General features: G+C 66.9%; 50 protein-coding genes and 1 tRNA gene (1 of these 51 running past the window's edge). 33 read left to right on the top strand and 18 right to left on the bottom strand.

All coding sequences use genetic code 11. From position 1 onward, the window contains the following. On the top strand, positions 1–280 hold the 3' portion of the coding sequence (locus AC1RVW_RS04300) for an aspartate/glutamate racemase family protein (protein ID WP_493198234.1). The gene continues 377 nt to the left of window position 1, outside the view; only the last 280 of its 657 coding nucleotides appear in the window; its start codon lies beyond the left edge, outside the window; the stop codon is at positions 278–280. Here AC1RVW_RS04300 and AC1RVW_RS04305 read toward each other — a convergent pair. From AC1RVW_RS04305 to nirB, 9 genes are all read right to left on the bottom strand, one after another. After that, positions 277–1,167, bottom strand: a complete 891-nt coding sequence (locus AC1RVW_RS04305) for an ABC transporter permease (protein WP_493198236.1) — start codon at positions 1,165–1,167, stop codon at positions 277–279. The genes AC1RVW_RS04300 and AC1RVW_RS04305 overlap by 4 nt on opposite strands. A gap of 207 nt (positions 1,168–1,374) precedes the next feature. After that, positions 1,375–2,292 (bottom strand): ABC transporter permease, encoded by a 918-nt coding sequence (locus AC1RVW_RS04310; RefSeq protein ID WP_285412412.1) that lies wholly within the window; start codon positions 2,290–2,292, stop codon positions 1,375–1,377. A gap of 16 nt (positions 2,293–2,308) precedes the next feature. After that, positions 2,309–3,577, bottom strand: coding sequence for an ABC transporter substrate-binding protein (locus AC1RVW_RS04315; RefSeq protein WP_106935001.1), 1,269 nt, complete (start codon positions 3,575–3,577; stop codon positions 2,309–2,311). Positions 3,578–3,633: 56 nt separating this feature from the next. Further along, positions 3,634–4,752 carry an ABC transporter ATP-binding protein gene (locus tag AC1RVW_RS04320; protein ID WP_493198239.1) on the bottom strand — a complete coding sequence of 373 codons (1,119 nt, stop codon included), beginning with the start codon at positions 4,750–4,752 and terminating at the stop codon, positions 3,634–3,636. Between the two features lie 86 nt (positions 4,753–4,838). Next, entirely contained in the window at positions 4,839–5,648 is an 810-nt protein-coding gene (cobA, locus tag AC1RVW_RS04325) for a uroporphyrinogen-III C-methyltransferase (protein WP_106934999.1), read from the bottom strand. After that, positions 5,645–6,550: a DNA-binding protein YbiB gene (gene ybiB, locus AC1RVW_RS04330; RefSeq protein WP_493198240.1), complete on the bottom strand. Its 906-nt coding sequence runs from the start codon at positions 6,548–6,550 to the stop codon at positions 5,645–5,647. Before ybiB ends, cobA begins: the two co-directional genes overlap by 4 nt. 100 nt (positions 6,551–6,650) lie before the next feature. Next, positions 6,651–9,449, bottom strand: coding sequence for a nitrate reductase (locus AC1RVW_RS04335; RefSeq protein WP_106934997.1), 2,799 nt, complete (start codon positions 9,447–9,449; stop codon positions 6,651–6,653). A gap of 2 nt (positions 9,450–9,451) precedes the next feature. Next, positions 9,452–9,850: a nitrite reductase small subunit NirD gene (gene nirD / locus AC1RVW_RS04340; RefSeq protein ID WP_106934996.1), complete on the bottom strand. Its 399-nt coding sequence runs from the start codon at positions 9,848–9,850 to the stop codon at positions 9,452–9,454. A 12-nt stretch (positions 9,851–9,862) separates the two neighbouring features. After that, positions 9,863–12,331: a nitrite reductase large subunit NirB gene (gene nirB / locus AC1RVW_RS04345; RefSeq protein ID WP_106934995.1), complete on the bottom strand. Its 2,469-nt coding sequence runs from the start codon at positions 12,329–12,331 to the stop codon at positions 9,863–9,865. Positions 12,332–12,395: 64 nt separating this feature from the next. Here nirB and AC1RVW_RS04350 point away from each other — a divergent pair, with 64 nt between their 5' ends. Continuing rightward, entirely contained in the window at positions 12,396–14,117 is a 1,722-nt protein-coding gene (locus AC1RVW_RS04350) for a bifunctional protein-serine/threonine kinase/phosphatase (protein WP_081266755.1), read from the top strand. Between the two features lie 20 nt (positions 14,118–14,137). Here AC1RVW_RS04350 and AC1RVW_RS04355 read toward each other — a convergent pair whose 3' ends face one another. Beyond that, complete coding sequence (locus AC1RVW_RS04355) at positions 14,138–15,403, bottom strand: MFS transporter (protein ID WP_081266563.1); 1,266 nt, start codon at positions 15,401–15,403, stop codon at positions 14,138–14,140. A gap of 266 nt (positions 15,404–15,669) precedes the next feature. Between AC1RVW_RS04355 and AC1RVW_RS04360 the strand changes: the two genes are divergently transcribed. Next, the gene (locus AC1RVW_RS04360) at positions 15,670–16,947 is read left to right on the top strand and encodes an ANTAR domain-containing response regulator (protein WP_234382682.1); all 1,278 of its coding nucleotides are present in this window, start codon (positions 15,670–15,672) and stop codon (positions 16,945–16,947) included. 28 nt (positions 16,948–16,975) lie between these two features. Here the strand turns inward: AC1RVW_RS04360 and AC1RVW_RS04365 are convergent, their stop codons facing one another. The 4 genes from AC1RVW_RS04365 to AC1RVW_RS04380 form a co-directional block, all read right to left on the bottom strand. Then, entirely contained in the window at positions 16,976–17,785 is an 810-nt protein-coding gene (locus AC1RVW_RS04365) for an ABC transporter ATP-binding protein (RefSeq protein ID WP_493198244.1), read from the bottom strand. Between the two features lie 55 nt (positions 17,786–17,840). Further along, on the bottom strand, positions 17,841–18,764 hold the full coding sequence (gene ntrB / locus AC1RVW_RS04370; protein WP_081266756.1) for a nitrate ABC transporter permease: 924 nt from the start codon (positions 18,762–18,764) through the stop codon (positions 17,841–17,843). A 10-nt stretch (positions 18,765–18,774) separates the two neighbouring features. Next, positions 18,775–20,019, bottom strand: coding sequence for a CmpA/NrtA family ABC transporter substrate-binding protein (locus tag AC1RVW_RS04375; protein WP_081266566.1), 1,245 nt, complete (start codon positions 20,017–20,019; stop codon positions 18,775–18,777). A 333-nt stretch (positions 20,020–20,352) separates the two neighbouring features. Further along, positions 20,353–21,606: a nitrate regulatory protein gene (locus AC1RVW_RS04380; RefSeq protein WP_106934993.1), complete on the bottom strand. Its 1,254-nt coding sequence runs from the start codon at positions 21,604–21,606 to the stop codon at positions 20,353–20,355. A 129-nt stretch (positions 21,607–21,735) separates the two neighbouring features. On the opposite strand from AC1RVW_RS04380, the gene tsaD reads away from it, so the two are divergent. Continuing rightward, positions 21,736–22,797 (top strand): tRNA (adenosine(37)-N6)-threonylcarbamoyltransferase complex transferase subunit TsaD, encoded by a 1,062-nt coding sequence (gene tsaD / locus AC1RVW_RS04385; RefSeq protein WP_493198247.1) that lies wholly within the window; start codon positions 21,736–21,738, stop codon positions 22,795–22,797. Here tsaD and AC1RVW_RS04390 read toward each other — a convergent pair. Together AC1RVW_RS04390 and AC1RVW_RS04395 are read right to left on the bottom strand one after the other, a co-directional pair. After that, on the bottom strand, positions 22,733–23,494 hold the full coding sequence (locus tag AC1RVW_RS04390; protein WP_081266569.1) for an alpha/beta hydrolase-fold protein: 762 nt from the start codon (positions 23,492–23,494) through the stop codon (positions 22,733–22,735). The two genes, tsaD and AC1RVW_RS04390, sit on opposite strands and share 65 nt — an antisense overlap. Before the next feature lie 189 nt (positions 23,495–23,683). Beyond that, positions 23,684–24,055: an Hsp20/alpha crystallin family protein gene (locus AC1RVW_RS04395; protein WP_106934990.1), complete on the bottom strand. Its 372-nt coding sequence runs from the start codon at positions 24,053–24,055 to the stop codon at positions 23,684–23,686. A 125-nt stretch (positions 24,056–24,180) separates the two neighbouring features. On the opposite strand from AC1RVW_RS04395, the gene AC1RVW_RS04400 reads away from it, so the two are divergent. From AC1RVW_RS04400 to AC1RVW_RS04520, 25 genes are all read left to right on the top strand, one after another. Beyond that, positions 24,181–25,461 (top strand): branched-chain amino acid ABC transporter substrate-binding protein, encoded by a 1,281-nt coding sequence (locus AC1RVW_RS04400; protein ID WP_493198249.1) that lies wholly within the window; start codon positions 24,181–24,183, stop codon positions 25,459–25,461. 32 nt (positions 25,462–25,493) lie between these two features. Beyond that, the gene (locus AC1RVW_RS04405) at positions 25,494–26,666 is read left to right on the top strand and encodes a pyridoxal phosphate-dependent aminotransferase (protein ID WP_493198251.1); all 1,173 of its coding nucleotides are present in this window, start codon (positions 25,494–25,496) and stop codon (positions 26,664–26,666) included. A gap of 160 nt (positions 26,667–26,826) precedes the next feature. After that, a complete protein-coding gene (gene rpsO / locus AC1RVW_RS04410) occupies positions 26,827–27,093 on the top strand; it encodes a 30S ribosomal protein S15 (protein WP_007837783.1) in 267 nt (88 codons plus the stop codon). A gap of 205 nt (positions 27,094–27,298) precedes the next feature. Continuing rightward, on the top strand, positions 27,299–29,650 hold the full coding sequence (pnp, locus tag AC1RVW_RS04415) for a polyribonucleotide nucleotidyltransferase (protein ID WP_493198253.1): 2,352 nt from the start codon (positions 27,299–27,301) through the stop codon (positions 29,648–29,650). Positions 29,651–29,739: 89 nt separating this feature from the next. Beyond that, the gene (locus AC1RVW_RS04420; RefSeq protein ID WP_493198255.1) at positions 29,740–30,738 is read left to right on the top strand and encodes an NAD(P)H-quinone oxidoreductase; all 999 of its coding nucleotides are present in this window, start codon (positions 29,740–29,742) and stop codon (positions 30,736–30,738) included. A 13-nt stretch (positions 30,739–30,751) separates the two neighbouring features. Further along, positions 30,752–31,516, top strand: a complete 765-nt coding sequence (gene tpiA, locus AC1RVW_RS04425) for a triose-phosphate isomerase (RefSeq protein WP_081266575.1) — start codon at positions 30,752–30,754, stop codon at positions 31,514–31,516. 39 nt (positions 31,517–31,555) lie between these two features. Continuing rightward, positions 31,556–31,966 (top strand): preprotein translocase subunit SecG, encoded by a 411-nt coding sequence (gene secG, locus AC1RVW_RS04430; RefSeq protein ID WP_081266576.1) that lies wholly within the window; start codon positions 31,556–31,558, stop codon positions 31,964–31,966. Between the two features lie 119 nt (positions 31,967–32,085). After that, positions 32,086–32,170 (top strand) — tRNA-Leu (locus tag AC1RVW_RS04435). 67 nt (positions 32,171–32,237) lie between these two features. Beyond that, positions 32,238–32,597: an NADH-quinone oxidoreductase subunit A gene (locus tag AC1RVW_RS04440; protein ID WP_012748607.1), complete on the top strand. Its 360-nt coding sequence runs from the start codon at positions 32,238–32,240 to the stop codon at positions 32,595–32,597. 15 nt (positions 32,598–32,612) lie between these two features. Further along, positions 32,613–33,092, top strand: a complete 480-nt coding sequence (locus AC1RVW_RS04445) for a NuoB/complex I 20 kDa subunit family protein (protein ID WP_007837763.1) — start codon at positions 32,613–32,615, stop codon at positions 33,090–33,092. Between the two features lie 13 nt (positions 33,093–33,105). Next, a complete protein-coding gene (locus tag AC1RVW_RS04450) occupies positions 33,106–33,717 on the top strand; it encodes an NADH-quinone oxidoreductase subunit C (RefSeq protein ID WP_493198257.1) in 612 nt (203 codons plus the stop codon). 5 nt (positions 33,718–33,722) lie between these two features. Beyond that, entirely contained in the window at positions 33,723–34,976 is a 1,254-nt protein-coding gene (locus AC1RVW_RS04455) for an NADH-quinone oxidoreductase subunit D (protein ID WP_106934984.1), read from the top strand. Positions 34,977–34,986: 10 nt separating this feature from the next. Then, entirely contained in the window at positions 34,987–35,541 is a 555-nt protein-coding gene (locus tag AC1RVW_RS04460) for an NADH-quinone oxidoreductase subunit NuoE family protein (RefSeq protein ID WP_253819772.1), read from the top strand. Continuing rightward, entirely contained in the window at positions 35,541–36,881 is a 1,341-nt protein-coding gene (nuoF, locus tag AC1RVW_RS04465; RefSeq protein WP_106934983.1) for an NADH-quinone oxidoreductase subunit NuoF, read from the top strand. The genes AC1RVW_RS04460 and nuoF overlap by 1 nt, the downstream gene beginning before the upstream one ends. Before the next feature lie 20 nt (positions 36,882–36,901). Then, complete coding sequence (gene nuoG / locus AC1RVW_RS04470) at positions 36,902–39,073, top strand: NADH-quinone oxidoreductase subunit NuoG (RefSeq protein WP_106934982.1); 2,172 nt, start codon at positions 36,902–36,904, stop codon at positions 39,071–39,073. Continuing rightward, on the top strand, positions 39,070–40,149 hold the full coding sequence (nuoH, locus tag AC1RVW_RS04475) for an NADH-quinone oxidoreductase subunit NuoH (protein ID WP_409195238.1): 1,080 nt from the start codon (positions 39,070–39,072) through the stop codon (positions 40,147–40,149). Before nuoG ends, nuoH begins: the two co-directional genes overlap by 4 nt. A gap of 18 nt (positions 40,150–40,167) precedes the next feature. Beyond that, entirely contained in the window at positions 40,168–40,689 is a 522-nt protein-coding gene (gene nuoI / locus AC1RVW_RS04480; RefSeq protein WP_042579825.1) for an NADH-quinone oxidoreductase subunit NuoI, read from the top strand. 37 nt (positions 40,690–40,726) lie between these two features. Beyond that, a complete protein-coding gene (locus tag AC1RVW_RS04485; protein WP_081266581.1) occupies positions 40,727–41,383 on the top strand; it encodes an NADH-quinone oxidoreductase subunit J in 657 nt (218 codons plus the stop codon). Continuing rightward, entirely contained in the window at positions 41,380–41,688 is a 309-nt protein-coding gene (gene nuoK, locus AC1RVW_RS04490; RefSeq protein ID WP_019653383.1) for an NADH-quinone oxidoreductase subunit NuoK, read from the top strand. The genes AC1RVW_RS04485 and nuoK overlap by 4 nt, the downstream gene beginning before the upstream one ends. Positions 41,689–41,695: 7 nt before the next feature. Further along, a complete protein-coding gene (gene nuoL, locus AC1RVW_RS04495) occupies positions 41,696–43,726 on the top strand; it encodes an NADH-quinone oxidoreductase subunit L (RefSeq protein ID WP_106934981.1) in 2,031 nt (676 codons plus the stop codon). A gap of 25 nt (positions 43,727–43,751) precedes the next feature. Further along, positions 43,752–45,230: an NADH-quinone oxidoreductase subunit M gene (locus AC1RVW_RS04500; RefSeq protein ID WP_081266583.1), complete on the top strand. Its 1,479-nt coding sequence runs from the start codon at positions 43,752–43,754 to the stop codon at positions 45,228–45,230. A gap of 24 nt (positions 45,231–45,254) precedes the next feature. Beyond that, complete coding sequence (nuoN, locus tag AC1RVW_RS04505) at positions 45,255–46,742, top strand: NADH-quinone oxidoreductase subunit NuoN (RefSeq protein ID WP_106934980.1); 1,488 nt, start codon at positions 45,255–45,257, stop codon at positions 46,740–46,742. A 15-nt stretch (positions 46,743–46,757) separates the two neighbouring features. Further along, positions 46,758–47,063, top strand: coding sequence for a DUF2818 family protein (locus AC1RVW_RS04510; RefSeq protein WP_285412388.1), 306 nt, complete (start codon positions 46,758–46,760; stop codon positions 47,061–47,063). Between the two features lie 7 nt (positions 47,064–47,070). Further along, on the top strand, positions 47,071–47,682 hold the full coding sequence (locus AC1RVW_RS04515) for an NUDIX domain-containing protein (protein ID WP_285412387.1): 612 nt from the start codon (positions 47,071–47,073) through the stop codon (positions 47,680–47,682). A gap of 7 nt (positions 47,683–47,689) precedes the next feature. Then, entirely contained in the window at positions 47,690–48,142 is a 453-nt protein-coding gene (locus AC1RVW_RS04520; RefSeq protein ID WP_493198262.1) for a DUF1178 family protein, read from the top strand. A gap of 16 nt (positions 48,143–48,158) precedes the next feature. On the opposite strand, the gene AC1RVW_RS04525 is transcribed toward AC1RVW_RS04520, so the two are convergent. Continuing rightward, complete coding sequence (locus AC1RVW_RS04525; RefSeq protein WP_081266588.1) at positions 48,159–49,943, bottom strand: ABC transporter transmembrane domain-containing protein; 1,785 nt, start codon at positions 49,941–49,943, stop codon at positions 48,159–48,161. 76 nt (positions 49,944–50,019) lie between these two features. Between AC1RVW_RS04525 and AC1RVW_RS04530 the strand changes: the two genes are divergently transcribed. From AC1RVW_RS04530 to AC1RVW_RS04545, 4 genes are read left to right on the top strand one after another with little or no spacing between them, the layout of a single operon-like run. Continuing rightward, positions 50,020–50,556, top strand: coding sequence for a MarR family winged helix-turn-helix transcriptional regulator (locus AC1RVW_RS04530; protein ID WP_285412467.1), 537 nt, complete (start codon positions 50,020–50,022; stop codon positions 50,554–50,556). Continuing rightward, the gene (locus tag AC1RVW_RS04535) at positions 50,549–52,021 is read left to right on the top strand and encodes an efflux transporter outer membrane subunit (protein ID WP_493198264.1); all 1,473 of its coding nucleotides are present in this window, start codon (positions 50,549–50,551) and stop codon (positions 52,019–52,021) included. Before AC1RVW_RS04530 ends, AC1RVW_RS04535 begins: the two co-directional genes overlap by 8 nt. Positions 52,022–52,059: 38 nt before the next feature. Further along, the gene (locus AC1RVW_RS04540) at positions 52,060–53,376 is read left to right on the top strand and encodes an HlyD family secretion protein (RefSeq protein WP_081266591.1); all 1,317 of its coding nucleotides are present in this window, start codon (positions 52,060–52,062) and stop codon (positions 53,374–53,376) included. Positions 53,377–53,426: 50 nt separating this feature from the next. Then, positions 53,427–54,989, top strand: a complete 1,563-nt coding sequence (locus AC1RVW_RS04545) for a DHA2 family efflux MFS transporter permease subunit (RefSeq protein ID WP_081266592.1) — start codon at positions 53,427–53,429, stop codon at positions 54,987–54,989. A gap of 52 nt (positions 54,990–55,041) precedes the next feature. Here AC1RVW_RS04545 and AC1RVW_RS04550 read toward each other — a convergent pair whose 3' ends face one another. Next, entirely contained in the window at positions 55,042–56,250 is a 1,209-nt protein-coding gene (locus tag AC1RVW_RS04550) for an AGE family epimerase/isomerase (protein ID WP_493198266.1), read from the bottom strand. Between the last annotated feature and the right edge of the window lie 254 nt (positions 56,251–56,504).

Here is a 56,504-nt window from a genome sequence, read left to right on the forward strand (position 1 = left end):
GGCCGGTGTGCCGCGGGGCACGCCGGTGCAGGGCGTGCAGCCGGGCTGCGAGTTCCACCGGCGCATCCTGAACAACGAGGAGCATCTCGATCTGGCGGAAGCCGAGCGCAACGTGGTCGATGCCGCGCGTCGGCTGGTGGCGCTTCATCCGGAGGTGGAAGACATCGTGATGGAGTGCACCAACATGCCACCTTACCGCGAGGCCGTCGGCCATGCCACGGGCCGGCGTGTGCACGACATCGAGACGCTGCTGGCTGCCCGGTGGGCAGCCCTCGGCTAGCGTTTGCGGGTGGAGCGCCGGCGCAGCATGGCGGCCGAGCCCAGCGCCACGGCCATGACCAGCAGCGACACGACGGTGGTCACCGTGCCCAGTGCGTAGATCGACGGCGTGGTGACGGTCGAGGTCAGGCCCTGCAGTTCGAGCGGCAGGGTGTTGACGTCGCCGATGGCCTGCGAGGTGCGGGCGATTTCGTCCCACGACAGCGTGAAGCCGAACATGCCGATGCCCACGATCGAGGGGCCGATCAGCGGGAGCACCACGAAGCGGAAGCTCTGCCACGGGGTGGCGCCGAGGTCGCGGGCGGCTTCTTCGTAGGCCGGGTTGAAGCGGTTGAACACGGCGAACATGATGAGCAGGCCGAAGGGCAGCGTCCATGTCAGGTGCGCGCCCAGGGCGGAGCTGAACAGGCCGAGCGCGGTGCCGTAGCCTTCGAGCAGGGTGGTGGCGTCCATGGCTGTCAGCAGGCTCTTGATGCCGGTGTCGAGGAGCCGGAACTGCAGGCCGATGCCGAGCGAGATGATGATCGACGGCATGATGAGGCTGGCGACGGTGACGAAGAAGAGGGCGTTGCTGCCCGCGAGCTTCTTGCGGAATGCCAGGCCGGCCAGTACCGACAGCACGACGGTGAAGGCCATGACCACCGCGCCCAGCGCGAGCGAGCGCCTGAAGGCCGCGCCGATGTCCACCGTGCCCAGCCCTTCGGCCAGTTTGTAGAACCAGTGCAGCGAGACACCGCGCAATGGAAAGGTCAGGCCGCCCTCGGGGCCCTGGAAGCTGAGCACGAAGATCGTGATCATCGGGCCGTAGAGGAAGAGGACGAAAAGTCCGAATACGGTTGCCAGTGGCCAGAAGCCTGGGGAGCGTTGTTCGCCTATGCGGTGAGTCATTTGTTGTTGCGCTCCATTCGGGTGTGTGCACAGGCCACCGGGTACTCCCCTCCGCGAATGTCCCCCGCCCTTCGGGCTCCTCCTTTATTTCGCTGCGGGGAGCACCCGGCGCCCTGCGCACGGCAAGCGCTCTGCTTGTGCCGGAGGACATTCGCGGAGCAAGGTACCCCGTCGGCGTGAGCGAGCCCTGAAAAGCAAGAGCCCACCTCAGAGCTCCTTTCGAATGTCGACCAGCCGGGTGAGCCCCCAGATGATCATCAGCACCACCGCCAGCAGGATCATTGCGTTGGCAGCCGCCAGCGGAAACTGCAGGTACGAGGTCTGCACCTGGATGATCTTGCCGATGGACGCGATCTGCTGGCCGCCCATCACGCCGATGGTGACGAAGTCGCCCATGACGATGGTGATGACGAAGATCGAGCCGATCAGGATGCCGGTGCGCGACAGCGGCACCACCACGTTCCACAGCGTCTGCCAGCCCGAGGCGCCCGCGTCGCTGGCTGCTTCGAGCAGCGAGCGGTCGATGCGCATCATGCTGTTGAAGATCGGCACGATCATGAACATCGTGTACAGGTGCACGAAGGCCAGCACCACCGAGAAATCGGAGAACAGCAACCACTCGAGCGGCTGGTTCACCAGGCCCAGGCCCATGAGCGCCTGGTTGACCAGCCCGTTGCGCCCCAGCAGCGGCACCCAGGAGATCATGCGGATCACGTTCGATGTCCAGAACGGCACCGTGCACAGCACGAACAGCACCGTCTGCATGGTCGACGAGCGCACGTGGAACGCCAGGAAGTACGCCACCGAAAAGCCGATCAGCAGCGTGATGCCCCATACCAGCACGCAGAACTTGAACGTGCTCAGGTAGGTGTTGAGCGTGACGCACAGGTCGCCGTTGTCGGTGAGGCGCGAGCAGCCCTCGAACAGGCTCAGGTAGTTGCGCAGCGTGACCGCGGGGATCAGCTCGTATTCATTGAAGTTCCACAGGCTGACCATCGCGACCAGCGCCAGCGGAATCAGGAAGAACAGCAGGAACACCAGCGCGAACGGCGCCGCCTGCCACCACGCCTTGACGGCGTGGATGGGCGCGGTGGCGGCGGACGCGCTGGTCGAGGGAGCGCTCACAGGCTCAGGCCGGAGGTCAGGCCGCGACGAACTCGTTCCACTTGCGGACCATGTACTCGTTCTCGTCCATCACCGCGTTCCAGCAGGCGATGCCGCCCATGCGCTGCTCGTAGCTGCCGCCGTCGCGCACCGAGCCGGCCTTGGCGATCACGTCGCCCTGCGGGCTCTTGATGTCCTGCGCGGCGGGCTTGCCTTCCATCCAGTAGGCCCATTCGTAGGCTTCCATCTTGGTCTTGGCGGTGTCGAGCACGGCGCTGTAGTAGCCCTGGCGGTTGAGGTACGCGCCGGCCCAGCCGTCGAGGAACCAGTTGATGAATTCGTACGCGCCGTCGAGCTTCTTGCCCGAGAGCGTGGCCGGCAGGCCGAAGCCGGAGGCCCAGGCGCGATAGCCTTCCTTGAGCGGCTGGAAGGTGCAGTCGATGCCCTTGCTGCGCACGGCCGTCACGGCAGGCGACCACATCGACTGGATCACCACCTCGCCCGAGGCCATGAGGTTCACCGACTCGTTGAAGTCCTTCCACAGCGCGCGGAACTGGCCGGCCTTCTTGGCCTCGATCAGGGTCTTGATCGTCAGGTCGATCTCGGCCTTGGTCATGTTGCCCTTGTCGGCGTATTTGTGGATGCCCTTGGCTTCCACCACCATCGCCGCGTCCATGATGCCGATCGACGGGATGTTCAGGATCGCGGTCTTGCCCTTGAACTCGGGGTTCAGCAGCTCGGCCCACGAACCGATGGGACGCTTGATCAGGTCGGGGCGGATGCCCAGCGTGTCGGCGTTGTAGGTGGTGGGAATCAGCGACATGTACTGCGTGGCCGACTTGGCGAAGGCCTTGCTCTTCTCGCCTTCCAGGTAGATCACCTTCACGGGGGCCGTGCCCTGGTCGCCGACCTTCTTGCCGGCGACTTCGCCCTTGGTGAACAGCGAGGTGATCTTGTCGGCGTTCTTGACGCGCTTGGTGTCGATGCCCTTGAGGTTGCCGGTCGGCACGATCTTCTTGAGCGAGAAGAACTCGGTGTCGATCAGGTCGAAGCTGTTGGGCGCGGTGACGGCGCGCTTGGTGACGTCGTCGGTGGTCACGGCCACGTACTGGATCTCGATGCCCGTGTCGGCCTTGAATTTCTCGGCAATGGCCTTGTCCTGGTTCACCGCCGTGCCGAGGTAGCGCAGCACGACCTTTTCCTGCGCATGCACGAAGGGCGCGATGCCCGTGGCCAGGATGCCGGCCGTGCCCTGCAGCAGGGTGCGACGCTTGAAGCCGGCGGACGAGTCGATGGGGTCGGTCATGGTGAAGTCTCCGTGGAAGAAACAGTGGAAAGGAAAGGGAAGAAAAAAGGGTCGGCTCAGAGGGTCATGGCAAGCGCGGCCGTGTCGTCGCGCGATGCACTGCCGGCGGGCGCCGATGCCCGCTCGCCCGGCGGCTTGGCGCCGGGGCCGAGCACGCGCGCGTCGGCCGCGGCCCATGACAGGTGCACAGCCTCGCCCTGCGCATAGGGCCGGGCGAGGAAAGCGGCTTCGCCCAGCAGCACCGAAACGTTCTGGCGACCCGGCGCGGCGCTGCCGAGCGACAGGCCGAGCAGCACGTAGGTGCCCTGGTATTCCACGTCGGTGACGGCGGCCCGCAGTGCATCGGGTGCCGCGCTCGCTTCGCCGGAAACCGCGGCGATGCGCATGCGGTCGTTGCGCACCGCGATCGGGCCGGCCGGCGTGTCGAACACGTTGTGGCCGCCCATGAAGCGCGCCACGAACTCGCTCGCCGGGTGGTTGTAGACTGCGTGCGGCGAGCCGACCTGCTCGATCACCCCGTGGTTCATGACCACCATGGTGTCGGCCAGCGCCATCGCTTCTTCCTGCGAGTGCGTGACGTGCACGAAGGTCAGGCCCAGTTCCTTCTGCCAGCGCCGCAATTCGGCGCGCATCTGTATGCGCAGGAAGGGGTCGAGCGCCGACAGCGGCTCGTCGAGCAGCAGCACGCGCGGCTCGGTGATGAGCGCGCGCGCCAGCGCCACGCGCTGCTGCTGGCCGCCGGAAAGCTCGCCGGGCTTGCGGTCGGCCAGGTGGCCCATCGCGACGCGTTCGAGCAGGTCGTTGGCGCGCTTGTGGCGCTCGGCCTTGCCGACGCCTTTCATCTTGAGGCTGAAGGCCACGTTGTCGGTGGCCGAGAGGTGCGGGAAGAGGGCGAAGCTCTGGAACATCATCGCCGTGCCGCGCGCCGCGGCGGGCAGGTCGGTGATGTTGCGGTTGTCCAGCAGGATGTCGCCGCTGGTGACCGACTCGTGGCCCGCGATCATGCGCAGCGTGGTGCTCTTGCCGCAGCCCGACGGGCCGAGCAGGCAGCAGTAGCTGCCGCTGGCGATGCGCAGGTCGATCTGGTCTACGGCGGCCGGCGTGCCGGGGGCGTAGCGCTTGGTGAGCGCGACGATTTCGACGGCGGCGGGTTCGGGCGTGACGGCTGCATTCATTGCCGGTGGCACAGCACGATCCATGCCACGTTGTGGTGCGCGGCGCCCGCGCCGCGCGAACCGTCCTCGCCCCGGTCAGGTGCCGATCAGGTACCGAACTTGTCCGCGCGCACCGGCAAGGCGGCTGCGGCGAGCCCGCGCAGCACGTCGCCCACCACGATCACCGCCGGGCTGGCGAGCCCCGCTTCGGCGATGCCGCGCTGCAGCTTGTCGAGCGTGGTCGCGATGTGCCGCTGGTGCGGCAGGCTCGCATGCTGGATGACGGCCACCGGCGTGTCGCCCGGCAGGCCCTGCAGCAGTTCGCGCTCGATGTGGCTCGCACCCGCCACGCCCATGTAGATGACGAGCGTGAGCCGCGCGTTGTACGCCGTCGCGGCCAGTGCGCGCCAGTCGGTCGGGTCTTCGGCCGCGCCCGCGCCGGTCTTGGCATGGCCGGTGACGAACACCACGCCCTGTGCATGGTCGCGGTGCGTGAGCGGCACGCCCAGCGCGGTCACGGCCGCGAGGCCGGCGGTGATGCCGTTGACCACGGCGCATTCGATGCCGGCTTCGCGCAGGTGCTCCACCTCTTCGCCGCCGCGTCCGAAGATGAAGGGGTCGCCGCCCTTCAGGCGCACCACCGTCTCGCCTTCGCGCACGGCGGTGATCATCAGCCGCTCGATGAAGGCCTGCGGCGTGCTCTTGCAGCCGCCGCGCTTGCCCACGTGCACGATGCGCGCGTCGGGCCGGGCGTAGGCCTGCACGATCTCGTCGTTCACCAGGTCGTCGACCAGCAGCACCGTCGCGGCCTGGATCGCCTTCACGGCCTTGACGGTCAGCAGCTCGGGGTCGCCCGGGCCGGCGCCCACCAGCGTGCAGCGGCCGGCGATGAGGGAGGTGGGGTTGTCGTTGTTCATGCGTGGGATGCCAGTTGCGTGATGTGCCTGACCTGCGCCGCGATGGCTTCGGGCACGGGAAGCTCGCCGGCCAGCACGCGGCGCGTGTAGTCGGCGGTGGTGGCGACGTCGATTTCCTTCGGCAGGCCCGGCACGTCGGCGGCGGTGCCCGCCTGCTGCGCCTGCAGTTCGGTGCGCACGCCGCGCACGAAGCCGTCGATCTGCGCGGTGCGGCGCGGGTCGGACACCACTTCGCCTTCGAGGCCGCGCGAGAGCAGGGCGGTCATGCCCGTGAGCTCGAAGGTCTCGCCCATGGTGCGGGCGTATTCGGGGTGCGTGTAGCTGGCCACCACCACGCAGGCGCCGGCGGTGGGCTGCATCAGCTTGACCACGCTGTGGCCCGGGTTGCGCAGGCCGACCACGCGGCGCACGTCGAGCAGGCGCTTGAGCGCGGGGTTCAGCAGTTCGGTGGGAGCAAAGGCCGCTTCGCCGTTGGCGATGGGGCGGACGGCCTCCAGCGCAGCGACGCCAAGCGCCGAGAGCACGTTGGACGCCAGCACGCGCGAGCTTTCGCTGGGGCTGCCGTGCACCAGCACCGGCAGGCCTTCGCGCGCCAGCAGCAGTGCCAGCAGCGGCGTGAGCACAGGCAGCTTGCGCGCGCCGTTGTAGCTGGGCAGCACGACCAGCGCCCGGTCGCCGTCCGGAATCAGGTTCAGCCGCGCATGGGTGGCATCGAGAAAGCCTGCCATCTCCTCGGGTGTCTCGCCCTTGATGCGCATGGCCAGGCAGAAGCCGCCGATTTCCAGGTCGGTGACGGTGCCGTCCAGCACCTGGCCGAACAGGTCGGTGGCCTGTTCGCGCGTGAGCGGCTTGGCGCCTCGCGCGCCGCGGCCGATTTCCTTGATGTATTGGCTGATTCCCATGGGTAGGCGGATTGTCCTGCAATGCTTATGCCGGAATGTGAGTTGGCTTATGCATTGGTTTTGCTCCCTCACCCGGAGTGGGAGGGAGCGAGACACGGGGTCATGGCGCAACCGCCTCCGCCTCGGCCGGCGCGGCCCGCACCATGCGCTTGAGCTCCGGAATGCACGAGCCGCAGTTGGTGCCGCACTTCAGCGCGCCCTGCAGCTTCGCCAGCCGCTCGTCGGCGGTGCCGGTGCAGCGGCCCAGTTCGGTCTGAATGGCCACGTCCGCCACGTTGAAGCAGGTGCACACCGTCTTGCCGCGCGATTGCACCGCCACCGGCGCTTTCGAGCCCGGCGACAGCAGCAGGCGGCCGTAGCTCTGGGCCGGCAGTTCCTCGCGCAGCAGCGTGGCAATCCAGGCTTCGGCGCTGGTGTCGCCGCCTAGCAGGAAGGCTTCGAGCCCGGCGCCGCCGTCGGCGCGGCGCACCAGCCGGGCCGAGCGGCGCTGGCCGCGGCGGCGGTCGGCGTAGCGCAGGGTGTCGGCGGTTTGCAGCCCGAGCAGGGCCTCGACTTTCTCGACCAGCGCGTCGTCGGGCGCGTCATGCGCGGCGGCGCGAAAGAGCAGGCCGCTGCGTTCGGCGCCCTGCGTGTTGCCGGCAAACGGCACGCAGGTCGCAAAAGGAAACAGCGCCATCATCGGCTGCAGCGCGCGGTGCGCGGCAAGCGCTTCGCCATCGGGCAGCCAAGCCATGGCCAGCAGCGACCACGGAAGCTCGGCCTTGAGGATCTTCACCGGCGTGTGCTTCAGCTCGGGCTGCTTCGAAGTCGGGCAGTAGGCCGGCGTGGTGAGCGCGTTGATGCCCGCCAGCCGCGTGCCGTTCGAGGAGCAGCCGCTCAGGTATTCCTCGCCCCAATGCATGGCGACGAAGACCTGGCTCAGCCCCATCTCGGCGCTGGCGCGCGCGGGCAGCATGATCGAACCGCGCCTGGAGGTCAGGTGCACCAGGTCGCCTTCGCGGATCTGGCGGCGCGCCATGTCCTGCGCGTTCATCTGCACCACCGGCTCCGACACATGGCCGAACAGGCGCCCGACGGTGCCGGTGCGGCTCATGCCGTGCCACTGGTCGCGCAGGCGGCCCGTGTTCAGCGAGAAGGGGTAGCGGGCCTCGCGGGCTTCGGCCACCGGCTTGTAGACCGTGTCGACGAAGCGGGCGCGGCCGTCCGGCGTGGGGAACACGCCGTCTTCGTAGAGGCGCGCGCGGCCGGTGCTTTCGCCTTCCTTCAGCGGCCATTGCTGCGGGCCGGCGGTTTCCAGCATCGCGTAGCTCAGGCCGGTGATGTCGAGGTCGCGCCCGCGCGTGGATTCGCGATGCTCGTTCCAGACGGATTCGGCCGTCTCGTACGGGAACAGCGTGAAGGTGCGGCCCAGCTGCCTTTCGAGCCGGTGCGCGAAGGCCACGGCAATCGACCAGTCGTTGCGCGCCTCGCCGGGCGCCGGCACGGCCGGGCGCACGCGCGAGATGCGGCGCTCGCTGTTGGTCACGGTGCCTTCCTTCTCGCCCCAGGTGGTGGCGGGCAGCAGCAGGTCGGCGAAGGCGCAGGTGGCAGTGGTGGCAAAGGCTTCCTGCACCACGACGAACTCGGCGCGTTCCAGCGCGCGGCGCACGGTGGCCTGGTCGGGCATCGACTGCGCCGGGTTGGTGCATGCGATCCAGAGCGCGCGGATCTCGCCGTCGGCCGCGGCCTGGAACATCTCCACCGCTGTCTTGCCCGGCTTCCCGGGCACCGAGGGCACGCCCCACAGCGCGGCCACTTCGGCTCGGTGATCCGGGTTCGCCAGGTCGCGGTGCGCGCTCAGCAGGTTGGCGAGGCCGCCGACTTCGCGCCCGCCCATCGCATTGGGCTGGCCGGTCAGCGAGAACGGGCCCGCGCCCGCGCGGCCGATCTGCGCGCTCGCCAGGTGCAGGTTGATGAGCGCAGCGTTCTTCGCCGTGCCGCTCGACGACTGGTTCAGGCCCTGGCAGTACAGGCTCAGCGTGGCAGGCGAGGTGGCGAAGAGCCGCGCCGCTTCGAGCAGGTCCTCCTTCGGGATGCCGCACACCTGTGCCACCTTGTCCGGCGTGCACTCGCGCACCGTCGCCTTCAAAGCGTCGAAGCCGCTGGTGTAGGCCGCGATGTATTTCGCGTCGATCCAGCCCTCCCACAGCATCAGGTGCAGCATGCCGTTGAACAGCATCACGTCGGTGCCGGGCTGGATGGGCAGGAACAGGTCGGCGATCTCCACGGTGTCGGTGCGGCGGGGGTCGGCCACCACGATCTTCAGCGCCGGGTTCGCGGCCTTCGCGTCCTCGATGCGGCGGAAAAGAATGGGGTGCGCCCACGCCGTGTTGCTGCCCACGATGAACAGGCAGGCTGCGTGCTTCAGGTCGTCGTAGCAGGCCGGCGGCGCGTCGGCGCCCAGCGTCTGCTTGTAGCCGGCCACGGCGCTGCTCATGCACAGGCGCGAGTTGGTGTCGATGTTGTTGGTGCCGATCAGGCCCTTGGCCAGCTTGTTGAAGACGTAGTAGTCCTCGGTGAGCAACTGGCCCGACACATAGAATCCGACCGAGTCCGGGCCATGGTCGCGGATCACCTGCGCGAACTTGCCGGCGGCGTTGGCGAGCGCGGTGTCCCAGGTCACAGCGGTGGGCGCCTCGGCGCGCACAAGGCGCTGCATGGGCTGCAGCAGCCGCGTCTGCCGCGTGACCGCGGCGCTGGCCGTGAGGTGCAGCGTCGAGCCCTTCGTGCACAGCCGGCCGAAGTTCGCCGGGTGCTCGGGGTCGCCGCGCACGCCGGTGATCTCGCCGCCTTGCGATTCGATGATGACGCCGCAACCGACGCCGCAATAGGGGCAGGTGGAGCGGGTCTCCAGCGTCATGGCTATTCCAGCGGAAGGACCGACAGCACCGCGAACGGCTTCGGCCCGGCGACCGGGCGTTCCAGGTCGATGGCGTGCGTTGCCAGTTCGCCCGCGTCGAGGTGCACCACCCCGTCTTCCACCTTCACGGCGAACTTCGGCGTGCAGCCTTCGTCGGGCGACTTGGCGCAGCCGTCGTCCAGCCCGATGGCCCAGTTGTGCAGCGGGCAGGCCACGCTGGTGCCGAAGACGATGCCCTGGCTCAGCGGTCCGCCCTTGTGCGGGCAGCGGTCGAGCAGCGCGAAAACCTCGTTCTCGGCATTGCGGAACACGGCAACATCCACGCCGGCGGGCCGCGTCACGCGGCGCGCGCCGAGCACGGGGATGTCGTCGATGCGGCAGATGACTTTCCAATCGTTCATGGTGTCCTTCCTTCAGGCTGTCTGGTGGGTGTCGCTCGACGCCGTCAGCGGCGTGAACTGCCGCACGTCGACCGAGGCCTGCGCCGATTCGAACCACGGGTCGGGTTCGCCGTCGAGCGCGAACTGCAGGCGTTCCCACAGCGCCTTGCGGCCCTCGGCGTCTTCGAGGATCTTCTTCTTCACGTAGTCCAGCCCCACGCGGCCGATGTAGTGCACCGTGCGCTCCAGGTACCAGCCTTCTTCGCGGTAGAGCTGCAGGAAGGCACCCGAATACTCCATCACTTCCTCGGCCGTCTTCACCTTCACGAGGAACTGCGCCACCTCGGTCTTGATGCCGCCGTTGCCGCCCACGTAGAGCTCCCAGCCCGAGTCGACGCCGATCACGCCCACGTCCTTGATGCCGGCCTCCGCGCAGTTGCGCGGGCAGCCCGACACCGCCAGCTTGACCTTGTGCGGCGAGTACATGGCCCACAGCGCGCGCTCCAGGTCCTTGCCCATCTGCGTGGAGTCTTGCGTGCCGAAGCGGCACCACTCGCTGCCCACGCAGGTCTTCACCGTGCGCAGCGACTTGGCATAGGCAAAGCCGCTGGGCATGCCGATGTCCTTCCACACGCCTTCCAGGTCTTCCTTCTTCACGCCCAGCAGGTCGATGCGCTGGCCGCCCGTGACCTTGACGGTCGGGATCTTGTACTTGTCGGCCGCGTCGGCGATGCGGCGCAGCTCGTCCGGCGTGGTGTGGCCGCCCCACATGCGCGGAATGACGGAGTAGGTGCCGTCCTTCTGGATGTTGGCGTGGCTGCGCTCGTTGATGAAGCGGCTCTGCGGATCGTCCTTCGCCTCTTTCGGCCAGGTGCTGATCAGGTAGTAGTTGACGGCCGGGCGGCAGGTGGCGCAGCCGTTGGGCGTGCGCCAGCCGAGGTTGCGGTACACCTCGTCGTGCGTCAGGTAGTGCTCCTTGCGGATCGCGTCGCGCACGTCCTGGTGGCTCGCGTCGGTGCAGCCGCACACGGCTTTCTTCTTGGGCGTGGCGGAGTAGTCGCCGCCCGCGGTGAACATCAGGATCTGCTCGACCAGCCCGGTGCACGAGCCGCAGCTGGCGCTGGCCTTGGTGTGCTTCTTCACCTCGTCGAGCGTGAACAGGCCCTTTTCCTTGATGGCCTTGCAGATGGTGCCCTTGTTCACGCCGTTGCAGCCGCAGACCTCGGCGTCGTCGGGCATGCTCGCGGCCTTGTTGTGGCCTTCGTGGCCGGTGTCGCCGATGTTCGATTCGCCGAACATCAGCTTGTCGCGGATGTCGTGCACGCTGCGGCCGTCGCGCAGCAGCTTGAAGTACCAGCTGCCGTCCACCGTGTCGCCGTAGAGGCAGGCGCCCACGAGCTTGTCGTCCTTGATCACCAGCTTCTTGTAGACGCCGCCGAAGGGGTCGCTCATGACGATCTCCTCGGTGCCTTCGCCGCCCATGAACTCGCCGGCCGAGAACAGGTCGATGCCCGTCACCTTCAGCTTGGTGGAGGTGAGCGACCCCAGGTAGCGGCCGATGCCGAACTGCGCCAGGTGGTTGGCCGCCACCTTGGCCTGCTCGAACAGCGGCGCGACCAGGCCATAGGCAATGCCGCGGTGCGCCGCGCACTCGCCCACCGAGTAGATGCGCGCGTCGGTCACGGTCTGCATGGTGTCGGTGACGACGATGCCGCGGTTGCAGTGCAGGCGCATCTTCTCGGCCAGCTCCACGTTCGGGCGGATGCCCACGGCCATCACCACCAGGTCGGCGGCCGCCTCGGTGCCGTCCTTGAAGCGGATGGCCTTCACGCGGCCGTCCTCACCGCCCACCAGGTCCTGCGTCTGCGCGCCCATCAGGAACTTCAGGCCGCGGTCTTCCAGCGACTTCTGCAGCAGCTTGCCGGCCACGTCGTCGAGCTGGCGCTCCATCAACCAGGGCATCACGTGCACCACGGTCACGTTCATGCCGCGCAGCATCAGGCCGTTGGCGGCCTCCAGGCCCAGCAGGCCGCCGCCGATGACCACCGCGTTCTTGTGCGTGCGCGCGGTCTCGATCATGTAGTCGGTGTCGGCGATGTCGCGGTAGGCGATCACGCCCTTGAGGTCCTTGCCGGGCACAGGCAGCATGAAGGGGTTGGAGCCGGTGCACATCAGCAGGCGGTCGTAGGCGGCCTCGGTGACACCGCCTTGCGAATCCACCGCGCGCACGATGCGCTTGACGCGGTCGACCTCCACCACCTTCTTGCCGGCGTGCAGCGTGATGTGGTTGTCCGTGTACCACTCCCAGCTGTTGAGCACGATCTCGTCGACCGTCTGCTCGCCCGCGAGCACCGGCGACAGCAGGATGCGGTTGTAGTTGGGATGCGGCTCCGCGCCGAAGACGGTGATGTCGTACAGCTCGGGCGCGATCTTCAGCAGCTCTTCGAGCGTGCGCACGCCGGCCATGCCGTTGCCGACCATCACGAGTTTCATTTTCTTCATGGGGCTGGACCTTTCAGGGAAATCAAGCAAACGGGTACCCGTGGCGCGCGTTCAGAATCGCGCCATGAGCTTTGAAGTGGACATCGGCTACAGCAGCCAGCGCGGACCGCGCGAGCTGAACGAAGACTTCGCCGGTGCAGTGCATGCGCCGCCGGGCGACGAGGCCCGCGGCCTCATCGCGGCCATTGCCGACGGGGTGTCGAGCGGCGGGCACGGCCGCGAAGCGGCGCAGACCACGGTGATGGGCCTGCTGGCCGACTACTTCGCCACGCCCGCAACCTGGGAGCCGACCGCCGCGCTCGACCGGCTGGTCGGCGCGCAGAACGGCTGGCTGGCCGACCACAACCGCCGGCGCCAGAGCAAGCAGGACGGCGGCACGGCGCTCACCACGCTCACCGCGCTGGTGCTGCACGGACAGAGCTACACGCTGGCGCACGTGGGCGACACGCGCGCCTGGCGCGTGCGTGCCGGCGGCGGGCCGGCCGTGCCGCTCACGCAGGACCACGCCTTCGACCATCCCGACATGCGCAGCCGGCTCACGCGCGCCATCGGCCTCGACGACCAGGTGCGCGTCGACTACGCCCAGGGCGACGTGCGCGTGGGCGACTGCTTCGTGCTGAGCTCCGACGGCGTGCACTGCGTGCTCAAGCCGCAGCAGGTGGCCGCGCTGGCCTTGCAGGGCGACGCCGAGGCCGCCAGCGAGGCGCTGGTGCATGCGGCGCTCGACGCCGGCACGCGCGACAACGCGACCGCGCTGGTCATCCGTGTGGTCGGGCTCGATGCGCGGCAGCTCGACGACGAACTCGGCGACGGCCGCCGGCTCGCACCGCCGCCCGCGCTGAAAGTGGGCGACGTGCTCGACGGCTACGCCGTCACCGCGCTGGTGGCGGACACCGGCGTGCACCTGCTGTACCAGGCGCGGCACCCGCGCACGCGCGAGCTGGTCGCGCTGAAGACGCTGCATCCCTCGCGCGCCGGCGATCCGCAGGAACGCGCGATGCTGGCGCACGAGGCGTGGCTGGGGCTGCGCGTGGCAGGCGTCGGCGGCAGCGGTTTCGTTCGCGTGCACGAACGCGCCGAGGACGCGAGCGCGCTCTACATCGTGTTCGACTGGCACGGCGGGCGCACCCTGGAGCAACTGCGCAAGCTGAACGCGCGCGGCACGGTGGCCGAGGTGGTGGCGGCCGGCATCGAGCTGAGCCGCGCGCTCGGCCGGCTGCATCGCCAGGGCGTGATCCATCGCGACATCAAGCCCGGCAACCTGCACCTGGGCGACGACGGGCGCTGGCGCATCCTCGACCTGGGCGTGGCGCTGTCCGGAAGAGAAGGCGCGGCCCAGCGCGAGCTGCATGCCGGCACCCCCAGCTACATCAACCCCGAGCAGTGGGAGGAGGGCGGCACCGCCGATGCGGCCAGCGACCTGTTCGCGCTCGGCGTCACGCTCTACCAGTGGCTCACCGGCCACCTGCCCTACGGCGAGATCGAGCCCTACCAGGTGGCGCGCTACCGTCGCGACCCGGTCGCGCTCTCGCGCCTGCGGCCCGACGTGCCGATCTGGCTCGATCATCTGGTGCGCAAGGCCGTGGCCCGCGACCCGCGCGAGCGCTTCGAAACCGCCGAGGAACTGCTGCTCGCGCTCGAACGCGGTGCATCCCGCCCCGTCAACGCGCCCGCCGCTACGCCGCTGATCCGCCGCGATCCGCTCGCGCTCTACCAACTGGCGCTCGGCGTGTCGGTGCTGTTCAACGTGCTGCTCGTCGTGTGGCTGCTGTTCCTGCCACGCTGAGCGGATGCGGGCGGGGCGAGTCATGGGCGGGCCGCCTTGCGTACATGGGTGGTGGCGGCAGGGTTGTGCGGCGTCGTGACGCGCGCACGGCCGCCTTTTTCGGCCCAGGTGCGCGTCCAGCGGATCTGCATCACGCGCATCACGCCCAGCATCACCAGCGACAGCGCCGCGAAGAAGACGAACCCCCAGAGATAGCTGCCCATGTACTGCTTCGAAAGGCCCATGGCGTTGGGCACGAGGCCGCCGCCCAGCGCGCCGATCTCGCCGATCATCGAGCCGGCCACGGCCGTGCTCGCGGGCCAGCGCAACGGCACCAGCTGGAACAGTGCGCCGTTGCCCGCGCCGAGTGCGGCGAAGCAGACGATCAGCACCAGCGTGGTGACGGCCAGCGAGCCTGAAGAGAAACCCACCAGCACGAGGCTCACGGCCACCACCAGCAGCACCACCGTCAGCGTGTTCACGCCGCCCCAGCGGTCGGAGATCCAGCCGCCCGCGATGCGCACCGCTGCGCCCATGAAGGCGGCGAGCATGGTCAGCTGGCCCGCCTGCACCTTGCTCACGCCGAACTGGTCGTAGTAGTAGGAGGGCAGGAAGGTGGTCAGGCCGATGAAGCCGCCGAAGGTCACGCCGTAGATCAGGCTGAACACCCAGCCGTCCTTCTCGAACAGGCAGGCAATGTGCTCGCGGAAGCTCGAATGGGCGTTCACGTCCGGCGGCTCCTTGGCGAACACCACCATCACGACCATCGGAATGAGGATGGCGACCGCGGCCACGCCGTACACCGCCTGCCAGCCCAGCCAGTTCGCCAGCGGCGGCGCCACCAGCACCGACACCGCCGTGCCCACGTTGCCCGCGCCCACCAGGCCCATGGCCAGGCCCTTGTGCTGCGGCGGGAACCAGCCCGAGCCCAGCGACAGCGCGACGCCGAAGCTCGCGCCTGCAATGCCCAGCAGCACGCCCATGGCGAGCAGGTCGTTGAAGCTCTTGACGAAGAAGAAGCCGAACAGCATCGCCACCGCGATCAGCGCCATCTCGACCAGCGTGGCCTTCTTGCGGCCGATGTACTGCGAGAGGATGCCCAGCGGAAAGCGCATCAGCGCGCCGGCGATGATGGGCACCGACAGCATCAGGCCCTTCTGGGCGGGCGACAGATCGAAGGTCTCGCCGATGAAGGGCGCCATTGCGCCGTTGAGCACCCAGATGCAGCAGGAGAACGAGAAGTACAGGAAGGCCGCGAACAGTGTCGGGCTGTGGCCTGATTGCAAGAAATTCCTGAAGCTGGACATGGCGTTCAAAGATGCGAAAAGCCGCGGCGCGACCCTGGAGAGGTCGTGTCGACGGACGGGGTTGGGGGCGGAGTGCCGGCAGCGGACGCTGTCGGCGTGGGGGTGTGCACGGCGAGTGGATTGCCGGGCCGGCCGCAGGAACCTGCAGCCTCGTCACCAAAGCGGTGCTTCGTTACACCGCGCTCCGTTTCATGCAAGAGGCGTGCCCGCAAGTGTGCGCGGGTGTGGCCTATGCTCGCGGTGCGCTCCCACACCGCTTCCCCAAGATGTCCCTTCTCGTTGTCCTGCCCGATGAACCCGCCGGCCTCGTGCTGCCCGAGGCGCTTGCGCGGGCGCTGTCCGGCGCGGGTCTCGACGTGCTCGGCTGCGCGGATTGCGGCAGCTTCGCGCGGCAGGTCGAGGCGCTGGGGCCCCGGCAGGCCCTGATCTGCCTGCCTGCGCCCGCGCCCGCGCTGTTCGATGCCTTGCGCACGTGGGCCGGCCTGCCGCCGTGCGCGCTGAGCCTTGTCAGCGCGCCGTTGGGCGGCGCGCAGCATGAAGAACTGGTCGCGCTCGGCGTGCATGCGTGGTTGCAGGCCGATGCCGTCGATGCGGCATCGCTCGCCGCGTTGATCGCCCGCGCCCGGTCCCGCTGGCAGCGCGAGGCCGCCTTGCGCACCGAACTGGAGAGCCTGCGCACCCGCATGGACGAGCGCAAGTGGGTCGACCGGGCCAAGGGTCTGCTGATGTCCGCGCGCGGCATCGGCGAGGACGAGGCCTTCGGCCTGCTGCGCGGCGCCGCGATGCATGCCAACCTGCGTCTGGGCGAGGTTTCGCGATCGGTCATCGAGGCGGCGCAGTGGGCCGACGCGATCAACCGGGCCGGGCAGCTGCGCATGCTCTCGCAGCGGCTGGTGCGCGTGGCGGCGCAGTTGCTCGGCGGCATCGACGCGCAGCGGGCGCGGTTGCTGCGCACGCAGTCGGCCGAGCGGGTGCAGCAGAACCTCGATCATCTGGCCGCCCTCGGGCTCGGGGCGGCCGGCGCGCAGGCGTTGGGGGATGCGCAGGCCGCTTGGAGCGGGCTGGCCGCTGCCCTGGCCGCGCGGCCGTCGGCGGCGGGGCTGGCCGACATCGACCAGCGCGCGGAAGTATTGCTCCGCGCCGCCGAGGCCCTGACCGAGGCGCTCGAAACCTCGGGCGCGCGGCGCGCGCTGCGCATCGTCAACATCTGCGGGCGGCAGCGCATGCGGGCGCAGCGGCTGGCCAAGGACGCGCTGCTGGCCGCCGCGCTGAAAGAGAAGGCAGCGAACGCGCGGCTGGTGCCGACCATGGCCGAGTTCGAGGCCGCATTGCTCGAGCTGGAGCATGCGCCGCTGAGCACCGCCGAGATCCGCGCCGCGCTGGCCAGCGCGCGCGACGAATGGCTGCGGCTGGTCGGCGGCGTGCAGGCGCTCGACAGCGCCGACGGCCGCGCCACGCTGGTGCGTTCAAGCGACGCGCTGGTCGACACCTTCGAGCGCCTCACGGCCTCGTACGAGCACAGCCTCCAGGTCATCATGTCGTGACGCCGTTGGTGCTGGCGCTCGCGCAGCGTCAGGCCGCGGCCTTCTCCACGTGCGCCTGGCGCGTGTAGAGGAAGTCGATCACCGCCTTGCGGGCGTGCACATAGGCCGGGTCTTCCGCCAGCTCGACCCGGTTGCGCGGGCGCGGAATGCCCACCGAAAGCACGTCGCCGATGGTGGCGGCCGGGCCGTTGGTCAGCATCACGATGCGGTCGCTCAGCAGCACGGCCTCGTCCACGTCGTGCGTCACCATGACGACGGTGCTGTGCGTCTTCTGCACGATGGCGAGCAGCTCGTCCTGCAGCTTGGCGCGGGTGAGGGCGTCGAGCGCGCCGAAAGGCTCGTCCATCAGCAGCACCTTGGGCTCCATCGACAGCGCGCGCGCAATGCCCACGCGCTGCTTCATGCCGCCGGAGATCTCGCCAGGCCGCTTCTGCGCGGCGGGCGTGAGGCCGACCAGCGCCAGCGCGGCGTCGGTGCGCTGGCGCAACTGCGCCTTGCTTTCCGTGGCGGCGAACACGCGCTCGACCGCCAGGTACACGTTCTCGAAGCAGGTGAGCCAGGGCAGCAGCGAGTGGTTCTGGAACACCACCGCGCGCTCGGGGCCGGGCCCTTTGATTTCCTTGTTGGCGCACAGCAGCGCACCCTGCGTGGGCGTGGTGAGCCCGGCGATCAGGTTCAGCAGCGTCGACTTGCCGCAGCCCGAGTGCCCGATGAGCGTGATGAACTCGCCCTTGGCCACGTTCAGGTTCACGTCGCGCAGCGCGACGAAGCGGCCCTTGGGCGTCTTGAACGCCTGCTCGACGCCGTGGATCTCGATGTACTTGCTGTCGTCGATCATTGGAAACCTCCGCGCAGCAGCGCTGCGGTATTCGCCTTCGGAGCGGCCGTGCGGCTCATGACTTCACCTCTTCGAACGTGAATGCCGTTGCGAGCTTGATGAGCGCGAACTCCAGCACCAAGCCTACGATGCCGATCACGAAGATCGCGATGATGATGTTGGCGACGTTGAGGTTGTTCCACTCGTCCCACACCCAGAAGCCGATGCCGACGCCGCCCGTGAGCATCTCGGCGGCCACGATCACCAGCCACGCGGTGCCCACGGCCAGCCGCACGCCGGTCAGCATGTAGGGCAGCACGGCGGGGAACAGGATCTTGGTGAGGATCTTCCACTCGCTGAGGTTCAGCACCTTGGCCACGTTCATGTAGTCGCTGGGCACGCGCTGCACGCCCACGGCGGTGTTGATGACCATCGGCCAGATCGAGCAGATGAAGATGGTCCAGATCGCGGCCGGGTTGGCGCCCTTGAACACCAGCAGGCCGATGGGCAGCCAGGCCAGCGGCGACACGGGGCGCAGCAGGCTGATCAGCGGGTTGAACATGCGCGAGAGGAACTCGAAGCGGCCGATGGCAAAGCCCGCCGGAATGCCGACCAGCGCCGCCAGCCCGAAGCCCAGCGCCACGCGCTGCAGCGACGACAGCACGTTCCAGCCCACGCCCTGGTCGTTCGGCCCCTTGCTGTAGAACGGATCGCTGAACACCGTCACGGCCTGCTGCCAGGTGGCCGCGGGCGTGGGAAAGCCGGTGGTGCTTTTCATGGCCACCACTTCCCAGATCAGCAGCAGCAGGCCGAAGCCCGCCAGCGGCGGCAGCACGCGCATCCAGAATGCGCGCAGGTCGATGGGCGCGCGCACCCGGGTCTCGGGCGCCGGAGCGGGTGTCGGCTTTGGCGCTGCCGGCCTGGCGGCGACGGAAGGGGCCACCTGCGTCACCTGTGCGGTGGTCGCTTCGAGCGGCGAATGAAAGACTGCGCTGACCATGGTGTTCTCCTCAGGCATGAAGCTTGAACGACTCGGCGTACTTTTTCGGATCCTTGCCGTCCCACACGGAGCCGTCGAACAGCTTGCTGCTGCGCATCGGGTCCTTGGGCACCGGCGTCTGCGTGGCGGCGGCGGCCTGCTTGTAGATGTCGATGCGGTTGATCTCGGTGGCCACCTTCAGGTAGTCGGGGTGTTCCTTCAGCAGGCCCCAGCGCTTGTGCTGCGTGAGGAACCACATGCCGTCCGACAGGTACGGGAAGTTCACGGCGCCGGCGTTGTAGAACTTCATGTGGTTGGGGTCGTCCCAGCTCTTGCCCAGGCCGTTGGTGTAGCGGCCCAGGATGCGCTGGTTGATGGCGTCCACGCTGGTGTTGACGTAGCTCTTGTCGGCGATGGTCTCGGCCATCTTGTTCTTGTTCTGCAGGCCGGCGTCGATCCACTTGCTGGCTTCGAGGATGGCGGCCGTCACGGCGCGCGCGGTGTTGGGGTACTTCTTCGTGAACTCGGCGGTGCAGCCGAGCACCTTCTCGGGGTGGTCCTTCCAGATGTCCTGCGTGGTGATGGCCGTGATGCCGATGCCGTCCATGATGGCGCGCTGGCCCCAGGGCTCGCCCACGCAGTAGCCGTCCATGTTGCCCACGCGCATGTTGGCCACCATCTGCGGAGGCGGCACGGTGATGTTCTTCACGTCCTTGAACGGATCGATGCCGGCCGATGCGAGCCAGTAGTAGAGCCACATGGCGTGCGTGCCGGTGGGGAAGGTCTGCGCGAAGGTGTATTCGCGCTTCTCGCTGGCGATGAGCTTGGCCAGCGAGGCGGCGTCGACCGCGCCCTTGTCGGAGAGCTTCTTCGACAGCGTGATGGCCTGGCCGTTGTTGTTCAGGGTCATGAGCACGGCCATGTCCTTCCTCGGGCCGCTCAGGCCCAGGTGCATGCCGTAGACCAGGCCGTAGAGCACGTGCGCCATGTCGATGTCGCCGTTGGAGAGCTTGTCGCGCACGCCGGCCCAGCTGGCTTCCTTGCTGGGCACGATCTTCACGCCGTACTTCTTGTCGATGCCCAGCACCGAGGCCATGACCACGCTGGCGCAGTCTGTCAGCGGGATGAAGCCGATCTTGACTTCTTCCTTCTCGGGCTTGTCGGAGCCTTGGGCCCAGACGGCCGCGCGCAGGGCGGGGTCGATGCCCACGGCGCCGATGGCGGCGGCTTGCAGGACGCGGCGTCGGCTGAGACGGGTTTTGAGCAGGTCGGTCATGTGGCGGGGCTCCGGTTGAAGGCAAACAAAAACAGCAAAGACAAAAACGAAAAGGCGTCCGCACCGCGCAGGGGCTGCTCGAAAACGAGCCCTTGCGGGATGGGGACGCCTTTGTCCGGTCGGTGGGTGGCACCCGCCGTTGGGTGCCGCCTGCCTGAAGACCCCTGGAGGTCTATGCGCTGGTTGCTTGCAAGCGGTGTGCCAGCCCTGCCGGGCGGTCTGCTGCTATCGGAAAAGTAGCTGGAACGTCTTGCGCTGCAAGGGCGAAGCGCCATCCGGACGGTGCACGGGCGGCAGGCACGGTTGTTGTGCGGCGCACCAAATTGAACGCCCTCAGCGGGGCGGCGGGGGCAGGTAGTCGGCCATCGCGAGCACCGACTCGGCCACTTCGACGAGCCGGCGGCCCTGGTTCATGGCGGTCTCGCGCAGCATCTTGTGCGCCTCCTGCTCGCTCATGCGCCGGTGCGCCATCAGCAGGCCCTTGGCGCGTTCCACGAGCTTGCGTTCATTGAGCGAGGCGCGCACGGTCTGCAGTTCGTCGCTCATGGCCTGCAGCCGCTGCGACTGCTCCTGCACCATGTCGAGCACCGAGCGCTCGAGGTGGCGGCCGAGTTGCGCGGGCGCGGCGGCCTGCGCGTCGGCGTCGTCGAAGAACAGCGCGGCGTCGGTCTCCGGCGCCAAGGTGTCGAGCACCTGCCGGTAGGCCTGGAGTTCGCTGCGGGCCCGGGCTGTCTTGTGGCTGCAGAGCGCGCGCAGGTCGGCTTCGAGCCGGTCTTCGACGGTGCGCATGGCGTCGATGCGGCGCGTGCAGCAGTCGAACCAGGCCTGGCCGAGTGCGGAGTCGGCGGGCGCGGAGGTGGCGCCCCTGCGGCGCATGCGCTCCAGCTCGGCCAGGGTGGCGTCGGACTGGCTCTCGCGCCAGAGGGCGAGCACCGCATCGCCGGAAAAGTCGACGAACACCTGGAAGCATCGTTCCTGCGATTCGATCAGGTGCTGCCACTGCAGGCGCCGGGTTTCGTCGCTGCGGCCCTGGGCCAGCGCGGCGGCGCCGAATGCGCGCTCCTGGCCGGCGAACTCCTTGCCCTGCATGAAGTTGAACATCGCCACCAGGAGGCGGGATATCTCGGGGTCGGTGGCGCCGTCGGCCGCCTCGAACACGACCGACAGCAGGCCGGCGATGAGCTTGACGAAGGCGGCGGTCGACTGCGACGGCTTGAGTTCGAGGGCATCGATGCGCCGGCGCAGGGCGGGCAGGGCGTCCAACCCCGGCAGCACCCAGGCGATGCGGCTGAACAGCCGCGCGCCGTTGCCGGAGCCGACGCCGCGGTGATGCTCGGACTCGAGCTGGTCGAACCCGGCGCGCACTTCCTGCTCGAGCGCCAGGCATTCGGCGATCTGCGGGGCTCGCTGCTCGGCCAGGCGCACGCCGTGCGACGCGAGGAACACGTTCGACATGCCGCGCTCGCGCTGCAGCGCGTGCACCAGCCGCCCGATCACGCCGACCAGTTCGCTGGTGCGCGCGAGCTGGTCCAGCTCGTCGATTTCGCAGCGGCGGGCGGCGATCAGAAAACTCAGTCCGGACTTCATGGTGGGTGCGTTCGCCTGCGGGGGGCCTTGGGGGAGCACTGCAACATCCGTGCCTCTCGGGGGCCTCCGGCTCGCCTGCGCTTGCCCCTTCGCGGGCGACCGCGGCAGGCGCCACCTACACTCGGCGGCATGCTCTTGTTGGGAATCGAATCATCCTGCGATGAAACCGGCGTGGCGCTGGTGGAGTCGCACGGCAACGCGCTGCCGGTGTTGCGCTCGCATGCGCTGCACAGCCAGATCGCCATGCACCAGGCCTACGGGGGCGTGGTGCCCGAACTGGCCAGCCGCGACCACATCCGCCGCGTGCTGCCGCTGACCGAGTCGGTCATGGCCGAGGCCGGCCGCTCGCTCGGTGAAATCGACGTGGTGGCCTACACGCGCGGACCGGGCCTGGCGGGCGCGCTGCTCGTGGGCGCCGGCGTGGCCTGCGCGTTGGGCGTGGCGCTGGGCAAGCCGGTGCTGGGCGTGCATCACCTCGAAGGACACCTGCTGTCGCCGTTCCTGAGCGCCGATCCGCCGGAGTTTCCGTTCGTGGCGCTGCTGGTGTCCGGCGGCCATACGCAACTGATGCGGGTGGACGGCGTGGGCCGCTACGAGCTGCTGGGCGAGACCATCGACGACGCGGCCGGCGAGGCCTTCGACAAGAGCGCCAAGCTCATGGGCCTGCCTTACCCGGGCGGGCCGTGGCTCGCGAAGCTGGCCGAAGACGGCAACCCGGCGGCGTTCAAGCTGCCGCGCCCGCTGCTGCACAGCGGCGATCTCGACTTTTCGTTCGCCGGCCTGAAGACGGCGGTGCTCACCCAGGCCAAGAAGCTCGGCGACCAGCTCGAGGCCGGCAAGGCCGACCTCGCGGCGTCCACGCAGGCGGCCATCGTCGAGGTGCTGCTGAAGAAGTCGCTCGCCGCGCTCGACCAGACCGGCCTGAAGCGGCTGGTGGTGGCGGGCGGCGTGGGGGCGAACAGGAACCTGCGCGAGCAACTCGATGCCGCATGCGCAAGGCGCAAGGCCCGGGTGCACTACCCCGAGCTGCACCTGTGCACCGACAACGGCGCCATGATCGCCATGGCCGCCGCGATGCGCCTGCAGTCGGGCCTGTCGCAGGCGACCGAGCGCTATGCCTTCGACGTCAGACCGCGATGGCCATTGGCATCGCTGACGACCGAGGCGTCGATGCCGCAGGCTGCTGCATAGCAGGCTGCGGCTGGCGCGAGCGGCCGATGGCCGGCAGCGGCAGCACGTCCAGCACGTTGCGCCAGAGCTGGCGCCATTGCGGCCAGTCGTGGCCGCCTTCGGTGGTGAACACGCGGCCCGGCGGCAGCGCGTCGGCCAGCAGCTTGTGGTTGCTGGCAAAGCGGTCCTCGAGGCCGAACCCCAGGTAGAGCGGCGGCAGGTTCTTCGAAGGCTGCGCCGAGAGGTATTGCTGGAAGAAGGGCCAGAGCTTGCGGTCGGGCTCTTCGTCGGGCTGCGGCCCGGTGGGTGCCTGCCATGCGCGCAGGCCGCCGGCCTTCTTGATCTCCGCGCCCAGCACCCGGCGCCCGAGGTAGGGCGCCAGCGCCACGATGCCGTCCACCGAGCCGGGCTTGGCCAGTTCGTGGATCAGCGCGCCGAAGCCGCCGATGGAAATGCCCACCAGCCAGATCGCCTTGTAGCCCTTGGCGCGCTGCGGCTCGATGACGTCCGCATGCAGGCGTTCGCTGAGCGTCTGGTCGTAGTAGTAGGAGACGTCGGCATCCACCAGCAGCGCATCGGCTGCGAGGTGGCGCTCCCTTACGGCGCTGATGAATCCTTCGCGCTCGAACTCGTCGGGCTTGAGGTAGGCGCCTGGCAGGAACACCAGGAGCGTGTCGGATTGTTCGGTGGGGTTTGCAGGTTGAAGGTGAGTTTTCATGGTGCCAGGAGGGGCACCCGATCCGCACCGTCATGATTTTCGATGCGTTTACAAGACGCCCACGAAGAAGAAAGTACTAATAAAACGTCACATGATGTGACGTTATGCACGCCTATTGTGAATAGGGAGCATGTTCAAAGTCAAAAGCAACCCTTGGCTGACACTTTCTTCTTGTGGGCATCGCCCTTACTAGTTGATTTGCAAACTCGTCGCCTGGCTCACCGGCACCAGTTTTCCGAGCTTCAGCGTGAGCACGCCGTTCTCAAGCTTGGCTTCGCTGGTGGCCACGTCGATGTCCTGCGGCAGCTCGTAGGCGGCCTTGAACTGGCGCTTGGCTTCGGCCTTGCTGTCGATGCGCAGCACAGCGCCTTCGATGCTGATGGCGAGGTCTTCACGCGAGAAGCCGGGCACGTCGAGCGAGAGGGTCCAGCTCTTGTCGTCCTGTTCGACGAGCGGCGAACGGCGGGCACCCGCGAAGGCCTCGCTGGCGAAGCGTTCGAAGGCGCGGTCATAGGCGCGCGGAGCGAAACGGGCGGTGCGGAGGGTAGGTGCGAAAAACATGTGAAGAACTCCTGAATGAACACAATGGGGACAAGGAATGTGTGTCCCTTACACTGCGCGGCCGTTCAATCGTGTGAGTGCCGCTTGACACCTCATCTAGGCGCAGTGGCAAGCGTTTCAAGACAATGGATCCCCCCTTTAATTTGCGTCGCGAGACCTTGAAATTCGCGGCGCTGGCGCTATGCGCGAGGCCCTTCGCGGCGCTCGCCCAGGCTTCGCCCGCACCCATCCGCCTCGCGCTGATAGAGAGCATGAGCGGCCCTTTCGCCAACACCGGCGAGGCCGTGTTCCGCAACCTGCTGTGGGCCGTGGAGCGCGTGAACGCGCGCGGCGGCATCAGGCTGCCTGGCGGCGCGCGCATGCTGCAGCTCGACCGCTACGACAGCAAGGGGCAGAACGAAGAAGCGCTCTCCGCGTTGCGCGCAGCAATGGACGACGGCGCGCGCATCGTGCTGCAGGGCAACTCGTCGGCCACGGCCGCGGCGCTGGTCGATGCCATCGACAAGAACAACGAACGCGATCCGTCGCGCCGCGTGATCTTCCTGAACTACGCGGCTGTCGATCCGGTGCTCACCAACGAGCGCTGCAGCTTCTGGCACTTCCGCTTCGACGCCCATGCCGACATGCGCGTTGCGGCGCTGATGGATGTGGTGAAGGACGACGCCGCGCTCAAGCGCGTCTACCTCATCGGGCAGGACTACAGCTTCGGCCAGTCGGTGCTGCGCGAAGCGCGCCGGCAGCTCGGCGCGCAGCGGCCCGACGTGGAGATCGTCGGTGACGAACTGCACCCGATGGGCAAGGTGAAAGACTTCGCGCCGTACGCCACGAAGATCATTGCGAGCGGCGCGCAGGCCGTGGTCACGGGCAACTGGGGCAACGACCTCACGCTGCTGGTGAAGGCGGCGCGCGAGGCCGGGTTCAACGGCACCTTCTATACCTTCTACGGCAATGCGCTGGGCGCGCCCGCGGCCATCGGCGACGCGGGCATCGGCCGCGTGGTCGCGGTGGCCGACTGGCTGCCCAACGTGCAGACGGCGCAGTCCGCGGAGTTCTACCGCGCCTTCCGCGCGCGCTTTCCGAAACCGGCCGAAGACTATGTGCACATGCGCCTGGCGCTGATGATCGAAGCGCTTGTGCAGGCCATCGAGCGCGCGGGCAGCGTGGACGCGGTGCCGGTCGCACGCGCGCTGGAGCAGGCCGACGTCAGCCTCCACGGCCAGCGCGGACGCATGCGTGCCGCGGACCACCAGTTCCAGCAGCAGCTGGTGGTTGGCGTGATGGACCGGCAGGGCAGGCCGGGCGTGCAGTTCGACGTCGAGGGTTCGGGCTACGGCTTCCGCGTGGTCAAGACCATTCCCGCCGAACGCGCGGAGCTGCCGACCTCGTGCAAGATGAAGAGACCTTGATCGATTGATGACAGAGAACAGGACCCGAAGACATGCGTGAAGCCATCCACAACCTCGAAGCGTCGAAGATCCGCGAAGTCGCCAATGCCGGCATGGGGCGCGACGACGTGCTGGCCTTCTGGTTCGGCGAGAGCGACGAAGTCACGCCCGAGGTGATCCGCCAGTCGGCCATCGAGTCGCTGCAGCGCGGCGAGACCTTCTATGCCCACAACCTCGGCCTGCCCGAGCTGCGCGAGGCCATCGCGCGCTATACCAGCGGGCTGCATCCGGCGGTCGATGCCTCGCGCATCGCCGTCACCTCGGGCGGCGTGAGCGCGCTGATGCTCGCGGTGCAGGCGCTGGTGGATGCGGGCGACGAGGTGGTCGCCGTGACGCCCGTGTGGCCCAACCTGACGGCGCAGCCCGCGATCATGGGCGCGAACGTGCGCACGCTGCCGCTGGTGCCGGTGAATGGGCAATGGACGCTCGACCTGCCCGCGCTTCGCGCCGCGGTCACTGCCAGGACGAAGCTGCTGGTCGTCAACGCACCCAACAACCCCACGGGCTGGACCATGACGCGCGACGAGCAGCAGGCCGTGCTGGACCATTGCCGCCAGACCGGCACCTGGATCCTGGCCGACGAGGTGTACGAGCGGCTGTACTACGAGCCGACGCCCAACGGCTGCGCGCCCAGCTTCCTCGACATCTCCGAGCCCGACGACCGCCTGGTCGTGACGCACAGCTTCTCGAAGAGCTTCCTCATGACGGGCTGGCGCCTCGGCTGGCTGGTGCTGCCGCCGTCGATGGTGGAGGGCATCGGCAAGCTGATCGAGTTCAACACCTCGTGCGCCAGCGTGTTCACGCAGCGCGCGGCCATCACCGCCATCGAGCACACGGGCGAGATCACGCCGCGCGTGGTGGCCCACCTGAAGTCGTGCCGAGACACGCTGGTGCCGCTGCTGGCGGCGGTGCCGGGGGTCCAGGTGGCGCCGGCCAAGGGGGGCATGTATGCCTTCTTCCGGCTCGAAGGCTTCGGCGATTCGCTCGAAGTGGCCAAGCGGCTGGTGTCCGAGGCGGGCCTGGGGCTCGCGCCGGGCAACGCTTTCGCGCCGGAAGCCCAGGGCTGGCTGCGCTGGTGCTTTGCCTCCAAGGACCCGCAGCGGCTGGTGAAGGGCGTGGAGCGCCTGCGCGACTGGCTGGCGCAGCAGCGGCCCGGCAAGGGCTGAACCCGGGCTGCCTTGCCTCGATGGAGGGTTTCCAGGGGGCATGAAAGCCCGGCGAAAGTCGCCGGGCTATAATCCCGAGGCTTTGCATGCCGCAAGGCGCACGGTGGGTGCAGTTCCAGCGCACACCGCAAGTCAAACATCCCGGAACAAGGAAATCAACATGATCGCAGCCTCCATCAAGGCCGAAGTCGTCAAGGACAACGCCCGCGCCGCCAACGACACTGGCAGCCCCGAAGTGCAAGTCGCACTGCTGACCGCCCGCATCAACGAGCTCACCCCCCACTTCAAGACGCATGCCAAGGACCACCACGGTCGCCGCGGCCTGCTGCGCATGGTGAGCCGCCGCCGCAAGCTCCTGGACTACCTCAAGTCCAAGGATGCCGACCGTTACACCGCGCTGATCGCCAAGCTGGGTCTGCGCAAGTAAACCAAATCGCATGAAAAAACGCCTGGGTTAGTCCGCTAGCTCAGGCGTTTTTTACTTCGCGATCCACTTTCGGAGTGCCCAAACAGAGCGAAGCTGTGTCATTCCAATGAAGTTCGCCCCGAGCTTCGCTGGAATGGCATCGTGTTCTGAGAAGCCTCCGCCCCTTGCGGATCCTGTGTGATCCGCTACTAAAACAGGAGCAAACATGAGCCTCTTCAACAAAGTCACCAAGTCGTTCCAATGGGGCGACAAGACCGTCGTCATGGAAACGGGTGAAATCGCCCGCCAGGCCAGCGGCGCCGTGCTCGTCGACATCGACGGCACCGTCATCCTCGCGACCGTGGTCGCTTCCAAGTCGGCCAAGCCCGGCCAGGACTTCTTCCCGCTGACCGTCGACTACATCGAGAAGACCTACGCCGCCGGCAAGATCCCCGGCAGCTTCTTCAAGCGCGAAGCCAAGCCCAGCGAACATGAAACGCTGACCAGCCGCCTGATCGACCGCCCGATCCGCCCGCTGTTCCCCGAAGGCTTCCTGAACGAAGTGCATGTGGTCATCCACACGATCTCGCTCAACCCCGAAGTCGATGCCGACATCGCCGCCATGATCGGCGTGAGCGCCGCGCTGTCGATCTCCGGCGTGCCGTTCAACGGCCCGATCGGTGCGGCCCGCGTTGGCTACATCAACGGCCAGTACGTACTGAATCCGGGCCAGACCGCCCGCAAGGATTCGCAGATGGACCTCGTCGTCGCCGGCACGCAAGCCGCCGTGCTGATGGTCGAGTCCGAAGCCCTGCAACTCAGCGAAGAAATCATGCTGGGCGGCGTGGTGTTCGGCCACGAGCAGGCCAACGTCGCCATCAACGCGATCCATGAACTCGTGCGCGACGCCGGCAAGCCGGTGTGGGACTGGAAGGCCCCCGCCGAAGACGAAGCCTTCGTCGCCAAGGTCAAGGGCCTGGCCGAAGAAAAGCTGCGCGCCGTCTACCAGATTCGCAGCAAGCAAGCCCGTACGCAAGCCCTGCGCGAAGCCAACGCCAGCGTGCTCGAGGCACTGAAGGCCGAAGGCACCGAATTCGACTCCGGCAAGGTCAGCGACCTGCTGTTCGCCATCGAGTCGAAGATCGTGCGCAGCCAGATCCTGTCGGGCGAGCCCCGCATCGACGGCCGCGACACGCGCACCGTGCGCCCCATCGAGATCCGCAACTCGGTGCTGCCCCGCACCCACGGTTCGGCCCTGTTCACGCGCGGCGAAACCCAGGCGCTGGTCATCACCACGCTCGGCACCGAACGCGACGCGCAGCGCATCGACGCGCTGGCCGGCGAATACGAAGACCGCTTCCTGTTCCACTACAACATGCCTCCCTTCGCCACCGGTGAAGTGGGCCGCATGGGCTCGACCAAGCGCCGCGAAATCGGCCACGGCCGCCTGGCCAAGCGCGCGCTCGTCGCCGTGTTGCCGAACAAGGAAGAGTTTCCCTACACGGTGCGTGTGGTGTCGGAAATCACCGAGTCGAACGGCTCGTCGTCGATGGCATCGGTGTGCGGCGGCTGCCTCTCGATGATGGACGCCGGCGTGCCCATGAAGGCGCACGTGGCCGGCATCGCCATGGGCCTGATCAAGGAAGACAACCGCTTCGCGGTGCTGACCGACATCCTGGGCGACGAAGATCACCTGGGCGACATGGACTTCAAGGTTGCCGGTACCACCAACGGCATCACCGCGCTGCAGATGGACATCAAGATCCAGGGCATCACCAAGGAAATCATGCAGGTCGCCCTGGCACAGGCCAAGGAAGCGCGCATGCACATCCTGGGCAAGATGCAGGAAGCCATGGGCGAGGCCAAGGCCGAAGTCTCCAGCTTCGCACCGCGCCTGACCACGCTGAAGATCAACCCCGAGAAGATCCGCGACGTGATCGGCAAGGGCGGCTCGGTCATCCGTGGCCTGCAGGAAGAAACCGGCACGACGATCAACATCGACGAAGACGGCACCATCACCATCGCCTCGACCGATCCGGAAAAGGCAGAACTGGCCAAGAAGCGCATCGAGCAGATCACGGCGGAAGTCGAAATCGGCAAGGTCTACGAAGGCCCGGTCACCAAGATCCTGGACTTCGGCGCCCTCATCAACCTGCTGCCCGGCAAGGACGGCCTGCTGCATATCAGCCAGATCGCGCACGAACGCGTCGAGAAGGTGACCGACTACCTGAGCGAAGGCCAGATCGTGAAGGTCAAGGTTCTCGAGACCGACGAAAAGGGCCGCGTCAAGCTGTCCATGAAGGCCCTGACCGAGCGTCCGGCCGGCATGGAATTCAGCGAGCGCCCGCCGCGTGAAGACCGTGGCGATCGCGGTGACCGTGGTGACCGTGGTGACCGTGGTGGTGAGCGCCGCGAGCGTTCGGACCGTGGTGATCGCGGCGACCGTGGCGACCGCGGTGGTGATCGTGGCGAGCGCGCACCGCGCTTCAACGACCAGCAGCAGCAACCGCGCAACGAGCAGCCGCAGGCTCCGGCCGGCGAGCAGCAGCAGCAAGCCCCGCGCGAGCCTCAGGAGTAAGAAGGGCGCAACGGCGGTCCAGTGCCGCCGTTGCCATCTTTTGAACAGCAAGCTTCGCCCCATCTGCGGGCGCAGGAGGCCGAAAGACCATGAAAGCCATTGAAATCACTTCGTTCGGTGCCCCCGAGGTGCTGCGCGTGGCGGAGCGCCCCGATCCGGTAGCCGGCGCTGGCGAACTGCTGATCCGCGTTGCGGCGAGTGGTGTCAATCGCCCCGACGTGCTGCAGCGGATGGGCAACTATCCGGTGCCGCCGGGCGCATCCGACCTGCCGGGCCTCGAAGTGGCTGGCGAGATCGTGTCGGGCGACGCCGCGGCGTTGGCTGAAGCCGGCTTCAAGGTCGGCGACCGTGTCTGCGCGCTGATTGCGGGCGGCGGTTACGCGCAGCTGTGCGTGGCCCCTGTCGCGCAATGCCTGCCGGTGCCCAAGGGCTGGAGCGATGTCGAGGCGGCTTCGCTGCCGGAGACCTTCTTCACCGTCTGGAGCAACGTGTTCGAGCGTGGCCGCCTGCAGAAGGGCGAGACGCTGCTGATCCAGGGTGGCTCGAGCGGCATCGGCGTGACGGCGATCCATATCGCCAAGGCCCTCGGTGCGACCGTGATCGTCACGGCCGGCAGCGACGACAAGTGCGAAGCCTGCAGGAAGCTGGGCGCGGACCATGCCATCAACTACCGCACGAGCGATTTCGTCGAAGAGGCGAAGAAGCTCACGGGCGGGAAGGGCGTGGACGTGGTGCTCGACATGGTCGCCGGCGACTACGTGGCGCGCGAGATCGAGTGCCTGGCCGAAGACGGCCGGCTCGTGATCATCGCGGTGCAGGGCGGCGTGAAGAGCCAGATCAACGCGGGCCTCGTGCTGCGCAGGCGCCTCACGATCACCGGCTCGACCCTGCGTCCGCGGCCGGTGGCATTCAAGGGTGCCATTGCCAAGGCGCTGCGCGAAAAGGTCTGGCCGCTGCTCGAGAGCGGCGCGATCAAGCCCGTGATCCACAGCACTTTTGCGGCAGCGGGTGAACCGAGCGGCGCCGCCCAGGCTCACACGCTGATGGAATCGAACCAGCACATCGGCAAGATCGTGCTGACATGGTGACGAGAAGAACGCGATGACGACCAAGAAGAAACTGATCGCCGGCAACTGGAAGATGAATGGCAGCCTGGCTGCCAACGAGGCGCTGGTGAAGGCGCTGCAGCAAGGCCTGGCTGCGAGCCCGGCCGCGTGCGACGTGGCGCTGTGCGCGCCCGCGCCGTACTTCGCGCAGCTGCAGTCGCTACTGGCGGGCTCGCCCGCTCTGGCGCTGGGCGCGCAGGACATCTCGGCGCATGCGCAAGGTGCGTTCACGGGCGAGCAATCGGCGGCGATGCTGAAGGATTTCGGCGTGCGCTACGCGATCGTCGGCCACTCGGAGCGTCGCCAGTATCACGGCGAGACCGACGAGGCCGTGGCTGCGAAAACCGCCGCCGCACTGGCCAACGGCATCACGCCGATCGTCTGTGTCGGTGAGACGCTGGCCCAGCGCGAAGCAGGGCAGACCGAGGAAGTCGTCAAGCGTCAGCTGGCGGCGGTCATTCATGTGAACGGCCATTGCATCAGCGAGATCGTCGTGGCCTATGAGCCTGTCTGGGCCATCGGCACGGGCAAGACGGCCACGCCGGAACAGGCGCAGGCGGTGCATGCCGTGCTGCGCGCGCAGCTGCATCACGCGGCGAGCGAGCACGCTGCGGCCATCAAGATCCTCTACGGCGGCAGCATGAACGCGGCGAATGCCGCCGAGCTGCTGGCACAGGCCGACATCGACGGCGGCCTCATCGGCGGCGCGTCGCTGAAGGCGCCCGACTTTTTGCAGATCATCTCTGCCGCTGCTCGCTGAACGCGGTCAACGGCGGCAATCAATTAGGAGTAAGAACGAATGAATGTGGTCCTCAACCTTCTGGTCGGCGTGCAGATGCTGGCAGCCCTCGTCATGATCGGCCTGATCCTGATCCAGCACGGCAAGGGCGCCGACATGGGTGCCGCTTTCGGCAGCGGCAGCGCCGGCAGCCTGTTCGGTGCCAGCGGCAGTGCGAACTTCCTGTCTCGCACCACGGCGGTGCTTGCTGCCGTGTTCTTCGCGTGCACGCTGCTGCTGGCCTATTTCAGCCATTCGCGTCCTGCCGGCGGTGGCAGCCTGCTCGAGCGCGCCGCTGTCGGAGCGCCTGCCGCACCCGCTGCGCCTGCTGCTCCCGCAGCCGGCGAAATCCCTGGTGCAACGGCTCCTGCAGCCCCTGCGTCGGCTCCTGCCGCGCCCGCTCCGGCGCCGGGCCAGATTCCCAGCAAGTAATCAACTCGTTTTCATGAGCTGTCAGTGAAAAACGGCTCGTTTTCAGGGTAAACTCTAAATCTGTTCGGAAAGCCAACTACCTGTTTCAGGTACCTCATGCCATCCGAACAGTAAAAACCGCGGTCGTGGTGAAATTGGTAGACACGCTATCTTGAGGGGGTAGTGGCGAAAGCTGTGCGAGTTCGAGTCTCGCCGACCGCACCAAATCTCATCGGCAGAAAGCCTCATCCAGAGGTTCTTCTTGCCGGTGGCAAGCGGTGAAAAACTCTCGATGAATCTCGACTCCTACCTCCCCGTCCTTTTGTTCATTCTGGTCGGAGTCGGCGTAGGCGTCGCCCCTCAGGTCATCGGATACATTCTCGGCCCCAATCGGCCCGACGCCGCAAAGAACGCTCCCTACGAGTGTGGCTTTGAAGCCTTCGAGGATGCGCGCATGAAGTTCGACGTGCGCTATTACCTCGTCGCGATTCTCTTCATCCTGTTCGATCTCGAAATTGCCTTTCTCTTTCCGTGGGCCATTGCGCTCAAGGAGATCGGTGCTGTCGGCTTCTGGGCCATGATGATCTTTCTCGCCATCCTCGTCGTGGGCTTCGCCTACGAGTGGAAAAAAGGCGCGCTCGACTGGGAATGACAAGGAAGCTACACAATGGCCATTGAAGGCGTTCTCAAAGAAGGTTTCGTCACCACGACCTACGACTCGGTCGTGAACTGGGCGAAGACCGGATCTCTCTGGCCGATGACGTTCGGCCTCGCATGCTGTGCCGTGGAAATGATGCACGCGGGTGCCGCCCGCTACGACATCGACCGCTTCGGCATGCTGTTCCGTCCCAGCCCGCGCCAGTCCGACCTGATGATCGTGGCCGGCACGCTGTGCAACAAGATGGCTCCGGCATTGCGCAAGGTCTATGACCAGATGCCCGAGCCGCGCTGGGTGTTGTCGATGGGCTCGTGCGCCAATGGCGGCGGCTACTACCACTACAGCTATTCCGTGGTGCGTGGCTGCGATCGCATCGTGCCGGTCGACGTCTACGTACCGGGTTGCCCGCCCACCGCCGAAGCGCTGCTTTACGGCGTGATCCAGCTGCAGCAGAAGATTCGCCGCACCAACACCATTGCCCGCGCCTGAGAGATTGCCGACGATGACTGACTTTGCAATTTCGCCGGAGGTGCTGCGCGCCACCATCGCCGAGACGCTCGGCGACAAGGCCAAGGCCGTGACGATCGCGCTCGGCGAAGTGACCGTCGTGGTCGACTCCACCGACTACATCGATGCCGCGCTGCTGCTGCGCGACGCGCCCGGCTGCCGCTTCGAGCAGCTGATTGACCTCTGCGGCATGGACTATTCCGACTACCGCGAAGGCGAGTGGCAGGGCGATCGCTATGGCGTCGTCACGCACCTGCTCTCCGTGAGCCTCAACCAGCGTGTGCGCCTCAAGGTGTTCGCGCCTAACGAAGACCTGCCCGTGGTCGATTCGCTGCAGCCCGTCTGGAATGCCGCGACCTGGTTCGAGCGCGAGGCGTTCGACCTCTACGGCATCGTGTTCGAAGGGCACGACGACCTGCGCCGCATCCTGACCGACTACGGCTTCATCGGCCACCCGTTCCGCAAGGACTTCCCGGTGTCGGGCCACGTCGAAATGCGTTACGACGAAGAACAGAAGCGCGTCGTCTACCAGCCGGTATCGATCGAGCCGCGAGAAATCACCCCGCGCGTGATCCGCGAAGACAACTACGGCGGCGGTTTGCACTGACTGATATGGCCGAAATCAAGAACTACACACTCAACTTCGGTCCCCAGCATCCGGCGGCACACGGCGTGCTGCGCCTGGTGCTCGAGCTGGACGGCGAAGTCATCCAGCGCGCCGACCCCCACATCGGCCTGCTGCATCGCGCGACCGAAAAGCTCGCCGAATCGCGCACCTTCATCCAGTCGCTGCCGTACATGGACCGTCTCGACTACGTGTCGATGATGAGCAACGAGCACGCCTACTGCTTGGCCATCGAGCGGATGATGGGCCTCGAGGTGCCGGAGCGCGCGCAGTACATCCGCGTGATGTTCGCCGAGATCACCCGTCTGCTGAACCACCTGCTGTGGCTCGGCGCGCACGGCCTGGACTGCGGTGCGATGAACATGCTCATCTACTGCTTCCGCGAGCGTGAAGACCTGTTCGACATGTACGAAGCCGTGTCCGGCGCGCGCATGCACGCGGCGTACTTCCGTCCGGGCGGCGTCTATCGCGACCTGCCGGATGCGATGCCGCAGTACAAGGTCAGCAAGATCAAGAACGCGAAGGCGATCGAGAAGCTCAACGAGAACCGCCAGGGCTCGCTGCTCGACTTCGTGGACGACTTCTGCAAGCGCTTCCCGAAGATGGTCGACGAGTACGAGACGCTGCTCACCGACAACCGCATCTGGAAGCAGCGCACCGTGGGCATCGGCGTCGTCACGCCGGAGCGCGCGCTGAACCTGGGCTTCACCGGCCCCATGCTGCGCGGCTCGGGCATCGAATGGGACCTGCGCAAGAAGCAGCCCTACGACGTCTACGACCGCATGCAGTTCGACGTGCCCGTCGGCAAGACCGGCGACTGCTACGACCGCTACCTGGTTCGCGTGGAAGAAATGCGCCAGGCCAACCGGATCATCCAGCAGTGCTCGGCCTGGCTGCGCGCCAACCCCGGTCCTGTCATCACCGACAACCACAAGGTCGCCGCGCCCGCGCGCGAATCGATGAAGGCGAACATGGAGGAGCTGATCCACCATTTCAAGCTCTTCACCGAAGGCTTCCACGTGCCCGAAGGCGAGGCGTATGCCGCCGTCGAGCACCCGAAGGGCGAGTTCGGCATCTATCTCGTGAGCGACGGCGCCAACAAGCCGTACCGCCTGAAGATCCGCGCCCCTGGTTTCCCGCACCTCGCCGCCCTCGACGAAATGTCGCGCGGTCACATGATCGCCGACGCTGTCGCGGTGATCGGCACGATGGACATCGTGTTCGGCGAGATCGACAGGTGAGAAAGAGCGAATGACTTCCTCGACCCACCATGACACGGCGCCTCTGGCGCCTTCTTCCCCTCTGCGGCCGGCGATTCTCGAGCGCTTTGCGCGCGAGGTGGCCAAGTACCCCGAAGCAGGCAAGCAATCCGCGGTGATGGCCTGCCTGGCCATCGTCCAGCAGGACGAGGGCTTCGTCAGCCTGCAGCGCGAGCGCGAGATTGCCGAGTACCTCGGCATGGCGCCCATCGCCGTGCACGAAGTGACGACCTTCTACAACATGTACAACCAGCACCCGGTTGGCAAGTTCAAGCTCAATGTGTGCACCAACCTGCCTTGCCAGCTGCGTGACGGCGTCACCGCACTCGTGCACCTCGAGAAGAAGCTCGGCATCAAGATGGGCGAGACCACGGCCGACGGCCTGTTCACGCTGCAGCAGAGCGAATGCCTCGGCGCGTGCGCCGACTCGCCCGTGATGCTGGTCAACGACCGCACCATGTGCAGCTTCATGAGCAACGAAAAGCTCGACCAGCTCATCGACGGCCTGCGCAATGCCGCACCGGCCGCCAAAGGGGAGGCTTCGTGATGTCGCCCGAACAAGTTCTACAGCAGTTCCAGGCAACGGGCGTCCAGACCTGTTTCCATGACCGCCACATCGAGCCGCAGATCTATGCGGGCCTCGACGGCACCAACTGGCGTCTGGCCGACTACGAGGCGCGCGGCGGCTACCAGGCCCTGCGCAAGATCCTCACCGAGGGCCTCACGCCCGACCAGGTGATCGCCGAAGTCAAGGCGTCGGGCCTGCGCGGCCGCGGCGGCGCTGGTTTCCCGACCGGCCTGAAGTGGAGCTTCATGCCCCGGCAGTTCCCGGGCCAGAAGTACCTCGTCTGCAATTCCGACGAAGGCGAGCCGGGCACGTGCAAGGACCGCGACATCCTGCAGTTCAACCCGCACATCGTGATCGAAGGCATGGCCATCGCCGCGTATGCCATGGGCATCAGCGTGGGCTACAACTACATCCACGGCGAGATCTTCCAGACCTACGACCGCTTCGAGGAAGCCCTCGAGGAAGCGCGCGCCGCCGGCTACCTGGGCGACAAGATCATGGGCAGCACGTACAACTTCCAGTTGCACGCCGCCCACGGTTTCGGCGCCTACATCTGCGGCGAAGAAACCGCGCTGCTCGAATCGCTCGAAGGCAAGAAGGGCCAGCCGCGCTTCAAGCCGCCGTTCCCGGCCAGCTTCGGCCTGTACGGCAAGCCGACGACCATCAACAACACCGAGACCTTCGCGGCGGTGCCCTGGATCATCCGCAACGGCGGTCCGGCCTACCTCGAGTGCGGCAAGCCGAACAACGGCGGCACCAAGATCTACTCGGTGAGCGGCGACGTCGAGTTGCCCGGCAACTACGAAGTGCCCATGGGCACGCCGTTCTCCAAGCTGCTCGAACTGGCCGGCGGCGTGCGCAAGGGCCGCACGCTGAAGGCCGTGATCCCCGGCGGGTCGTCGGCGCCGGTGCTGCCGGCCGACATCATGATGGCCTGCACCATGGACTACGACTCCATCGCCAAGGCCGGCTCGATGCTGGGTTCGGGCGCGGTGATCGTCATGGACGACAGCCGCTCGATGGTCGAGTCGCTCAAGCGCCTCTCGTACTTCTACATGCACGAGTCCTGCGGCCAGTGCACGCCGTGCCGTGAAGGCACGGGCTGGCTCTACCGCGTGGTGGACCGCATCCACAACGGCCAGGGCAAGCCCAGCGACATGCAACTGCTGGACTCCGTCGCCGGCGACATCATGGGCCGCACCATCTGCGCGCTCGGCGATGCTGCGGCCATGCCTGTGCGCGCAATGATCAAGCATTTCCGTCACGAGTTCGAAGCCCTGATTCCGGGCCACGTTCCGACGGCGCCCGTCAAGGCCTGAGCGCGAGAAGAAACATACTCATGATCGAAATCGAACTCGACGGCAAGAAGGTCGAAGTGACCGAAGGCAGCATGGTGATGCATGCGGCCGACAAGGCGGGCACGTACATCCCGCACTTCTGCTATCACAAGAAACTCAGCATCGCGGCCAACTGCCGCATGTGCCTCGTCGACGTGGAAAAAGCGCCCAAGCCGATGCCGGCCTGCGCCACGCCCGTCACGCAAGGCATGATCGTTCGCACCAAGAGCGAGAAGGCCATCAAGGCGCAGCAGTCGGTCATGGAGTTCCTCCTGATCAACCATCCGCTGGATTGCCCCATCTGCGACCAGGGCGGCGAATGCCAGCTGCAGGACCTGGCCGTGGGCTACGGCGGTTCTTCCTCGCGCTACGAGGAAGAAAAGCGCGTCGTGTTCCACAAGGACGTCGGCCCGCTGATCAGCATGGAAGAAATGAGCCGCTGCATCCATTGCACGCGCTGCGTCCGCTTCGGCCAGGAAGTGGCCGGCGTGATGGAGCTCGGCATGTCGCACCGCGGCGAGCACTCCGAAATCGAGACCTTCGTCGGCGACTCGGTCGACTCCGAGCTGTCGGGCAACATGATCGACATCTGCCCGGTCGGCGCGCTCACGAGCAAGCCGTTCCGCTACAGCGCCCGCACCTGGGAACTGTCGCGCCGCAAGTCGGTGAGCCCGCACGATTCCACCGGCGCCAACCTGATCGTCCAGGTCAAGAACAACCGCGTGATGCGCGTGGTGCCGCTCGAGAACGAAGACGTCAACGAATGCTGGATCGCCGACCGCGACCGTTTCTCGTACGAAGCGCTCAACGGCACCGAGCGCCTGACGCAGCCCATGCTGAAGCAGGGCGGCCAATGGCAGCAGGTCGACTGGCAGACGGCGCTCGAGTACGTCGCCAACGGCCTCAAGCAGATCAAGGCCGACCACGGTGCGCAGAGCATCGGCACGCTGGTCAGCCCGCACAGCACGCTCGAGGAGCTGCAGCTCGCCACCATGCTCACGCGTGAGCTCGGCAGCGACAACATCGACTACCGCCTGCGCAACGCCGAATTCACGGCGTTCGAAGGCGTGCGCTGGCTCGGCACTTCGATCGCCTCGCTCACGCAGGTGCAGCGCGCGCTGGTCGTCGGCTCGAACCTGCGCAAGGAACATCCGCTGTTCGCGCAGCGCATCCGCCAGGCCGTGCGCAAGGGCGCCGCGCTGTCGGTGATCACCTCGGCCAGCCTCATGGCCGACCGCAACGCCTGGGCCATTGACGTGGCGCAGTCGAGCATCGTCGAAGCCGACCAGTGGGTCGAGGCGCTGGCCGCAGTGGCCGCCGCCATCGGCGAGACCAATGGCGCAGCCGCGCCGCTGGCCCCGAAGAACGCACCGGACGACGCCGCCAAGGCCATCGCGGCCTCGCTGCTCAGCGGTGAACGCAAGGCCGTGCTTCTCGGCAACGCCGCCGCCCACCACGCCCAGGCCAGCAGCCTGCTGGCGCTGGCGAACTGGATCGGCGCGCAAACCGGCGCCACCGTCGGCTACCTGACCGAAGCCGCCAACACCGTGGGCGCGCAGCTCGTCGGCGCGTTCCCGAAGAACGGCGGCCTCGATGCCGGCCGCATGCTCGCCGCCGGCTCCGGCCTGAAGGCCGTGCTGCTGCTGAACACCGAGCCGGTGTTCGACTCGGCTGCAGGCAAGGCCGCGGCCGATGTCATCGGCAATGCGCAGATGGTCGTCACGCTGAGCCCCTTCAAGGCCAACCTCGAGTTCAGCGACGTGCTGCTCCCGATCGCTCCGTTCACCGAAACCCCTGGCACCTTCGTCAATGCCGAAGGCCGCATGCAAGGTTTCCATGCCGTCGTGAAGCCGCAAGGCGAAACGCGCCCGGCGTGGAAGGTGCTGCGCGTGCTGGCCAACCTGCTGGGCCTGCAGGGCTTCGCGTTCGAATCGACCGCCGAAGTGCTGGCCACGGTGGGTGACAAGGGCGCCGTTCCCGCGAACGCACTGAGCAACGCGACCTCCGCCAATGCAGTCGCTTCCAGCGGCGTGGTTGCCGCGCCCGTGGTGGCGAGCATCTACCAGCTCGACTCGATCGTGCGCCGCGCACCGTCGCTGCAACTGACCGCCGACGCACGCAACGCATCGGCTGGTTCGAACGTGGCCGCTCGTGCCGAGGAGGCACTGGCATGATCGTCGACACCATTCATGGCTTCGGCCAGGGCTTGGTTGCCGCAGGCTGGTGGACCGGCGTGGTCTGGCCCGTGGTCTGGACGCTGATCAAGATCATCGTGGTCGTGATCCCGCTGATGCTGGCCGTGGCGTACCTCACGCTGTGGGAACGCAAGGCCATCGGCTTCACGCAGATCCGTATCGGCCCGAACCGCATCGGACCGCTGGGCCTGCTCCAGCCGATCGCCGACGCGCTCAAGCTGATGACCAAGGAAATCATTCTTCCGACGGTCGCCAACAAGGGCCTGTTCCTGCTGGGCCCGATCATGACCATCATGCCGGCGCTCGCCGCATGGGCCGTGATTCCCTTCGGCCCCGACGTGGCGCTGGCGAACATCAATGCCGGCCTGCTGTTCGTGATGGCCATCACCTCGCTCGAGGTGTACGGCGTGATCATCGCCGGCTGGGCCTCGAACTCGAAGTACGCCTTCCTGGGCGCGCTGCGCGCCTCGGCACAGATGGTGAGCTACGAAATCGCGATGGGCTTCTGCTTCGTCGTGGTGCTGATGGTCACCGGCAGCCTGAACATGAGCGAGATCGTGAACGTCCAGGGCAAGGGCATGTTCGCCAACATGGGCGTCGGCTTCCTGTCGTGGAACTGGCTGCCGCTGCTGCCGATCTTCGTCGTCTACTTCATTTCGGGCCTGGCCGAAACCAACCGCCACCCGTTCGACGTGGTGGAAGGCGAGTCGGAAATCGTGGCCGGCCACATGATCGAGTACTCGGGCATGAGCTTCGCGATGTTCTTCCTGGCCGAGTACGCCAACATGTGGCTCGTCTCGATCCTGACCGTGGTGCTGTTCCTCGGCGGATGGCTGCCCCCGTTCGAGTTCCTGAGCTTCATTCCGGGCTGGATCTGGCTGGGCGCGAAGACTTTCTGCGTGGTCACCATGTTCCTGTGGGTTCGCTCGACGTTCCCGCGCTTCCGCTATGACCAGATCATGCGTCTGGGCTGGAAGATCTTCATTCCCGTCACCCTCGTGTGGCTGGTCGTGGTCGGTGGCTGGATGCAGACGCCGTTCAACATCTGGAAATAACAGGAAGCGCCAACAATCATGTCTGCTGCGCACACCGCAACACCGTCCGCGCCGTTCTCGCTCAAGGACTTCCTGGGCAGCTTCATGCTGTTCGAGCTGTTCAAGGGCCTGGCCATCACCGGCAAGTACGCCTTCGCCCGCAAGATCACCGTGCAGTTCCCCGAAGAGAAGACGCCGCTGTCGCCGCGCTTCCGTGGCCTGCACGCACTGCGCCGCTACGAAAACGGCGAAGAGCGCTGCATTGCCTGCAAGCTCTGCGAAGCCGTCTGCCCGGCGCTGGCCATCACCATCGAATCCGATGTGCGCGACGACGGCTCGCGCCGCACCACGCGCTACGACATCGACCTGACCAAGTGCATCTTCTGCGGCTTCTGCGAAGAAAGCTGCCCGGTCGACTCGATCGTCGAGACGCACATCTTCGAATACCACGGCGAAAAGCGCGGCGACCTGTACTTCACCAAGGACATGCTGCTGGCCGTTGGCGATCGCTACGAAAAAGAAATTGCAGCGAACAAGGCGGCCGACGCCAAGTACCGCTGATCCGACCAGCCCGAACCCCGTACCAATTCGAATTCCAATGGACGTCAAGACCGGTCTGTTCTATCTGTTTGCCGCGGTGCTGCTGTTCGCAGCGTTCCGCGTCATCACTTCCCGCAACCCCGTGTACGCCGCGTTGTACCTGGTGCTGGCTTTCTTCCAGGCATCGGCCATCTGGCTGCTGCTGCGCGCCGAGTTCCTCGCGATCTCTCTGGTGCTCGTGTACGTCGGCGCCGTGATGGTGCTGTTCCTGTTCGTCGTGATGATGCTGGACATCAACGTCGACAGCCTGCGAGAGGGCTTCTGGAAGCACTTTCCGCTGGCGGCGGGCGTAGGCGCGCTCATCGCGCTCGAAATGGCCGCCGTGCTGATGGGCGGCTTCCGCCTCGGCGAGGCGCGCGTCACCAGCGGCGCCATGGCTCCCGACAGCTCGAACACGCTCGAACTCGGCAAGCTGCTGTACTCGCAATACCTGTATCCGCTCGAAATTGCCGCTGTCATCCTGCTCGTGGCCATCGTGGCCGCCATTGCCCTGACGTTGCGCACTCGCAAGGACAGCAAGTACACCAACCCGGCCGACCAGGTTCGCGTGAAGGCGCGTGACCGCGTGCGCATCGTGCAGATGCCCGCGACGCGCGCCGCCGAACCGGTGGCTGAAGCAGCAACTGCGGACGCGGCAAAGGAAAACAAGGCATGACGCTCACGCTCGGACACTTTCTTTCGCTCGGCGCGATGCTCTTCGCGCTCTCCGTGATCGGCATCTTCCTGAACCGCAAGAACCTGATCGTCCTGCTGATGGCCATCGAGCTGATGCTGCTGGCGGTCAACATGAACTTCGTGGCGTTCTCCCACTTCCTGGGCGACATGCACGGACAGATCTTCGTGTTCTTCATCCTGACGGTGGCCGCGGCCGAGTCGGCCATCGGGCTGGCGCTGCTGGTTCTGCTGTTCCGCAACAAGTCGAACATCAACGTGGACGAACTCAACTCGCTCAAGGGTTGACAGCAACATGAGCGCAACCCTTTCCGCATCCACCTTGCTGGCCGTGCCCCTGGCACCCCTGGTCGGCGCAGCCATTGCCGGCCTGTTCGGCACCAAGTTCGGCGGCAATCACATCGGCCGCAAGGTCACGCATTCGCTGACCATCCTGGGCGTGCTGGTCGCCTTCATCATCTCGGCCATGACGCTCAAGAGCGTGATCGTCGACGGTGCCCGCTTCAACGCCACCCTCTACGAGTGGATGGTCGTGGGCGGCCTGAAGATGGAAGTCGGCTTCATGGTCGACGGCCTCACCGCCATGATGATGTGCGTCGTGACCTTCGTGTCGCTGATGGTCCACATCTACACCATCGGCTACATGGAAGAAGACGACGGCTACAACCGCTTCTTCGCGTACATCTCGCTGTTCACCTTCTCGATGCTGATGCTCGTCATGAGCAACAACATGCTCCAGCTGTTCTTCGGCTGGGAAGCAGTGGGCCTGGTGTCGTACCTGCTGATCGGTTTCTGGTTCAACAAGCCGACCGCGATATTCGCGAACATGAAGGCCTTCCTGGTCAACCGCGTGGGCGACTTCGGCTTCATCCTGGGCATCGGCCTGATCGCCGCCTACGCCGGCACGCTGAACTACACCGAAGCCTTCGCCAAGGCAGGCACGCTGGCCGGCATCACGTTCCCGGGCACCGAGTGGATGCTCATCACCGTGATCTGCATCTGCCTGTTCATCGGCGCGATGGGCAAGAGCGCGCAGTTCCCGCTGCACGTGTGGCTGCCCGACTCGATGGAAGGCCCGACGCCCATCTCGGCGCTGATCCACGCGGCAACCATGGTGACCGCCGGCATCTTCATGGTGGCGCGCATGTCGCCGCTGTTCGAGCTGAGCGACACGGCACTGAGCTTCATCCTCGTGATCGGCGCCATCACCGCGCTGTTCATGGGCTTCCTGGGCATCATCCAGAACGACATCAAGCGCGTGGTCGCGTATTCGACGCTGTCGCAGCTCGGCTACATGACGGTGGCGCTGGGTGCCTCGGCCTACTCGGTCGCGGTGTTCCACCTGATGACGCACGCGTTCTTCAAGGCGCTGCTGTTCCTGGGTGCCGGCTCGGTGATCATCGGCATGCACCACAACCAGGACATCCGCTGGATGGGCGGCGTGCGCAAGTACATGCCCATCACCTGGATCACCTCGTTGCTGGGTTCGCTCGCGCTGATCGGCACGCCGTTCTTCGCCGGCTTCTACTCCAAGGACAGCATCATCGAAGCGGTGCACGAAAGCCACCTGTGGGGCGCGAACTTCGCGTACTACGCGGTGCTGGCCGGCGTGTTCATCACGGCGTTCTATTCGTTCCGCATGTACTTCCTGGTCTTCCATGGCAAGGAACGCTACGACCAGAACCCCGACGCGCACCATGACGACCATGCGCACGACGACCACGGCCATGGCCACCACGACCACAAGCCGCACGAGTCGCCCTGGGTCGTCTGGCTGCCGCTGGTGCTGCTGGCCATCCCGTCGGTGGTGATCGGCTTCATGACGATCGAGCCGATGCTGTTCGGCGAGTTCTTCAAGAACGCGATCTTCGTGGACGGTGCCAAGCACCATGCCATGAAGGAGCTGGAAGAGGGCTTCCACGGTCCGGTGGCCATGGCCATCCACGGCCTGACGACGGCGCCGTTCTGGCTGGCGCTGGCCGGCGTGGTCCTGTCTTGGTACATGTACATGATCAACCCGGCGCTGCCGGCCGCCATCAAGCGTGCCTTCGGCCCGATCTACCGCCTGCTCGAGAACAAGTACTACATGGACTGGTTCAACGAGAACGTCATCGCCCGCGCCACCCGTGCCCTCGGCACCGGCCTGTGGAAGGGCGGCGACCAGGCCCTGATCGACGGCGCCGTCGTGAACGGCTCGTGGAAAGTGATCGGCCGGATTTCGGGTGTGGTGCGCTGGATGCAGTCGGGCTACATCTATCACTACGCCTTCGCGATGCTGCTCGGCATCTTCGTCCTGATGACGTACTTCGTCTGGTTCAAACGCTGAGCCTAAGCGCTGGAGAAAAAGAAAAATGGGTTTGTTGAGCCTTGCCATCTGGGTGCCGATCGCATTCGGCGCCGTGCTGCTGGCGTTTGGCCGTGACGAGCACGCCAGGGGCGTCCGTTGGGTCGCGCTCGTCGGTGCCATCGTGAGCTTCCTGGTCACGGTGCCGCTGTTCACGCGCTTCCAGAACGGAACCGCTGCCATGCAGTTCGTCGAGAAGACGAGCTGGATCTCGCGCTTCAACGTCAACTACCACCTCGGGGTCGACGGCTTGTCGCTCTGGCTGGTGCTGCTGACGTCGTTCATCACGGTCATCGTCGTCATTTCCGCCTGGGAAGTGATCACCGAGCGCGTGAACCAGTACATGGGCGCGTTCCTGATCCTGTCGGGCTTCATGATCGGCGTGTTCGCCGCGCTCGACGGCGTGCTGTTCTACGTGTTCTTCGAAGCCACGCTGATCCCGATGTACCTGATCATCGGTATCTGGGGCGGCCCGAACAAGATCTACGCGGCGTTCAAGTTCTTCCTGTACACCTTGCTCGGCTCGCTGCTGATGCTGGTGGCGCTGATCTTCCTGTACAACAAGTCGGGCGGCAGCTTCGACATCCTGGCCTGGCACAAGCTGCCGCTGGGTTCGACCGCGCAGACCTTCCTGTTCTTTGCCTTCTTCGCGGCCTTCGCCGTGAAGGTGCCGATGTGGCCGGTGCACACCTGGCTGCCCGACGTGCACGTCGAGGCGCCCACCGGCGGCTCCGCCGTGCTGGCCGCGATCATGCTGAAGCTGGGTGCCTACGGTTTCCTGCGCTTCTCGATGCCGATCGCTCCCGACGCCTCGCACGAATGGGCCTGGCTCATGATCGCGCTGTCGCTGATCGCGGTGATCTACGTGGGCCTGGTCGCGCTGGTGCAGCAGGACATGAAGAAGCTGGTGGCTTATTCGTCGGTCGCCCACATGGGCTTCGTGACGCTCGGCTTCTTCATCTTCAACGAGCTGGGCGTGTCCGGCGGCATCGTGCAGATGATTGCGCACGGCTTCGTGTCGGGCGCCATGTTCCTGGGCATCGGCGTGCTGTACGACCGCGTGCACTCGCGCCAGATCGCCGACTACGGCGGCGTGGTCAACACCATGCCCAAGTTCGCCGCGTTCGCGCTGCTGTTCGCCATGGCCAATTGCGGCCTGCCGGGCACCGCCGGTTTCGTGGGCGAGTGGATGGTGATCCTGGGTGCCGTCAAGGCCAACTTCTGGATCGGCCTTGGCGCCGCCACCGCACTGATCTTCGGCGCGGCCTACACCCTCTGGATGTACAAGCGCGTGTACCTCGGCCCGGTCGGCAACGACCACGTCAAGGAACTCAAGGACATCAATGCCCGCGAATTCCTGATGCTGGCCCTGCTGGCAATTGCCGTGCTGTGGATGGGCCTGTATCCGAAGCCCTTCACCGATGCAATGGATGCCTCGGTGACCGAGCTCCTGCGCCACGTGGCAGTTTCCAAGCTGCCCTCCTGATGCCACGCTGAAGAAGAGAACGAGATGATTGACAAAATCAGCTGGGTCACGATCTACCCTGAAATCGTGTTGCTGGTCATGACCTGCATCATTGCACTGGTCGACCTGTCGGACACGAGCCCGCGCCGTACCCGCACCTATGTGCTGACGCTGCTCACGCTGGCCGTGGTCGCTGTGCTGTCGGGCCTCCAGGCCCACGACGGCAAGACCGCCTACGGTTTCGGCGGCATGGTCGTCAGCGACCCGATGGGCAACTGGCTCAAGTGCTTCGCCACCGTTGCCTTGATGGTCACGCTGGTCTACGGCCGTCCCTATGCGGGCGACCGCGAGATGCTGCGCGGCGGCGAGCTCTTCACCATCAGCATGTTCGCGCTGCTGGGCATGTTCGTGATGATCTCGGGCAGCAACTTCCTGCTGATCTACCTGGGCCTCGAACTGCTCACGCTGTCGAGCTATGCGCTGGTGGCGCTGCGCCGCGACAACGCGGTGGCCAGCGAAGCCGCCATGAAGTACTTCGTGCTCGGCGCGATGGCCAGCGGTTTCCTGCTGTATGGCCTGTCGATGATGTACGGCGCGACCGGCTCGCTCGACGTCAACGAAGTCTTCAAGACCATCGCGAGCGGCAAGGTGAACCACCAGGTGCTGGTGTTCGGCCTGGTGTTCATCGTTGCCGGCCTGGCATTCAAGGTGGGCGCTGCGCCGTTCCACATGTGGGTGCCCGACGTCTACCAGGGCGCACCGACCGCGATCACGCTGCTGATCGGCGCCGCGCCTGAACTGGCTGCCTTCGCCATCATCATCCGCCTGCTGGTCGACGCGCTGCAGCCGCTGGCCATCGACTGGCAGCAGATGCTGGCCGTGCTCGCCATCGCTTCGCTGCTGGTCGGCAACCTGGCCGCCATCGCGCAGAGCAACCTGAAGCGCATGCTGGCGTATTCGACGATCTCGCAGATGGGCTTCATGCTCCTCGGCCTGGTCGCCGGCTCGGACCAGCAGGGCACCTACAACGCCCAGTACGCCTACAGCGCCTCGATGTTCTACATCGTGACCTACGTGCTGACCACGCTGGCGAGCTTCGGCATCATCCTGCTGCTGGCACGCGAAGGCTTCGAGAGCGAAGAGATCACCGATCTCGCCGGCCTCAACCAGCGCAGCCCGCTGTACGCAGGCGTGATGGCCATCGCGATGTTCTCGCTGGCAGGCTTGCCGCCGCTGGTCGGGTTCTACGCCAAGCTGGCGGTGCTGCAGGCGCTGATCGCCTCGGGCCACGCCATCTACATCGGGCTGGCGGTGTTCGCGGTGATGATGTCGCTGATCGGCGCGTTCTACTACCTGCGCGTGGTCAAGGTCATGTACTTCGACGCACCGGTCACGGCCACCACCGTGTCGGCACCGCGCGACGTGCGCACCGTGCTCACCATCAACGGCGCGCTGATCCTGATCCTGGGCATCGTGCCCGGCGGACTGATGACGCTCTGCTACGACGCGATCGTGGCCACGCTGGCCCACTGACGCGGCCGACCTCGGGTGTCGCAAACCGCGTCTGTCTGGGTCGTGTTGCTGGTGGCCCTCGTGGCCGCCAACCTGCCGTTCTTCAACGACCGCCTGTTCGGCGTCGTGCCGCTGTCGACGAATGCCAAGTCGCTCGCGGTGCGCCTCGCCGAACTGGTGGTCTTGTACTTTCTGGCTGGTGGCATCGGGCTGCTGTTCGAGCGCAGGGCAGGGCAGATCGCGGCGCAGGGCTGGGAGTTCTATGCGGTGACGGGCTCGCTGTTCATCGTGCTCGCCTTTCCGGGGTTCACCTGGCGCTACCTGATGAAACACAGGCACTGAGGACGACATGACGACTGCATCTTCCACTTCCGATTCGCACCTGAGGGAAGAGCTCACGAAGAGCGAAGACCTCTTCAAGGGCAATTTCCTCAAGGCCAAGCGCGACACCATCCGCCTGCCCGACGGCAATACCGCCACGCGCGAATACGTGGTGCACCCCGGCGCGGTGGTGGTGATTCCGATGCTGGACGACGGCCGGGTGGTGCTCGAGCGCCAGTTCCGCTACCCCGTCGGCCACGTGATGGTCGAGTTCCCGGCCGGCAAGCTCGATGCGGGCGAAGACCCCTTCGTCTGCGGCAAGCGCGAACTGCTCGAGGAAACCGGCTACACCGCGCGCGAATGGGCGCATGCGGGCGCCATGCACCTGGCGGTGGCGTACTCGACGGAAATCATCCACATCTATTTCGCGCGCGGCCTTTCGCTCGGCGAACGCCAGCTCGACCACGGCGAGTTCCTCGACGTGTTCACGGCCACGCCCGAAGAGCTGGCCGGCTGGTGCCGCGACGGCACCGTCACCGATGCCAAGACGCTGACCTGCACCCTTTGGCTGCAGAACGTCATTTCGGGCGCATGGGCACTGGACTGGACGGCCCTGGGCTCCCAAGGCGGCGCGGGATAATCCGCGCATGAAGGTTCTCGATCTCCGCTGCGCACACGGCCATGGCTTCGAAGGCTGGTTCGCGTCCAACGAAGCCTTCGACAGCCAACTGGCGAGCGGGCTGGTCGAATGCCCGGTCTGCGGCGACACCGCCATCGTCAAGCTGCTGAGCGCGCCGCGCCTGAACCTGGGCAATGCCAAGGCGCCGGAAGCCGCGGCGCCCGCGGCTGTCGCCCCGAACGCCCCCGCCGACCTCTCGCCCGAAGCCCGCTGGATGCGCGCCGTGCGCGAGGTGCTGGCCAAGACCGAAGACGTCGGCGAGCGCTTTGCCGACGAGGCCCGCAAGATGCACTACGGCGAAACCCGCGAGCGCGGCATCCGCGGGCAGGCGACGCCCGAGCAGACGGAAGCGCTGCTCGACGAGGGCATCTCGGTGATGGCGCTGCCGATTCCCGCCGCGCTGAAGGAAACGCTGCAGTAGCAGCCAAGCGGCCTGCTCAGGCCGTGAACTGCAGCGCCGCGAGGCGCGCATACACGCCGCCTTGTGCCACCAGGGTCGCGTGCGTTCCCTGTTCGACGATGCCGCCGTGGTCCAGCACGATGATGCGGTCGGCTTTCTGCACCGTTGCCAGCCTGTGCGCGATTACCAACGTCGTGCGGCCTTCCATGGCCGACTCGAGCGCGGCTTGCACCATGCGCTCGCTCTCCGCGTCGAGCGCGCTCGTGGCTTCGTCGAGCAGCAGCAGCGGCGGATTCTTGAGCATGGCCCGCGCGATCGCGATGCGCTGGCGCTGCCCGCCCGACAGGCGCACGCCGCGTTCGCCGAGGAATGTGTCGTAGCCCTCGGGCAGCGCCTGCAGGAAGTCGTGGGCGAAAGCGGCGCGGGCGGCCGCGTGCACTTCTTCGGCGGTGGCTTCGGGGCGGCCATAGCGGATATTCTCGAAAGCGCTGGCCGAGAAGATCACCGCATCCTGCGGAACCAAGCCGATGCGGGTGCGCAGGTCGGGCAGGGCGAGCGACGCCAGCGGCGCGCCGTCGAGCACCAGCCGGCCGGACTGCGGGTCGTAATAGCGCAGCAGCAGCTGGAACACCGTGCTCTTGCCGGCGCCGCTCGAGCCGACCAGCGCCACTGTTTCGCCCGGCGCAATGTCGAGGCTGAAGTCGCGCAGCGCCGGCGTGCCCGGCCGCGAGGGGTAATGGAAGGTCACCGCGTCGAAGCGGATGGCGCTGCCGGCGGCGGGCACCGGCGTGACCGCCGGGTTGGCCGGGGAGACGATGGCGGCGGGCGCATGCAGCAGCTCCATCAGGCGCTCGGTGGCGCCGGCTGCGCGCAGCAGGTCGCCGTAGACCTCGCCGAGCACCGCGGTGGCGCTGGCAAGAATCGCGACGTACACGACCGTCTGGCCCAGGTGGCCGGCCGTGATGTCGCCGCGCAGCACCGCCTGCGTGCCCTGGTACAGGCCCCAGAGCAGCGCTGCCGAGGTGGCGATGATGATGAACGCCACCAGCACGGAGCGCGCCTTGGTGCGGCGCACCGCAGTGCGGAAGGCGTTTTCGGTCGAGCCGTTGAAGCGCGAGGCTTCGCGGTCCTCGGCCGTGTAGCTCTGCACCACCGGAATCGCGTTCAGCACCTCGGCGGCGATGGCGCTCGAATCGGCCACGCGGTCCTGGCTGGCGCGCGACAGCTTGCGCACGCGGCGGCCGAACCACATGCTCGGCAGCACCACCAGCACCAGGATGCCCAGCACCTGCACCATCACATAAGGATTGGTCCAGACCAGCACCGCCAGCGCGCCCACGCCCATGACCGCGTTGCGCAAGCCCATGCTGAGCGAGGAGCCGACGACCGTCTGGACCAGCGTGGTGTCCGCCGTGAGGCGCGACAGCACCTCGCCGGTCTGCGTGGTCTCGAAGAACGCCGGGCTCTGCTTCAGCACGTGCCCGTAGACCGCGTTGCGGATGTCCGCGGTGACGCGCTCGCCCAGCCAGCTCACCGTGTAGAAGCGCGCGGCGGAGAAAAGACCCAGCGCCACGGCCACGGCGAAGAGGGCGCCGAAGTGGTCGCGCAGCGCCATCGTCTGCGCGCCCTTGTCGGGGTTGACGAAGCCTCCGTCAATCAGACTGCGCAAGGCAATAGGGAAAGCCAGCGTAGTGACCGCCGCCATCACCAGAAACACCCCCGCCAGGACGATCTGGACCCGGTAGGGGCGAAGAAAAGGGCTCAGGCCCGACAGCGACCGGGGCGAGCCCTTGGCCATGGAAGACGGAGGGGTAGAAGCCATGGGGCGATTCTACCGAACCCTTGCCCCTACAAAGGCGGCCTTGACAATAATTGCCTCGGCAGCTAATATTTTGGGCATGAGCGATGCAAACACCCCAGAAGCCGCGCCGGCCTCCGCCGACGCAGAGCGTCGCCCGCCTGTTTTCTACCGAGCGGAGACGTACTTGACCGAAGACAGCATCGGCTATCTGATGCGCCGCATCGTGACGGCAGTAGGGCAGGCAGTGGAAACCCGCATGTGCGAGCCCGGCGGGCCGACCTATCCGCAATGGGTGCCGCTGTACAAGTTGCACGTCGGCGCCGCCACCACCGTGGCCGAACTGGCCCGCGCCTGCGAGCTCGACACCGGCGCCATGACGCGCCTGCTCGACCGCCTCGAAGCCAAGGGCCTCTGCCGCCGCGTGCGTTCGCTGGAAGACCGCCGCGTCGTCAACATCGAACTCACCGACGAAGGCCGTGCCGCCGCCAAGGAAGTGCCGTACGTCCTCAGCCGCGTGCAGAACGAACATCTTGCAGGTTTCACAACCGAGGAATGGGAGCAGCTCAAGGGTTACCTGCGCCGCATCCTCGACAACGCACAGGCTCTCGCAGCCCGTGGAGATAAAAATGACTGATTCCCTCGCCGTGCGCGCGCTGCGTCGCACTCCCGTCGTGGCTGCCGCGCTGCTGGTGGTCGCATTGGCAGGCTGCGCCGACATGGCCGGCATCGGCTCGCAGGCCAAGCTGCGCGACGCGTCGTCGCTGGGCATCGCCCCCGACAGCGCCGCGGTGCCGGTTTCCCGCCTCGACAGCCAATGGTGGCTCGCCTTCGGCGATCCGCAGCTCAACGCGCTCATCGACCAGGCCGTGGCCGGCAACCCCAACCTGCAGGTCGCGCAGGCCCGCCTCGCACGTGCGCAGGCTTCCGCCGACATCGCCGGCGCCGCTCTCAAGCCCAAGGTCAACGGCGAGCTCGACCTGAACCGCCAGAAGTTCAACAGCAACTACATCTACCCGGCACCGCTGGGCGGCTCGATCCAGAACATCGGCCTGCTGCAGCTCGGTGCGAGCTGGGAGCTCGACTTCTTCGGCAAGAACCGCAGCGCGCTCGACACCGCCATCGGCGCTGCCAACGCCGCCGCCGCCGATGCCGACGCGGCCCGCGTGCTGCTCGCGAGCAACGTGGCGCGCAGCTACTTCCAGTGGGCCCGACTGAACGACCAGCTCACCGTGGCCAGGCGCACCCTGGCGCAACGCGACGAAACGCTCCGGCTCGTGCGCGACCGCGTCTCCGCCGGCCTCGACACCAGCCTCGAACTGCGCCAGAGCGAAGGCGGCCTGCCCGAAGCCCGCCAGCAGATCGAATCGCTCAACGAGCAGATCGCGCTGCAGCAGCATGCGCTCGACGCGCTCGTGGCCCAGCCCAACGTGTCGCAGTCGCTCAAGCCGCCGCTGCTGGGCGAGGTCAAGCCCATTGCACTGCAGGCGAACATTCCGGCCGACCTGCTGGGCCGCCGCGCCGACATCGCCGCCGCTCGGTGGCGCGTGGAGGCCGCCACCAGCGACGTGGCCAATGCCAAGACGCTGTTCTATCCCAACGTCAACCTCACGGCGTTTGCCGGCTTCCAGGCGCTGGGCTTCGGCAAGCTGCTGAAGTCGGGCAGCGAGCAGTGGGGCGTGGGCCCCGCCATCAGCCTGCCGATCTTCGAAGGCGGCAAGCTGCGCGCCAACCTGCGCGGCAAGTCGGCCGACCTCGACGTGGCCATCGAAAGCTACAACGCCGCCGTGATCGACGCGGTGCGCGACGCAGCCGACCAGGTGACGAGCGCGCAGTCGATCGCACGCCAGCAGGCCGAACAGCGCGCCGCGCAGACCGCGGCCGAAGGCGCCTACGACATCGCCGTGCAGCGCTACCGCGCGGGCCTCGGCAACTACCTCAACGTGCTGACTGCGGAAACCTCCGTGCTGCAGCAACGCCGCCTGGCGGTCGACCTCGCCGCGCGCGCGCTCGACACGCAGGTGGCGCTGGCCCGCGCGCTGGGTGGCGGCTGGCAGCAGCCTTCCACCACCACGGCTGCAGCCCCGGCCGCGCAGAACTGAACAGACCTGATTCATTCGTCTTCGGAAAGAACTTCATCATGAGCGATAACAACACTCCGACGCCCGCTGCAGCCGCAGCTCCCGCCGCTGCGGAGGCGCCTGCCAGCAACGGCAAGCGCCGCCGCGCACTCACCGCGCTTGCCGCGGTGGTCATCGTCGCCGGCGGCGGCTGGGGCCTCTACGAATGGCTGGTCGCCAGCCACTACGAGGACACCGACAACGCCTACGTGTCGGGCAACGTGATCCAGATCACCCCGCAGATCGGCGGCACCGTCATGGCCATCAACGCCGACGACACCGACTTCGTGAAGGCCGGCCAGCCGCTGGTGCAGCTCGACCCGGCCGACGCCAAGGTGGCGCTCGAGCAGGCCGAGGCCGCGCTCGCGCAGGCCGTGCGCCAGGTGCGCACGCTGTACGCCAACAACGGCTCGCTGGCCGCGCAGGTCACGCTGCGCCAGTCCGACATCGTGAAGGCGCAGAGCGACGTCGCCAAGGCGCAGGACGACCTGCAGCGCCGCCGCGCGCTGTCGGGCAACGGCGCCGTGTCGAAGGAAGAACTCAACCACGCCGAGACGCAGCTCGACACCGCCAGGAGCCAGCTCGCAGCGGCGCAGGCCGGCGTGGTCGCCGCCAAGGAAGCGCTGGTCAGCAACCAGTCGCTGACCGAAGGCACCAGCGTGGCCCAGCACCCCAGCGTGCTGGCCGCCGCCGCCAAGGTGCGCGAGGCCTACCTCGCCACGCAGCGCGTGGCCATGCCCGCGCCGGTCGACGGCTACGTCGCCAAGCGCACCGTGCAGCTCGGCCAGCGCGTGGCCGCAGGCACGCCGATGATGTCGATCGTGCCGCTCAACCAGCTGTGGGTCGACGCCAACTTCAAGGAAGTGCAGCTGCGCAACATCCGCATCGACCAGCCCGTGAAGCTCACCGCCGACGTCTACGGCAAGAAGGTCGAGTACACCGGCAAGGTGGCCGGCCTGGGCGTGGGCACCGGCAGCGCCTTTGCGCTGCTGCCCGCGCAGAACGCCACCGGCAACTGGATCAAGGTGGTGCAGCGCGTGCCCGTTCGCATCGCGCTCGACCCGGAACAGCTGAAGGCCAACCCGCTGCGCATCGGCCTGTCGATGGACGCCGAGATCGACATCTCGTCCAAGAGCGGCAAGATGCTGGCCGACGCGCCGCGCCCTGCCGCGCTGGTGCAGACGCAGGTCTACAGCCAGCTCGACCGCGGCGCCGACGCCGAAGTGGACCGCATCGTCTCGGCCAACCTCGGCCGCGGCGCGCCCGCCACGGCCGCGTCACCGGCCAAGGCCGCGCCCGCCGGTGCATCGGTGGCCGTGCAAGGCCAGCCGGGCTGATCGCCCGCGCGGCCTTCTTCAGGTAATCAGCTCAGTTCGCGCGACCCGCAATGGCCACCGCTGCTCCTGCTTACATTGCGCATCCGCCGCTCGAGGGCGCAGCCCGCGTCTGGGGCACGGTCGCGCTGTCTGCGGCAACTTTCATGAACGTGCTCGATTCGTCGATCGCGAACGTGTCGTTGCCTGCCATCTCGGGCGACCTGGGCGTGAGCACCACGCAAGGCACCTGGGTCATCACCAGCTTCGCGGTGGCCAACGCCATCGCGGTGCCGCTCACCGGCTTCATGACGCAGCGCTTCGGGCAGGTGCGCCTGTTCATGGCGAGCGTGATCCTGTTCATGGTCGCCTCGCTGCTGTGCGGCCTGGCGCCCAACATGACGACGCTGATCGCGTTCCGCGCGCTGCAGGGCTTCGTCGCGGGGCCGATGATCCCGCTGTCGCAGACGCTGCTGCTGTCGAGCTATCCGCGCGCCAAGGCGGGCCTGGCGATGGCCATGTGGTCGATGACCACGCTGGTCGCGCCGGTGATGGGGCCGCTGCTGGGCGGCTGGATCACCGACAACATCTCGTGGCCGTGGATCTTCTACATCAACATCCCCGTGGGCATCGTCGCGGCGGCCATCACCTGGGCGCTGTACCGCAAGCGCGAGAGCAGCACGCACAGGGTGCCGATCGACGCCATCGGCCTCGCGCTGCTGGTGCTGTGGGTGGGCTCGCTGCAGCTGATGCTCGACAAGGGCAAGGAGCTCGACTGGTTCCACTCGGCGCAGATCGTGACGCTGGCGGTGGTGGCCGTGGTCGGTTTCGCGTTCTTCCTGGTCTGGGAGCTGACCGACAAGCACCCGGTGGTCGACCTGTCGCTGTTCAAGCGCCGCAACTTCTGGTCCGGCGCCGTGGCAACGGCCGTGGCCTACGGCCTGTTCTTCGGCAACGTGGTGCTGCTGCCTCTGTGGCTGCAGCAGTGGATGGGCTACACCGCCACGCAGGCGGGGATGATCATGGCGCCCGTGGGGCTGCTGGCGATCTTCTTCTCGCCGGTGGTGGGCCTCACGGTGGCCAAGATCGACCCTCGGCGGTACGCGACCTTCTCGTTCCTGGTGTTCGCGCTGGTGCTGTGGATGCGGTCGAACTTCAACACCCAGGCCGACTTCGTCACCATCATCATCCCGACGGTGATCCAGGGCATCGCGATGGCGTTCTTCTTCATCCCGCTGGTGACCATCACGCTGTCGGGCCTCACGCCGGACCGCATCCCGGCCGCGTCGGGGTTGTCCAACTTCCTGCGGATCACGGCGGGGGCGATGGGCACGTCGATCACCACCACGCTGTGGGAAAACCGCGCGGCGCTGCATCACTCGCAGCTGTCCGAGGCGGTGAACCAGGGCAACAACGCGGCGACCAATGCGATGTCGGGCCTGGCGAGCAGCGGCTTCAGCACCGAGCAGGTGCTGGGCCAACTGAACCGCATCGTCGACCAGCAGTCGTTCATGCTGGCCACGAACGACATCTTCTATGCGTCGGCGATCCTGTTCCTGCTGCTGATCCCGCTGGTGTGGCTTGCAAGGCCGCAGAAGGGCGGCGCGGGCGGCGACGCCGCAGCCGGCGCGCACTGACGCGCATGCAACCCACCGACCCCCAGGCTTCGCCAAGAAGACCTGGGGGTTTTTACTTGGCGGAGGTCTTCAGTGCGCGCAGCACGTCGTAGCAGGCGCCCATGGTGTGATAGTCGGTCTTGCCGGCCGGGCTCTTCTCGTCGTTGATCTTCTTGTTGCGCGGCGAGAGGATGCGATACCAGGCGCCGTGGCGGTGGTCGACGAAGTGCTCCCAGCTGTACGCCCAGATGCTGTCGTACCAGTCCCAGTAGCCCGATTCGCCGGTGCGCACCGCCAGCAGCGCGGCTGCCGCGAAGCTCTCTGCCTGCACCCAGAAATACTTGTCGCCGTCGCACACGGTGCCGTCGGGCGCGAAGCCGTAGACCAGCCCGCCGTTGTCCGCGTCCCAGCCGCGGAACATGGCGGTGTCGAAGAAGTGCTGCGCGCGCGGCAGTATCCAGTCGGCCTTGCGGCCGGCAGCGGCAAGGTGGCGCTCCAGCTGCAGCAGCAGCTTGGCCCATTCCGTCAGGTGGCCGGTCTGGAAGCCCCAGGGCCTGAAGATGTTGGTCTTGTCGTCGCGGTTGTAGTCCCAGTCGATCGACCAGTCCTCGCGGTAGTGCTCCCACACCAGCCCGTCCGCCAGCGCGGCCTGCCGGCCGGTGATGGATTCCGCCAGCACCAGCGCGCGGTCGAGGTAGCGGGTGTCGTGCGTGGCCTCGTAGGCGGCCAGCATCGCCTCGCAGGCATGCATGTTGGCGTTCTGCCCGCGGTAGGCGCCCACGCGCCAGTCGGCCGTGGCCTCGTCGGCGTAGAGCTGGTGGCGCGGCTCCCAGAAGTGCCGTTCCATCAGGTCCCAGGTGTGGACGAGCCCTGCATGGGCCTCTTCGATGCCGGCCATCAGCGCATGGGAATGCGCCAGCAGCACGAAGGCCAGCCCGTAGCAATGGCAGGTGCTGTCCTGCACCGTGGCGCGCTGCTGGTGCCAGTCGATCTGCCACGCATAGCCGCCGCCGGGTTGCGCGTGGCCGCTCTGCAGGAAGGCCAGCCCGTGCCGCGCCGCCGCCAGGTGCGCCGGGTTGCCGAAGTGCCGGTATGCCATCGCGTTGTTGAAGACGAAGCGCGTGCTGCTCACCAGGTGCCGCGTGCGCGTGTCGTACACCGTGCCGTCGTCCTTGTAGAAATGGAAGAAGCCGCCCGAGGCGTCGATGCAGCGCGGCTCGTAGAACGACAGCGTGTGCAGCACGTGATCGGTCAGGAAGTCGGGAGAGCGGAAATTCAGCATGTTCGCCTCAGTCTACGCAGCGCCCCGCGAACCCCGCTCGGGGTTTCCCGCAGAGGTCTTAGTGTTGCCAGGATGCGCTTTGTCGCTGCAACGACAGTCGCTGATCGGGCCGTTGCGCCGCCCTGCGCAGGTTGCACTGCAGCATAGGCATTTGCCCCAGTATCCAAGCGCAGGGCGCCCACCAACAATCAGGCCGCGCTCGATGGTGGCGCATTGAGATGGACCGCATGACCCACTTTATCTTTACGCACCTG

The sequence above is a fragment of the Variovorax sp. MPBD4-3 genome (genome assembly GCF_058809745.1).

Excerpts from the sequence above, each read along its gene's own strand:
- AC1RVW_RS04365 (WP_493198244.1), bottom strand. The coding sequence starts at position 17,785 with ATGATCGACGACAGCAAGTACATCGAGATCCACGGCGTCGAGCAGGCG.
- AC1RVW_RS04550 (WP_493198266.1), bottom strand. The coding sequence starts at position 56,250 with ATGCTGAATTTCCGCTCTCCCGACTTCCTGACCGATCACGTGCTGCAC.
- cobA (WP_106934999.1), bottom strand. The coding sequence starts at position 5,648 with ATGAACAACGACAACCCCACCTCCCTCATCGCCGGCCGCTGCACGCTG.
- tsaD (WP_493198247.1), top strand. The coding sequence starts at position 21,736 with ATGCTCTTGTTGGGAATCGAATCATCCTGCGATGAAACCGGCGTGGCG.
- AC1RVW_RS04500 (WP_081266583.1), top strand. The coding sequence starts at position 43,752 with ATGGGTTTGTTGAGCCTTGCCATCTGGGTGCCGATCGCATTCGGCGCC.
- AC1RVW_RS04315 (WP_106935001.1), bottom strand. The coding sequence starts at position 3,577 with ATGACCGACCCCATCGACTCGTCCGCCGGCTTCAAGCGTCGCACCCTG.
- nuoI (WP_042579825.1), top strand. The coding sequence starts at position 40,168 with ATGTCTGCTGCGCACACCGCAACACCGTCCGCGCCGTTCTCGCTCAAG.
- pnp (WP_493198253.1), top strand. The coding sequence starts at position 27,299 with ATGAGCCTCTTCAACAAAGTCACCAAGTCGTTCCAATGGGGCGACAAG.
- AC1RVW_RS04530 (WP_285412467.1), top strand. The coding sequence starts at position 50,020 with ATGAGCGATGCAAACACCCCAGAAGCCGCGCCGGCCTCCGCCGACGCA.
- ybiB (WP_493198240.1), bottom strand. The coding sequence starts at position 6,550 with ATGGGAATCAGCCAATACATCAAGGAAATCGGCCGCGGCGCGCGAGGC.
- AC1RVW_RS04305 (WP_493198236.1), bottom strand. The coding sequence starts at position 1,167 with ATGACTCACCGCATAGGCGAACAACGCTCCCCAGGCTTCTGGCCACTG.
- nuoK (WP_019653383.1), top strand. The coding sequence starts at position 41,380 with ATGACGCTCACGCTCGGACACTTTCTTTCGCTCGGCGCGATGCTCTTC.
- AC1RVW_RS04390 (WP_081266569.1), bottom strand. The coding sequence starts at position 23,494 with ATGAAAACTCACCTTCAACCTGCAAACCCCACCGAACAATCCGACACG.
- nuoL (WP_106934981.1), top strand. The coding sequence starts at position 41,696 with ATGAGCGCAACCCTTTCCGCATCCACCTTGCTGGCCGTGCCCCTGGCA.
- AC1RVW_RS04540 (WP_081266591.1), top strand. The coding sequence starts at position 52,060 with ATGAGCGATAACAACACTCCGACGCCCGCTGCAGCCGCAGCTCCCGCC.
- AC1RVW_RS04520 (WP_493198262.1), top strand. The coding sequence starts at position 47,690 with ATGAAGGTTCTCGATCTCCGCTGCGCACACGGCCATGGCTTCGAAGGC.
- AC1RVW_RS04515 (WP_285412387.1), top strand. The coding sequence starts at position 47,071 with ATGACGACTGCATCTTCCACTTCCGATTCGCACCTGAGGGAAGAGCTC.
- rpsO (WP_007837783.1), top strand. The coding sequence starts at position 26,827 with ATGATCGCAGCCTCCATCAAGGCCGAAGTCGTCAAGGACAACGCCCGC.
- AC1RVW_RS04535 (WP_493198264.1), top strand. The coding sequence starts at position 50,549 with ATGACTGATTCCCTCGCCGTGCGCGCGCTGCGTCGCACTCCCGTCGTG.
- AC1RVW_RS04395 (WP_106934990.1), bottom strand. The coding sequence starts at position 24,055 with ATGTTTTTCGCACCTACCCTCCGCACCGCCCGTTTCGCTCCGCGCGCC.
- AC1RVW_RS04380 (WP_106934993.1), bottom strand. The coding sequence starts at position 21,606 with ATGAAGTCCGGACTGAGTTTTCTGATCGCCGCCCGCCGCTGCGAAATC.
- nirB (WP_106934995.1), bottom strand. The coding sequence starts at position 12,331 with ATGAAGAAAATGAAACTCGTGATGGTCGGCAACGGCATGGCCGGCGTG.
- AC1RVW_RS04440 (WP_012748607.1), top strand. The coding sequence starts at position 32,238 with ATGAATCTCGACTCCTACCTCCCCGTCCTTTTGTTCATTCTGGTCGGA.
- nuoN (WP_106934980.1), top strand. The coding sequence starts at position 45,255 with ATGATTGACAAAATCAGCTGGGTCACGATCTACCCTGAAATCGTGTTG.
- nuoF (WP_106934983.1), top strand. The coding sequence starts at position 35,541 with ATGTCGCCCGAACAAGTTCTACAGCAGTTCCAGGCAACGGGCGTCCAG.
- AC1RVW_RS04400 (WP_493198249.1), top strand. The coding sequence starts at position 24,181 with ATGGATCCCCCCTTTAATTTGCGTCGCGAGACCTTGAAATTCGCGGCG.
- AC1RVW_RS04460 (WP_253819772.1), top strand. The coding sequence starts at position 34,987 with ATGACTTCCTCGACCCACCATGACACGGCGCCTCTGGCGCCTTCTTCC.
- AC1RVW_RS04420 (WP_493198255.1), top strand. The coding sequence starts at position 29,740 with ATGAAAGCCATTGAAATCACTTCGTTCGGTGCCCCCGAGGTGCTGCGC.
- AC1RVW_RS04375 (WP_081266566.1), bottom strand. The coding sequence starts at position 20,019 with ATGACCGACCTGCTCAAAACCCGTCTCAGCCGACGCCGCGTCCTGCAA.
- tpiA (WP_081266575.1), top strand. The coding sequence starts at position 30,752 with ATGACGACCAAGAAGAAACTGATCGCCGGCAACTGGAAGATGAATGGC.
- AC1RVW_RS04485 (WP_081266581.1), top strand. The coding sequence starts at position 40,727 with ATGGACGTCAAGACCGGTCTGTTCTATCTGTTTGCCGCGGTGCTGCTG.
- AC1RVW_RS04450 (WP_493198257.1), top strand. The coding sequence starts at position 33,106 with ATGACTGACTTTGCAATTTCGCCGGAGGTGCTGCGCGCCACCATCGCC.
- nirD (WP_106934996.1), bottom strand. The coding sequence starts at position 9,850 with ATGAACGATTGGAAAGTCATCTGCCGCATCGACGACATCCCCGTGCTC.
- AC1RVW_RS04405 (WP_493198251.1), top strand. The coding sequence starts at position 25,494 with ATGCGTGAAGCCATCCACAACCTCGAAGCGTCGAAGATCCGCGAAGTC.
- AC1RVW_RS04360 (WP_234382682.1), top strand. The coding sequence starts at position 15,670 with ATGTCCCTTCTCGTTGTCCTGCCCGATGAACCCGCCGGCCTCGTGCTG.
- AC1RVW_RS04350 (WP_081266755.1), top strand. The coding sequence starts at position 12,396 with ATGAGCTTTGAAGTGGACATCGGCTACAGCAGCCAGCGCGGACCGCGC.
- AC1RVW_RS04545 (WP_081266592.1), top strand. The coding sequence starts at position 53,427 with ATGGCCACCGCTGCTCCTGCTTACATTGCGCATCCGCCGCTCGAGGGC.
- ntrB (WP_081266756.1), bottom strand. The coding sequence starts at position 18,764 with ATGGTCAGCGCAGTCTTTCATTCGCCGCTCGAAGCGACCACCGCACAG.
- secG (WP_081266576.1), top strand. The coding sequence starts at position 31,556 with ATGAATGTGGTCCTCAACCTTCTGGTCGGCGTGCAGATGCTGGCAGCC.
- AC1RVW_RS04445 (WP_007837763.1), top strand. The coding sequence starts at position 32,613 with ATGGCCATTGAAGGCGTTCTCAAAGAAGGTTTCGTCACCACGACCTAC.
- AC1RVW_RS04335 (WP_106934997.1), bottom strand. The coding sequence starts at position 9,449 with ATGACGCTGGAGACCCGCTCCACCTGCCCCTATTGCGGCGTCGGTTGC.
- AC1RVW_RS04320 (WP_493198239.1), bottom strand. The coding sequence starts at position 4,752 with ATGAATGCAGCCGTCACGCCCGAACCCGCCGCCGTCGAAATCGTCGCG.
- nuoG (WP_106934982.1), top strand. The coding sequence starts at position 36,902 with ATGATCGAAATCGAACTCGACGGCAAGAAGGTCGAAGTGACCGAAGGC.
- AC1RVW_RS04355 (WP_081266563.1), bottom strand. The coding sequence starts at position 15,403 with ATGTCCAGCTTCAGGAATTTCTTGCAATCAGGCCACAGCCCGACACTG.
- nuoH (WP_409195238.1), top strand. The coding sequence starts at position 39,070 with ATGATCGTCGACACCATTCATGGCTTCGGCCAGGGCTTGGTTGCCGCA.
- AC1RVW_RS04455 (WP_106934984.1), top strand. The coding sequence starts at position 33,723 with ATGGCCGAAATCAAGAACTACACACTCAACTTCGGTCCCCAGCATCCG.
- AC1RVW_RS04525 (WP_081266588.1), bottom strand. The coding sequence starts at position 49,943 with ATGGCTTCTACCCCTCCGTCTTCCATGGCCAAGGGCTCGCCCCGGTCG.